Source organism: Leucobacter luti (assembly GCF_004217175.1).
GTDB lineage: Bacteria > Actinomycetota > Actinomycetes > Actinomycetales > Microbacteriaceae > Leucobacter > Leucobacter luti.
On the sequence record NZ_SHKI01000003.1, the window covers coordinates 466,954 to 523,088 of the forward strand.

Consider the following 56,135-nt stretch of genomic DNA (forward strand, 5'->3'; position numbering starts at 1 on the left):
CAGCGCCGTCCACGCGGAAGTCGCGGCCGTCGACCACGATGGTGGCGCCGTCGGCCTCCGCGATATCGACGTAGGAGGACACCTTTTCGCGGTGCGCGGCGGTGATGAGGGGGCCCATGTCTGGCTCGGGCGCGGCGGCACCGTTGCCGATCTTCAGCCGCGCGATGCGCTCCTGGATCTTCACGATCAGCTCGTCGGCCACGGGTTCGACCGCGAGCACCACGGAGATCGCCATGCAGCGCTCGCCCGCGGCGCCGTAGCCGGCGTTGATCGCCTGGTCCGCGACGAGATCGAGGTCCGCGTCCGGCAGCACGAGCATGTGGTTCTTCGCGCCGCCGAGCGCCTGCACGCGCTTGCCGTGCTTCGACGCGGTTTCGTAGATGTACTGCGCGATCGGGGTCGAGCCGACGAATGAGATCGACTGCACGACGGGGTCGGTGAGCAGCCCGTCAACGGCGAGCTTGTCACCGTTGAGCACGGTGAAGACACCGGCGGGGAGACCCGCCTCAGCCCACAGTTCGGCGAGCCAGAGCGCGGCGGACGGATCCTTCTCGCTGGGCTTGACGATGACCGCGTTGCCGGCCGCGATGGCGACGGGGAAGAACCACATCGGCACCATCGCGGGGAAGTTGAACGGGGAGATGATCCCGGCCACGCCGATCGGCTGCTTGATCGAGTAGACGTCGATCCCGGTCGAGGCGTTCTCCGAGAAGGCGCCCTTGATCAGGTGCGGGAACCCGGTCGCGAGCTCCACGACCTCCTGGCCGCGCAGGATCTCGCCCAGCGCGTCGGAGCGCACCTTGCCGTGCTCCGCGGTGATGATGTCGGCGAGTTCGCCCTTGCGCGCGTTCAGTAGCTCGCGGAACGCGAAGATGACCGTCTGGCGCTTCGCGATCGAGAACGCGCTCCAGATTTCGAAGCCGCGCTGGGCCGAGGCGATCGCCGCGGCGATCTCCTCCGCGTTCGCGAGCGCGACGTGCGCGCGCAGCTCGCCCGTCGCCGGGTTGTAGACGGGGGCCGTGCGGCCGCTGGTCGACTCGGTCCGTGCGCCGTTGATCCAGTGGGGGATGACGGGGAGAGTGTCAGTGCTCATGGGGTCCTCTTCGTGCGTGTCGGTGGGGCAGTGGGGCTTATGGGAGGTCGCGGTGCACGAGGCGCGCGGCCGTGTCGACGGCCGCCGCGACGTCGCCGTCGCTCGGGTAGAGCAGGGTGCGGCCCACCGTGAGGCCGCGCACTCCGGGCAGCGCGAGGGCGCGCTCCCACGCGGCGTACATGACGTCGGGGGCATCGCCGTTGTCGCCGCCGAGCAGCAGAGTCGGCATCGTGGTCGCTTCCATGACGCGTTCCATCTCTGGCACGACCGGCAGCTTCATCCACGTGTGCGCGCTCGAGTTGCCGAGCCCGGAGGCGATCGCGGTCGACAGGATCACCGCGTTCGCCGAGAGGTCATTGCTGACCTTGCCGCCCACGCGCGCGCTCATGAAGGGCTCGAGCATGATCGGGAGGCCTGCGGCGGCGGCCTGATCAACTGCGCGGGCGGTCGCCTCGAGCGTCGCCGCGGTGCCATCATCCTGAAGATCCACCCGGATCAGGGTCTTCGCGAAGTCGATGCCCTGCCGCACCATCGCCGGCACGTCGTACGCCGTGTAGCGATCGTCGAGCTCGAACGAGGCCCCGCGCAGTCCGCCGCGGTTCATCGATCCGACGATGATCTTGTCGTCGAGTAGGCCGAGCGCCGCGAGGTCGTCGATGATGTCCGGGGTGCCGAGCACGCCGTCGACGCCGGGCCGCGAGAGCGCGAGGGCCATGCGCTCGAGCAGGTCGTAGCGGTTCGCCATGGCCGTCGGGTTCTGCCCCACCGCGATCGCGCCGCGGGCCGGGTGGTCGGCGGCGACGATGAACAGCCGCCCGTCGCCCCGGATCACATCGCGGCGCCGGCGGTCGGCGAGCGCGCGCGACACCCCGGCCGGGTTGGTCGCGCGAAGCTCGCGCAGGCGATCGAAATCAAGTGTCATGTCAGGCTCCCTGAGCGAGGATGTCGTTGACCTCCGCCGCGTCCGGCATCGCCGTCGAGCACTCAAGGCGAGTGGCGACGATCGCTCCGGCGACGTTAGCGAAGCGGAAGATGTGTTCAAGATCCCAGCCCTCGAGCAGCCCGTGGCACAGTGCGCCGCCGAACGCGTCGCCCGAGCCGAGCCCGTTGACCACGTCGACGAAGTGAGGGGCGACCTCGACCCGCTCAGTGCGGGTCTTCGCGAGCACGCCCTTGGGGCCCTGCTTCACGACCGCAAGTTCCACACCGCGCTCAAGCAGCGCGTCGGCGGCCCGGTCCGGGTCGGTCTCGCCGACCGCGACCTCGCACTCCTCGCGGTTGCCAACGGCGACCGACACGTGGTCGAGCGCACGCCCCACCTCAGCGCTCGCCTCGGCCGGGTTCTCCCAGAACATGGGCCGATAGTCGAGGTCGAGGATCGTGTGCGTGCGGCGACCGCGCGCGGCGAGTGCGGCGTGGTGCGCGGCGCGGCTGGGCTCCTGACTGAACCCCGTGACCGTGAGCCACAGGATGCGCGCCGCGCTGATCGCCTCCGCGTCGAGGTCGCCCGCTGTGATCTCGAGATCCGGAGCCTTCGGCTCGCGGTAGAAGTAGAGCGGGAAATCGTCTGGCGGGAAGATCTCGCAGAACGTGAGGGGGGTTAGGTACTGCGGATCCACACGCACCTCGCGGGGGTCTACCCCCAGTCTGGCGAGCTCGGCAAGCAGGTAGCGCCCGAACGGGTCGTTGCCAACCCGCGAGATCAGTGCGCTCGCGCGGCCGTAGCGCGCCGCGGCGACCGCAACGTTTGCGGCGCTGCCGCCGAGGTACTTGCCAAAGCTGCTCACCTCTTCGAGCGTGACACCGCTCTGTAGCGGGTAGATGTCAACGCCGAGCCGCCCCATTACCAGTACGTCATCCGGACGCCGTGCCTCCGACATTCGATACCGCCTCTCCCGGTCAATAGCGACATCGAACGCGTCGCTGCATTTGTCCTAACAATAGCACGAATGAAGCGCGCCGCCAGGTCTGGGCACACCCGAGTAACATTGTCCGTACATAACGACATCGTGGTCGTCATTGTCACGTCAACCCGCGAGGAGAACCAATGAGCACCGACGCCGTCTGGCCCGACGAGGTCTTCGCCGATCTCGACCGCTCGGGCCCGGTGCCCCTGTACTTCCAGATCTCTACCCGCCTCGAACGCGCCATCCGCGAGGGCACCATTCCCGCGGGGGCCCGGCTCGAAAACGAGATCGCGATCGGCGAGCGCCTCTCGCTCTCCCGCCCAACGGTGCGCCGCGCCATCCAGGAGCTCGTCGACAAGGGGCTGCTCGTGCGTCGCCGCGGCATCGGCACCCAGGTGGTGCAGGCGCGGGTGAGTCGACCCGTCGAGCTCACGAGCCTGCACGAGGACCTCACGCGGGTGGGCCACACGCCCACCACCCGCGTGCTCTCGCTCGAGCGCATTCCCGCCGACGACGAGACCGCGCAGCTGCTGCGCGTCCCGCTCGGTGCCGAGATCACCAGGATCCGACGCCTGCGCGGCACGGACAGCACGCCGGTCGCGATCCTCGAAAATCTGTTGCCCCCGGAGTTCTCGGACATCACCGCAGAGGCGCTCACCGAGCACGGACTGTACGAGATCCTCCGCGCGCGCGGCATCACCATCAAGGTGGCAAACCAGACCATCGGCGCGCGGCGGGCGCAGGGCGACGAGCACGAGCTGCTCGACGTGCCGAAGGGCGGGCCGCTCCTCACCATGGACCGCGTGGCGTTCGACCAGGGCGGCCGGGTCGTCGAGGCCGGGCACCACTGTTACCGCCCGGACCTCTACTCGTTCGAGACGACGCTCGTCTCGCGGTAACCCGGTCGCGGGCGCGGGCTCGCTCGCGGCGCAGCTCACAGCGCGCTCGCCCGCACAGACAGCACCAGGCCCCGGTGGGGGTGGGGAGCACCCCACCCCCACCGGGGCCTGTCTCACGCGGCCTCAGCGCTCGCGCTCCCGCGGCGAGCTGAGGCCGGAACCGGAGCCTACTGACCCGAGCTCAACCACCGCCCCAGCGGCTTCCGTGCCACGATCAGCAGCGCGCCAAGCACGAGCCCGGTCGCGGATCCGCCGCAGCGGCAGCCGCCGACAGTGTCAGCCGCACCGGGTAGCCCGGGCTCCCGCCGCACCATCGGACACCACCGGCCCCGCACCCGCACGGGCAGCGAGCAGCCCGCGATACGCCGCCAGCAAGCTCTCCGCGGACGCACCCCAGCTCCTCCCGAGCGCGTGGGCCCTGGCCGCCCGCGACATCGCGGCCATGCGCTCCGGATCGTCGAGCAGCGCGGCGATCACCGCCGCCCACTCGCGCGGGTCGTCGCCGCGCACCAGCACACCCGTCTCGCCGTCACGCACCGCCTCGCGCAGGCCGCCGGCAGCGCGGGCAACCACCGGCACTCCGGAGGCCGCCGCCTCGAGCGCCACAAGCCCGAAGGTCTCGGTGTGCGACGGCACCACCATGAGCGTTGCGCGACGAATGCGCGCCGCGAGCTCAGGCCGCGGGAGCGCCCCCTCGAACGCGACAGAGCCGAGCAGCCCGAGCCGCGCCGCCTGCTCGTGCAGGCCGCGTGCGTAGTCGTCACCGTCGGGCGGCGGGGCCCCGACGATGCGCAGCGCCGGCCGCCGCGCCGCCGGGATCGCCGCGAGCGCGTCGAGCGCGAGATCGAAGCCCTTGAGCGGGTGGAGGCGCCCCACCGCGATCACCTCGGCCGCGCCGCCGCGCGCAAACCACTCGTCGCGCTCGGCGCACTCCCGCGTGTGGCACGGCCGGAACAGCTCGGTGTCCACCCCCAGCGGGACCACGCAGACTCGCTCAGGGGCGCCACCGAGATCCGCGACGATCGTGCCGCGCTCGGCCTCGCTCACCGCGATGAGCGCGTCGGCCTCGCGCGCGAGACGCCGCTCCCCTGCAAGGCGCCCGGGAGACTCCGGCCGTTCACCCGGCAACGCCGAGCCCTCGGGGACAGCGATCGAGTGAAAGCTCTGCACGAGCGGCGTGCCGGTCCGCCGCGCCACGGGCAGCGCGGCGATCCCGGAGAACCAGTGCTCAGCGTGGAGCACGTCGGCCGGCTCGCGCGCGAGCTCAGCCGCGAGCTGGGCGCCAAACTCAGCCATGACCGGCTCGTGCTCAGCCTTGGCCAGCAATCGCGCGGGGCCGGCGTCAATGTGCACGACCTCGAGGCCGGGGGTGAGCTCCACGCGCGCCGCCGCCGCCGGATCAGCGCGCCGCGTGAAGATCCTGATCGCGTGCCCGGCCCGAGCCAGCGCCTCGGCCTGGGCCAGCACGACGACGTTCATGCCGCCGGCGTCCTTGGTGCCCGGCACGTCGAGCGGGGAGGTGTGCAGCATAACGAAACCAACTCGCAGCCGCGACGGTCCCCCGGTGACACTCATTCGGCGAGCCTAGCCCGAACCGGGGCGCTGAGAAAAGCTCGGGCCACGGCCGAACGCGCGTTGACCCATACCCCTAGGGGGTATACACTGAGGGGCACCACAGTCACCCCACCCAGAGGAGCGCCATGAGCACCGCGTCCACCATCGCCGATTTCACCGTCACCGGAATGACCTGCGGCCACTGCGAACTGTCCGTGCGCGAGGAGGTCGAGGCCCTCCCCGGCGTCGCCAGCGTCGCGGTCAGCGCGCAGACCGGCAAGCTCAGCGTCGAGACCGATGGCACCGTCACCGACGCCGCCATTACCGCCGCGGTCACCGAGGCCGGCTACGCCGCAGCGCGCGCCTAGGGCGCCGGTGCCGCGGCCGCGTCAGTGCGGCCGCGGCGCCGCCACTCGCGGCCCCGGCGCGGCGTCGACCCCGCCGGCCGACTCTGAAAAGCCGTACAGCTCCTTGCTGATGCGCAGGTGAGACCACGAATCAACCGACGACACCTGCTCAATGCCGTGCAGCGCATCGAGCTTCGCGAGCAGCGCCGCGTGCGTGTCGGCGGAGACCGTGCCGATCAGGTCGTAGTTTCCCGTCGACACGGCGAGAAACTCCGGCTCGATCGCGCGAATCGGCGCGAGGGCGGCCTCGAGGTCGCCCCGCACCCGGATCCCGAGCCCGAGCGGCGGGGGCCCCTCCTGCTGATCCCGCACCGGCAGCCCCACGATCTTCACGGCGCGCATGTGGCGCAGGCGCTGCAGCCGGTTCCGCGCGCTCGCGGCCGACACCCCCGCCGCGACGCCGAGCTCGCGGAACGTGGCGCGCCCGTCCCGCTCAAGCGCGAGCAGCATGCGCCGATCCGCATCGTCGATGCGCAGCGGCGCACCCCCGACCTCCGGGAGCGGCGAGTCAATGTTGACCACGATGCGCTCGTAGCTGTTGCAATTGAGCTCGTTCACCCCGGGGATCGAGCGGATGCGGTTCAGCACCTCCTGATGCTGCGCGTCAGAGCCGACGCGCACCTCGGTATCGACGTCGTAGCTGCCCGCGATCGCCGAGACGAAACACGTCTCAGGGATCTCCGCCAGCTGCCGCAGAATCGGCCCGCTCGGCGCCGAGGTGGCGATGAGGATGTACGAGTACCGGGTGATCCCCATCAGGCCGGGGTGCACCGTGGCGGTGATGCGCATCCGATTCTGCGCGAGCGCTGCCGCGACGATCTCCGCCACCGTCTGTCGCGGCACGCCGAGCCGGCGGGCCACGTCGGTGTAACTCATGCGCCCGTCTTCGCGCAGCTCTCGCAGCACCCCCCGCTCGGTCTCTTCCGCAGTCTTCACGCCGCCTCCACCTCGATTATTCGCGTCACTCGCGCCAACAGATCAACAGATCAGTCCTGAGTTGACTGCGAATCTGTGTTGAATGTTCGCAGATTGCTTACACATTCACAAGATGGCCGCAGTGAGGCCGAGATTTTGACGCTCGCGGCGACGCGAGTGCGTACAGTATTCCCCGTCGGCACGTACGCCAAGAGCTCGATGAGGAGAACGCAGATGTCAACACAGGTGAGCAGCGATACTGACACCGCGACCTTCGCGGTCGAAGCGCACGGGATCAACCCGATCCCAGTGGCCGAGCGGTGGGCGCGTCCAAAGGACGTCTTCGGGCTGATTTTCGGGGGCGCGAACAGCATCTCCACCGCCGTGCTCGGCACCTTCGCCGTGGTGTTCGGCCTCACCTTCTGGGACGGCCTCCTCGCAATCGTGCTCGGCGTGCTCCTCGGGTCGCTGCTGCTCGTGCCGATGGTGTTCTTCGGCCCGCGCACCGGCACCAACAACGCCGTCTCATCGTCCGCGCACTTCGGCGCGCACGGCCGCCTGATCGGCTCACTCCTCGCGCTGCTCGGCGCGTTTACGTTCCTGGCGCTCGCGGTGTGGGCCTCGGGAGACGCGCTGCTCGCCTCGCTGGCGCGCATCTTCGGCTTCGAGGTGACGCCACTCGCCTCCGGCGCGGTCTATGTGCTCATGGCGGTGCTGCTCATCGTGATCTGCGTCTTCGGCTACAAACTGCTCGTCGTCCTCAACCGCTTCGTTCCGCCCGTGGTGGCGGCGCTGTTCATCGTCGGCATCGTGATCTACGCGAACCAGCCGAGCTTCGGCGAGGTGCTCGCCACGGACGTGGCCGACCGCTGGAGCGATCCGCTCTACATCGGCGGGTTCATCGGCGCGATGCTCATCGCGATGTCGTGCCCGATCTCGTACGGCCCGTTCCTCGGCGACTACTCGCGCTACGTTGCCGGCACCGTGAGCACGCGGCGTCTCGGACTCGCAGTGCTCCTCGCGCAGCTGGCCTGCCTCGGCGCGTTCGTGTTCGGCCACATCACCGCGAGCGTCATCGCCGTGGACAACCCCGCCATGATCATGAGCGGCGACTACGTGGGCGGCCTCGTGGGCAGCACCCCCGCGTGGTTCTTCATCCCGCTCGCGCTCATCAGCGTGGCCGGCGGCATCACCACGGGCACCAGCCTCCTCTACGGCACCGGACTCGACTTCTCAAGCATCGTTGTCGTGCTGAACCGCGTGGTCTCGACCGTGCTCATCGGCGCGGTCACCGTGGTGTTCGTGCTCGTGGGGAAGTTCGTGTTCGACATCGTGCAGAGCGTCACCGCGCTCTCGACGATCCTCGTCGTGTGCACGGTGCCGTGGATCGTAATCATGATGATCGGCTTCGTCACGCGCCGCGGCTGGTACGAGGTCGAATCGCTGCTCGTGTTCAGTCGCCGGCAGCGCGGCGGGAAGTACTGGTTCACGCACGGCTGGAACCTCAACGCCGTGATCGCCTGGGTGCTCGGCGCCGGGACCGCGCTGCTCTTCGTGAACCTGCCGGGCCAGTTCGTGGGGCCGCTCTCGGGCCTCGCCGGCGGTGTGGACATCAGCCTGCTCGTGGCGCTCGCACTTCCCGCGGCGGCCTACTGGCTCCTCCTCGCCCTCAACCCCGACCCGCGCTTCGTATTTGGCCCGGACGGCGCACGCGGGATCCCCGTGCGCACCGGGCGCACCGCAACCCCCATCACCGGCGGACGCCCCGCCACCGCACCCCGAGGAGCCTAACCACGTGAACGCACGAACCGCCACCGCCGCCGTCTACCGGGGCGCAGGCCCAGACGTCGAGATCACCGAGATCACCGTCGCCGCACCGCGGCGCGGCGAGGTACTGGTCGAGATCCGGGCCTCCGGCGTGTGCGGCTCAGACCGCCACGTGATCGACGGTGAGTGGCACGTCCCCTCCCCGACGGTCATGGGGCACGAGGGCGCCGGGATCATCGTGGAGCTGGGCGCGGACGTCACCGGCCTCGCGGTCGGCGACCACGTCTCTCTCGTGTGGAACCAGGCCTGCCAGCGCTGCGTCAATTGCCAGTCGGGAAAGCCGTGGGCGTGCACCGACCTGGTGTCGAACGACTGCGTGATGCCCGACGGCACCACGCGGCTTGCACGCGGCGAGGAGGCGGTGTACCCGTACCTCGCGGTCGGCTCCATGAGCGAGTACGCCGTGGTTCCGGCGAGCGCCGCGATCCGCATGCCGTCCGAGCTCCCCTTCGAGATCGCAGCGCTGATCAGCTGCTCCATCCACACCGGCCTGGGCGCGGTGCAGAACAACGCGCGCGTTTCGGCGGGCGAGTCCTCGGTGGTGGTGGGCTGCGGCGGGGTGGGGCTCTCGATCGTGATGGGGCTCCGGCTCGCCGGGGCGCACCCGATCATCGCGGTCGACCGCAACCCCGAAAAGCTCGCCCTCGCCCTCGAGGCCGGCGCGACGCACGCGCTCCTCGCCGACGAGCACACCGCAGCCCAGATCCAGGAGCTCACGGCGGGCGGAGCCGACGTCGCCTTCGAGGCGATCGGAAACCCGCGGACGATCCAGCAGCTTCCCGGGCACGTGCGGCTCGGTGGCCGGGCGGTGCTCGTGGGCATGCCGCCCGAGGACGCACCGATCCCGCTCGACGTCCTCGACCTCTGCTATCGCGGCATCACCGTGATCGCGTCGAACTACGGCGGCGGCGTGCCGGCCAGGGACTTCCCCCGGTACGCGGCGCTCTACCTCGACGGGCGGTTGCCGCTCGACGCCCTCGTCTCACACCGGATCTCGATTCACGACGTGAACGAGGCGTTCCGCGTGATGCGTTCCGGCGCGGACGCCCGCAGCGTCATCGTCTTCGAGGGCGCGAACCCCGCCACCGCGTAGCGCCCGGGCGCCGGCCCGCCCCAGCGCGGGTTGATAGGGTCGGCAGCATGAACAGCGAGGCGGATGGGGTGCGCGATCAGGCGTGCGATCCGGAGTTCAGCGCGGGTCACCCCACCCGTCCCGGCGCCGCGGCCGCCGGGACGGGGCACGGGCACGATCACGGGCTCCAGGGGGCGAGCACCGCGACCGGGAAGCACCGGAAGCGACTAATCATCGTGCTCTCGATCACGCTCACCGTGTTCGTGGTGCAGGTGATCGGCGCGCTGATCTCGAACTCCCTCGCGCTGCTCGCCGACGCGGGGCACATGCTCACCGACGCAACGGGGGTCGCGATCGCGCTGATCGCGAGCCTCATCGCGACGCTCCCCGCGACCTCGAAGCGCACGTTCGGCTACCTCCGTGTGGAGGTCCTCGCGGCGCTCGTCAACGGGATCGTGCTCGGAGTGATCGCGGTGGTCATCTTCATCCAGGCCATCGCGCGCTTCGGCAGCGAGGTCGAGATTCAGACCGGCCCCATGCTCGTCGCCGCGATCATCGGCGGCGTGGCAAACCTCGTCTCGCTGCTCATCCTGCAGTCGGGCCAGAAGGAGAGCCTCAACGTGCGCGGCGCGTACCTTGAGGTGCTCGGCGATCTCCTCGGCTCCGTCGCCGTGGTGGTCGCGGCGGTCATCATCATGCTCACCGACCTCACGATCGTCGATCAGCTCGCGTCGATCCTGATTGCGCTGCTCATTTTCCCGCGCGCGATCAGCCTGCTCCGCGAGGTCGTGGACGTGCTACTCGAGGCCTCCCCCAAGAACATCGACGTCGATGCCGCGCGCGACCACATGCTCGCGGTCCCCGGAGTTGCCGAGGTCCACGACGTGCACGCGTGGACGATCACGTCTGGGGTCCCGGCGTTCTCCGCCCACGTCACCGTCTCGGACACCGCCTGGGACGAGCGCGGCTACCACGCGGTGCTCGACGAGCTGCGTGCCTGCCTGCACGAGCACTTTGACACCGAGCACGTGACCCTGCAGCTCGAGCCCGTGTCGCACGGGGACGACGACGAGCAGCACCGCTAGCGCGGGCGGCCCCGGATCAGCCGGCCGCGCGGAGCGACGCGTTTCCGTGCGCGGTGGCATAGAGGTGCTCCGCGGCGCCCGCGGCATCGAGCCGTTCGCTCGCACTGAGCCGGACGCGCGCGCCCGAGGCCCCGTCCGCGGTCCCGGCAACCGTCCACAGGTCCACGCGATCGTTGCCGAAGCCTCGCAGCAGCTCCGGTGACAGCACGAAGGCGTAGCTGAGCGCCCCCGCGTCCGGGTCGTACCCGACCAGTCGGCCGGCGAGCGCGACCGTGCGGTCGCGGCGGCGGCACCCGAGGATCAGCCACACCCGCGGCGCACCGCTGGTCAGTCCGGCGGCGACGCGCCGGTTGAGGCCCCTCGCCGCCCGGCTTCCGCCGAACGCCCGCGCCACCCGGTCGAGGCGGCGCACCGCGCGCTGCCGGGCCGGGCCGGGGATTCCGCGCACGAGCCGCCCGCGAGCCACGCTCGGCACCGCGGCGAGCGTGAGCTCGGTCCCGCGCTCGGTGCCGCGCGCCTCGACGACGCGCGCCGCGTGCGCGCACTCCGGTTCGGCCGCGATGAGCGCCGTGAGCCCCACCACGTCTCCGGCTCGAATGAGCGCGAGCTTGCGCCGGTCCGTGGGGTGCGCGATCCGCGCGTCACCCGCGGGCGGGGCGAAGTCGCGCAGGAACTCGCGGTGCAGCGTGACCCACGTCTCCCGCGTCGGAAGCGACATGCGCCCCCACCGGTGCGGTGCGTAGAAGCGCAGGCCCTTCCGCTGGAAGAACTGCAGCACCAGGCGCTGCGCCGCCGTCGGATCCGGCGTGCCCTCGCTGAGAATCGCGGCGATCCGGCGGCACGAGGCAACGTAGTTGACCGGGTCGATCGCGCGCGACGAGATGTTCTGCCCGTCGTCTCGCAGCGCGATGAAGTAGAGCGGCCCTGCGCCGCACAGCAAAATCCGACTGGCGCGAGTGTACGCGCGCGCGACAAAGATCCCGTCTTCAAGCCGCACCCGCTCCTCGGGAAAGCGGAGCCCGGCGCGCTCGATCAGCGCCCGGCTGAACAGCTTCTGCGGCGAGAGCGTCTCCATGGCTCGCGCGATCGACATCTCCCCGGCCGGGTGCCGCCGGAAGAGCGACTGCACTCGCCGCCCGCCGGTTCCCTCGAGGCGCGGGATCACGATGTCGGCGGCGCGCGCCTCGGCCATCCGCACCATGTCGTGCAGCGCGTGTGGCGCCATTGTGTCGTCGGCGTCCATGAAGAACAGGTAGTCTCCCCGTGCGCGCTCGATCCCGCGGTTGCGCGGCGCGCCGGGCCACCCGCTGTTTGGCTGATGCACCACGACGAGGCGGTGATCCCGCTGCGCGAACCGGTCGAGCTCGGCCCCGGATCCGTCCGTCGAGCCGTCGTTGACCGCGACAACCTCAATCTCCGCGAGGTCTTGCGCGAGCACCGACCTCAGCGTGGCCGTGAGGTACGGCATCGCGTTGTACACAGGGATAATCACGCTGACGCGTGGCTCACGTACGTGGCTCATCGGGTCCTCCGCCCAGACGGGCGCGGAAGGAGGCTCCTCGTGCGCCCCCACTGAGGACACTACCGAAGCCGGGCTTGAGATTTGCTGGCCGCACGAGAAGCGCCCCGGCGCGGGCGCGTGAACGCTCGCGCCGGGGCGCTGTACCGCGGCCGCGGCTCAGTCGAGCAGCAGCGCCGGCTCCTCGAGCACCGAGGCGACGTCTGCCACAAACCGGGAGATCACGTCGCCGTCCACGATGCGGTGGTCGAACGAACCGCCCACCGTCGTCACCATGCGCGGGCGCACCTCACCGTTCACGACCCAGGGCTTCTCCCTGATCGTGCCCATGGCCATGATCGCGCACTCCCCCGGGTTCAGGATCGGAGTGCCGAAGTCCATGCCGAACACGCCGATGTTCGTGATCGTGATCGTGCCGTTTGCCATCTCCGCGGGCTGGGTGCGGCCGTCGCGCGCGGTGAACGTCAGCTGCTCGATCGCCTTTGCGAGGTCGAGCAGACTCAGCTCCTGCGCCTCCTTGATGTTCGGCACCACGAGGCCGCGCGGGGTGGCCGCCGCGATCCCGAGGTTCACGAAGTTGTGGCGGATGATCTCGGTCTCCGTGAAGGTCGAGTTCACCTCTGGGTTGCGGCGGATCGCCCACAGCATCGCCTTCGCGAAGATGAGGAGCGGGGATACCTTGACCCCGGCGAAGTCAGACGAGGTCTTGAGCCGCTTCACGAACTCCATCGTGCGGGTGGCGTCAACGTCTGTGAAGACGCTCACGTGCGGCGCCTCCGAGGAGCTCGCCACCATGGCCTTCGCGATCTGCTTGCGCATCCCCTTCAGCGGGATCCGCTCTTCGCGCTCGGCGGCGGGCTGCGGTGTCTCGCGGTTGCGGAACACGCGCGCCTGGCTCTCGTGGCGCTCCACATCAGCGCGCAGCACCTCCCCCGCGGGCCCCGTGCCCTCGACCTCGGACAGCGTGACGCCGAGGTCCTTCGCGAGCTTGCGGATCGGCGGTTTCGCGAGCACCGCTCCGGGCGCGGTTCCCGACGCGGCCACGGCCGGCCGCACCCCGTCGGTGCGCGGGAGCACCGGCTCCCCGCCTCGGCGGCGGCGCGACTTGGCTGCGCCCGTGGTGCCGTAGCCGACGAGCACCGCGCCGGCGGGCTCCTCGTGCTCGACGGTCGCCGCGGCGTCGGCCGCGACGTCTCGGACCTCGGCGGTGACGGCCGCGGGCGCGGCGGGCGCAGCCCCGGCATCCTGCCCGGCCCCGTCGGTCGCGACGCGCATGATCGGATCGCCGACGGGCACGGTCTGCCCCGGTTCGGCGAGCAGCTCGGTGACCGTGCCGACAAACGGGGAGGGCAGCTCGACCACCGACTTCGCGGTCTCGATCTCGCAGATCACCTGGTTTAGCGCGACCGCGTCGCCCGGCGCAACGTGCCACGCGACAATCTCAGCCTCGGTCAGCCCCTCGCCGACGTCCGGCAGTGGAAACGACATCTCACTCATAGCGGTTCCTCCGTCGGGTTAATACTGCAGTGTACGGTCGACCGCTTCAAGTACGCGGTCGGCGTCGGGCAGGTACAGCCCCTCAAGGTGGGCGGGCGGGAACGGCACGTCATAGCCGGAGACCCGCAGCACGGGCGCCTGCAGCGCCGTGAACGCGTGCTCGGTGACGGTGGCGGCGACCTCGCTTCCGAGACTCACCCCGCCCTGCGCCTCCTGCGCGACAACGAGGCGGCCCGTCTTGCGCACCGACGCGATCAGCGGCGCGTAGTCGATCGGCGACAGGCTGCGCAGGTCGACGACCTCGAGGCTCGTGCCCTCGGACTGCGCCACCTCGGCGGCCTGCAGCAGGGTCGTCACCATCGCCCCGTGACCCACCACGGTGCAGTCGGTGCCGGTGCGCGCAACTCGGGTCTGGTGCAGCCCGGCGACGGGGGCGGTTGGATCGACCTCCCCCTTCTGCCAGTACTTGGCCTTGGGCTCGAAGAACAGCACCGGGTCGGGCGACTGGATCGCCTGCTGGATCATCCAGTAAGCATCGTTCGGCGTCGACGGCGCGACGACCCGCAGGCCCGGGGTATGCGCGAAGTACGCCTCCGGGCTCTCCTGGTGGTGCTCCACCGCGCCGATGTGCCCGCCGTAGGGCACGCGGATCACCACGGGCATCGGTACGGCCCCGTCGTGGCGATTCGTGATCTTCGCCAGCTGAGTCACGATCTGGTTAAAGCCGGGGAAGATGAAGCCGTCGAACTGGATCTCGCACACGGGCCGGTAGCCGCGCATCGCGAGTCCGATCGCGCTGCCGATGATGCCGGCCTCGGCCAGTGGCGTGTCGAGTACGCGCGCGGATCCGAAGTCCGCCTGCAGCCTGTCAGTGACGCGGAAGACACCCCCGAGCGGGCCGATGTCTTCACCCATCAGGATCACCCGGTCGTCGGCCGCCATCGCCGCGCGCAGCCCCTCGTTGATGGCGCGGGCGATGGGCAGCGTGCCCGGCTCGCTCAGCGTGGTCACGGTGCCGCTCATGCGCCCGCCCCTTCCTGCGTCTGGAACGAGGCCTCATAGCGCGCGAGCCAGGCCCGCTGCTCCTCGATCCGCGGGTGTTCTTCTGAGTACACGTGCGCGAACATCGAATCGGCATCGGGCGGCGGCAGCTGGAGGATCGCGTCGCGCGCCACCTTGGCCTCCCGGTCGGCGGTCTCGCGCACCTCAGCGAAGAACTCGTCGCCAACGCCGAGGGACCGCAGGTGCGTCTCGAGACGCGCAACCGGGTCGCGCGCTTCCCAGTGCGCGAGCTCTTCCTCCTCGCGGTACCGCGTGGGGTCGTCGCTCGTGGTGTGCGCCCCAATCCGGTAGGTCAGCGCCTCGATGTAGCCGGGCCCGTGGCCGGTGCGCGCGAGCTTGAGCATGCGCCTGGCCACCGCGTACGCGGCGAGCGGGTCATTGCCGTCGATCTGCACGGCGCGGATGCCAAAGCCGATGGCGCGGCGGTACAGCGGGGTGCGTGACTGGCGCGCGACCGGCACCGAGATCGCCCAGCGGTTGTTCTGCACCACGAAGACCTCGGGGGTCTGGTAGCTCGCCGCGAAGATCATCGATTCGTTTGCGTCGCCCTGGCTGCTCGTCCCGTCGCCGTAGAACACGAGTGTCGCCTCGCCGGTCGCGGTGCCGGCCTCGCCGGCGTCGAGTGCCGGGTCCCCCGCCGCACGCTTCGCATCGAGCAGCTGGCCGAGCGCGTAGCCCGTCGCGTGCTGCGTCTGCGCGCCGAGCACGAGCGTGTAGAGGTGAAAGTTGCCGTGCGCTGGATCGGTCACGTCCCAGCCGCCGTGCGTGAGGCCGCGGAACTGCGCGGCAAGCTGCACGCGCGGCACCCCGCGGATGTGCGCGATCGTGTGCTCGCGGTACGCGGGGAAGATGTGGTCCTGCGGCTCGGCAGCCCGGCCGATCCCGGCCTGGCACCCCTCCTGCCCGATGCTCGGGACCCACAGCGCGAGCTGCCCCTGCCGCTGCAGGTGCGTGCACTCGACGTCGAACGCGCGAGTGGACACCATGTCGCGGTACCACTGCGAGAACTCGGCGACGCCCACGCCAGCGAGCTCGTCGGCGTACTCAGCGGCGGTCTCCGACGGGGCGTAGTTCCCGTCGGCGTCGAGGAAGCGGATCGGCTCCGGATCCTGCGTGTCAATGGTGAGTGCGGACTGCGTCACGCGGCTCCTCCCAGCTGCGCGAGAAATTCGCGCACGTGTTCGATGATCACGGCGAGGCTCTCGTCCTCGCCGACTGAGATGCGGACCCCCGCGCCCGCGAACGGACGCACGAGCGTGCCGGCCGCGGCGAACGACGCCCCGAGCGCGAGCGCATCGGGCACGCCGCCGCCTCCGGCCGCGGTCTCCGGGATCCAGACGAAGTTTCCCTGCGCGTCCGGCACGTCGAGGCCGAGCTCGCGCAGCCCCGCACCCAGACGGTCGCGGCGGTCGACGATCGCGGCCACGCGCTCCGCGTGCACGGCGCGGGCCTCCGGGGTGAGCGAGGCGCGCGCCGCGCTCTCGGCGATCCCGGTCACCGAGAGCGGGATCGCCACGCTCGCGGCGGCGCGGAAGATCGCCGGGTCCCCCACCCCGTAGCCGATGCGCAGGCCGGCGAGGCCGTAGGCCTTGGAGAACGTGCGGAGCACCACCAGGTTGGGGGAGCTGGCGAGGATGTCCTCACCGCGCACCGCCGCCGGGTCGGTGACGAATTCGCGGTACGCCTCGTCAAGCACCACCAGGGTGTCTGCGGGCACGCGGGCCAGGAAGCGCTCGACGTCGGCACGCGCGAGCGCCGGCCCCGTCGGGTTGTTCGGGGTGCACAGCAGGATCACGCGCGTGCGCTCGGTGATCGCCGCGGCCATCGCGTCGAGGTCGTGCTCGGCGGTCGCGGTGAGCGGCACGCCCACGGGCGTCGCACCCGAGGCGAGCCCGAGCGCGGGGTAGGCCTCAAAGCTCGGCCAGGCGTACAGGTACTCATCCCCCGGACCCGCGGCGGCGTGCACGAGCTGATAGAGGATCGCGACGGAGCCGGCTGCGAGGTGGACGTGGTCGGCGGCGACCCCGAACTCGGCGGCGATCTCCGCGCGCAGCTCGGGCATCGCCGCCGCGGCGTAGCGGTTCACGTCCCCGCGCGCGGCGATCGCCGCCGCGACGCCGGGGAGCGGGGCGAACGGATTCTCGTTGCTCGACAGCTTGAATCCGGGTTGCGTGGGCGTCGCCCCCTGCCGATAGGCGGGGACGGCGAGGACCTCGGGGCGGAACCGCACCGGCGGCGGGGCGTTATCGCTCATAGGCCCAAGTGTATCGAGGGGGTATCTCCGCAGCGGGATACGCCCGCGCGAATCTCTCCCGGACCGCCGAGGCGCTGCGCGCCACCGAGTCGGCCCCCGCGGGCCTGGGCGGCGAACCTCGTGGCCGCCGCGGCCGGAGCGAAAACATATTCGACTCGAGGGCTGGACGATTACAAAACACCAGATCCCAGGCGCACATGGCTTTCCACATGTGGATAACCCTGTGCATGAATCGAAGCTGTGTGCCGCACATTCTGCACAGGGCGTGGGAAAAAGTGTGGATAACTCGAAAACTTCTGCGAAATTACAACGGTGTAATTCAACAGGCAGCCGCGGCCCTGCCCACACTCGTGAAACGGGGACAGCCCCCGACAAGAACGTGTCCTTGTCGGGGGCTGTCTCCGGAGCTGGGCAGCGCCGTCCGCTAGCCCTGACGCGCCGCCGCTCGGCGGCGGGCCAGCAGGATCGCCGCACCCGCGACGAGCAGGCCGGCGCCGCCGAGCACGAACGGCAGCGCCGCGCCGCCGGTGCTCGCGAGCTCACCGCTCTTCGCGCCGCCGTGTGCAGCGGCGGTGCCGCCGCCGGTTCCTGCGTCGGTTGATCCGCCGTCGGTGGCTCCCCCGTCGGTGGCGCCGCCGTCGGTCGGTCCGCCGTCAGTGGCTCCCCCGTCAGTGGCGCCGCCGTCGGTCGCGCCGCCGTCAGTGGCTCCCCCGTCGGTCGCGCCACCGTCAGTCCCGCCATCCACCGCCGGCGTCACCGTGAGTGCCGCCGCGATTTCAGCGCCGTTCGGCAGGATCACCACGATCTGGTGCGCGCCGGCCGGGGTGTCAGACGGGATGGTTCCCGCGAACGCGAACGAGCCGTCCGCCTGCACGGTGGCCGCGCCGAGCGACACGGGGTCGGAGCGCAGTTCAACCGCCAGCTCGGAGCCCGGGGCGAACCCGGAACCGGAGAAGCTCAGCTCCGCGCCAGCGGCCACTGAGTCAAGCTCAAGGCGCAGCGCCGGCCCGGCGGGCACGGCGACGCCGGCCTCGGTGACGTACTTCGCACCCGTGGCGTACTTCGTCACCGTGAACTCGTCGTACAGATCGCCCACGGCCTTGTCGGTCGTAGCGCCCGCCGTCTTTTCTGCCAGATAGGAGCGGTACACCAGCTGATCGGAGCTCACGTCGATGACCTGGTAAGTCGTGACGCCCTCGCCGCGCAGCACCTGGGTCGCGCCGTTGTTCGTCCACACGTTGTTCCCCTCGGGCGCGAGGCTGTAGTGCTTGGCGCCCGAGTTCGACACCGCGTAGACGGGGCCGCTCGTGAGCCCCGGCACGTCGGTCGCAGTCGCGTTCACAAATCCGCGCGCGTACACGTGGTCGTGCCCCATGAGCACGAGGTCGATGTTGTGCTTTTCGAAGACGGGCACCCAGTGCTTGCGCAGCACGGGCTCATCGCGCCCCGACGACCCCGAGAACACGGGCTGGTGGAAGGTCACGACGTTCCACTTCGACGGGCTCTCCGCGAGGATGAAGTCGAGCCACGCCGCCTGGTACTGCGTCCAGAGCTCGGCGACCCGCTTCGACGGGCAGGTGTCGGCCGCGCAGGCTGGCAGGCCGCTCGGGGTGAGGAAGGTCGTGTCGCGCGTCGCGTTCAGGGTGATGAAGCGCACCCCCTGGTAGTCGGTGTAGTACACGGTCTCCGCCGCGAACTCGCTCCAGTGCGCGAAGTAGGCCGCAGCCTGCCGCGCCTCCTCCGTATCGCCCTGCGCGAGCTCGGCGAGCGCGCCGATCGTCTCGAGCTTCGGCTGGTTGCGCGGGTACTCGAAGTTCGCCTTCCACGCGGAGAGCAGCTTGTCCCCGGTGTACTCGTGGTTGCCGGGGGCCGCCATCACGTTCGTGGTGGCCGCCGAGTTCTTCATGCCCTTGAACCAGTTCAGCCACTGCGCCTCGTTGCTTGACGAATCGATCAGGTCGCCGGCGTGCACGGACCCGATGGAGTTCGTGGTGCGCGCCTCCGCCTGGCGCACGACCTCGGGCCACGTGCTGTCGAGCCCGATCTGCGCGTCGCCGTAGTAGACGAACTGGAAGTCGGTGGCCGCGGGGTCGGCGGTCGTGAACTCGATCCACTCGCTCCAGCTCCCCGGCAGCCCCACGCGGTAGCGGTAGTCGGTCCCGGGGGTGAGCCCCTCGACCGTCGCCGAGAAGTGCTGGTTCGGGTTGCCGTTCACCACGCCAGCGGCGTACGCGTCGACCGCTCGCGTCTCGCCGCCCGCGGCGAGACCGATCTCGACCTGGCCGAGGTTGTGCGTGGCGTCGCCAGCGAGCCAGGAGAACGACTGCGAGGTCTCGGGGGTCTCGGTCGGGGTGAGGATCACCCGGGTGGGCGGCGCCTCAACCACCTCACCCGGCTGGCCGGCCGCGGTGAGCGTGAGCGTCGACATATCGAAGTAGGCGTCCGAGGAGCTCGCGCGGTCCTGGTACAGGGCCACCGCGATCGTGTTCTCCCCGTCGCGCAGCAGTTCGCCGCTCGCCGAGAACGTGCTCGAGAGCGGGTCGCCGTTGCTGTTGCCCGCGTACTCGAGGTTGGTGGTCTCGGTGATCCGCTGGTCCTCGTAGCTGGCCACCTTGGTGCCGTTGACCCAGACCACGAGCGCGTCGTCGTAGATCACGGTGCTCGTGAGCGACGCGACCTGCTCGGCAACCCCGGCCTCGAGGTCGAAGCTGGTGCGGAAGAAGTAGGTGGGGATCGTGGGCGCCTTCGTCCCGTCGATGTAGTGCTCAAGCTTGGTGGCCGGCGTGTACGGGCCGACGGCGACGAGCGCGTTGTTCTTCACCCCAAAACCGCCGGGTGCGGTCTTCCAGCCCGAGTCGTCGTACTCGGGGGCGACCCAGGCGCGCACGTTCGCGTCGCCGCGGGCCGGATCGGTGTGGTCATCGAGGTACTGCCAGGACGTGCCGGTGCCGACGAGCGGCGCGGTGGGGACCTCGGGGGCGACCGCGGCTGCGGCGGTCGGGATCAGCAGGCTGCCACCGAGCAGCGCCGCGAGGGCGAGGGCGGTGCCGCCCCGTCTCGCGCGCGCAGCGGGGGTTGTCTGGGACATGACGTTCCTTCGTTTGAGTCAGGCACGGGCGCGGCCCCGCACGGTGCGCGCGGGGCCGCATCCACTCCATCAAGCCCGGGTAACCGCCCCGGGGCCCACACGCGGCCGCGCGGTGGCCGCGGGGTGACCGGGCGATGACGAACCGGGGCCGGCGTGAGCGCGGTGCCCCGGACCGGCCGGTGGCCGGGGACCGGCCTCACCCCAGCCGCGGGTGACAGAATGGCAGTATGCGATCCATCATTCGAGTACTCGTGAGCGCGTTCGCACTGTGGCTCACCACCCTCATCGTGGGCGGCAGCGGCGACCACGGGGTGTGGATCACCCCCATCGAGATGGACAATTACGGCCACCTGATCACGCTGCTGCTCGTGGCGCTGGTGTTCGGGCTCGTCAACGGCACGCTCGGCCGCGTGGTGCGGTTCGTGTCGATTCCGCTGTACATCATCACCTTCGGCCTGTTCGGGCTCATTGTGAACGGGATCATGATCGCGGTGGTCGCCTGGCTGAGCGGACTCGCGGGTTTCGGCCTCGAGGTCGAGAGCTTCTGGTGGGGGGTGCTGGCAGCCCTCGTGCTCTCAATCCTGTCCGGCATCATGAACAGCCTGCTCGGCACACGGAAGAAGCGCGGGCGCTAGCACCGCGCGGCGCAGGGTCATGCGCGTCCGAGAGGCCGCCGCCCGTGGGAGAATGAGTGCGGATCGCGCGCGCCCGCACGAGAGTGCCGGCGGCAGCGCCACGCCTCAGCCGCTCGCCCCGACACGCACGGAGACGCCATGACCCCCCTGCCCCCGCAGCCCATCAGCCCGCTCGATGGCCGCTACTTCGCCGCCGTCGCGCCGCTCGGCGACACCCTCTCCGAGGCCGGCCTCAATAAGGCGCGCGTGCACGTCGAGGTTGAGTGGCTCGCCTACCTCAGCGAGCACTCACTGCTCGGCGGTGCGCCGATTCCCGCGGAGCAGCTCGCATCGCTGCGCGCCTGGGCCGCCGATTTTGGGCAGGCCGAGATCGACGAGCTCGCGGAGACCGAGAAGACCACGCAGCACGACGTCAAGGCAGTCGAGTACCTCGTGCGCGCCCGGCTCGAGTCGCAGGGCCTCGGGCACCTCGCCGAGCTCACGCACGTGTGCTGCACCAGCGAGGACATCAACAACCTCTCGTACGCGCTCACGGTCAAGCAGGCGATCGCCGACGTGTGGCGCCCCCGCTTCGAGCGCGTCATCGCGGAGCTTGCACGGCAGGCCGAGGAGTACCGCGAGCTGCCGATGATGAGCCGCACGCACGGACAGCCGGCCACTCCGACGACGCTCGGCAAGGAGCTCGCGGTGTTCGTGTACCGCCTTGAGCGCCAGCTCAACCAGATCGACGAGAACGAATACCTTGGCAAGTTCTCGGGCGCGACCGGCACCTTTGCCGCGCACCTTGCTGCTGACCCAGACACCGACTGGGCGCAGGTGTCGCAGGAGTTCGTCGAGGGTCTCGGCCTCGACTGGAACCCCCTCACCACGCAGATCGAGTCGCACGACTGGCAGGCGGAACTCTACACCCGCATCGCCCACGCGAACCGGATCCTGCACAACCTTGCCACCGATATCTGGAGCTACATCTCCATCGGCTACTTCCGGCAGATCCCCGTCGCCGGGGCCACCGGGTCCTCGACGATGCCGCACAAGGTGAACCCCATCCGCTTCGAGAACGCCGAGGCGAATCTTGAGCTGTCGAACGCGATCCTCGACTCGCTCGCCGCGACCCTCGTCACGAGCCGCTGGCAGCGCGATCTCACCGATTCGTCGGCGCAGCGCAACATCGGTGTCGGCCTCGGCCACTCGGTGCTCGCGCTCGACAACATCCTGAAGGGCCTGGGCCAGATCGACGCGGCCCCCGAGGCGCTCGCGGCCGACCTCGACGCGAACTGGGAGGTGCTCGGCGAGGCGATCCAGACCGTGATCCGCGCCGAGGTGACCGCCGGTCGCTCAACCATTTCAGACCCGTACGCGGCGCTCAAGGAGCTCACCCGCGGCCGCCGCATCGGCCAGGCCGAGCTCAGCGAGTTCGTTTCGGGGCTCGAGATCGGTGACGCGGCAAAGCAGCGCCTCCTCGCGCTCACGCCGGCCACCTACATCGGCGACGCCACCCGCCTGCTCGACTACCTCACGCGGTAGCCAGACGCGCGCGCGGTGCCCGCTGGAGCGTGTTTCCCGTGGACACCGCGCGCCGGGCGGGCACGGCTCGCTACGATGTGACCATGTGTGCTGCGCCGAAGCCTCGCCCCCGCAAGGGTCGGCGCGTGCCGCTGTCTGCGGTGTTCGATCAGTTCTTCTTCATTTATGCGGCCCTGGCCGCCGGCTGGCTTGCCTGGCTGCTCCTCACGGAGACGTTCTCGATCGGCTGGTTCGGGATCTTGTTCTTCGTCGCGTTCTGGGTGCTCCTGGCGTACCTGCTGCTGCCCCGGCTACACCGCATCCTCACCACGATCTACGTCCCCGACTATTTCATCGGCCGCACCAGGACGAGCGACGGCTTGCTCGGCGACCCGATCAACATCGCGCTGCGCGGCGACGAGGCGGCGCTTCACGCGATCCTCACGGATGCCGGGTGGACGCGGGCCGACCCCGTCACGCTGCGCTCCTCCTGGGGCATCATCGTGTCCACGGTGACGCGGCGCAGCTACGATCGCGCCCCGGTCAGCCCGCTCTTCCTGTTCGGCCGCATGCAGGACTTCGCGTACCAGCAGGAGGTCGAGGGAAACCCGGCCAAGCGCCACCACGTGCGCTTCTGGCGCACTCCCGACGGCTGGCTGCTCCCCGGCGGCTCGCGCGTCGACTGGCTCGCGGCCGGCACCTTCGACCGCGCGGTTGGCTTCTCGCTCTTCACCCTCCAAATCACACACCGCATCGATGCCGACACCGACATCGAGCGCGATCACGTGGTCGCCTCCGTGCGGGCGGCGCACCCGGAGGTGGAGCTCATCACACTCCACGATTTCTCGACCGGCTATCACTCGCGCAACGGCGGGGGCGACAGCATTCGCACGGACGGCGATCTCCCCATCATCGTGCTCCCGAGAAACGAGGCACACGATGTCAGGTGAACCGCGCAAGCGCATTGCGATCGAGTCGGCGAGCGAACTCCTCGCCGAGGAGCCGGCGGCGCAGAGTGCCAAGCGGCCCGGAGCCCTCACCGGCGGTATTCTCCTCGTGCTGGCCCGGTCGCTCGGCGTGGTGATCTGGATTCTCGGGTTCCTCGTTGAGTGGCCCAAGCTGCGCGCGGAGTTCGATCTCGATCACGAGTCGTCGGTGTGGGTGCTCGGAATCGTGATCGGTGCCGTGGCGCTGTGGGCGCTCGTGCTCCTGCTGTTTGGCGTCGGTCTCTGGCGCGGCAGCAATACGGCCCGGATGCTCACCCAGTTCTGGGCTGCGCTGAGTATCACCGCTGCCGCGATCACCTACTTCTCCACGGGTGACACCATCGCGTTGCGAGCCACGCTGCTCACGCTGTCGCTCGACATCCTGATCCTGCTGGCACTGTCGAGTCGTGACGCGCGCGCTTGGACGCGCGGGAAGTCACGCCGCTGGATCGCGCATGATCGCGCGGCACAGGCGGATGCGGTCGGCTAGTGCCAGTTCGCGTCGCCATCGGGGCGATGCAGGTCCTTGCGGGCCACAAGATCCTCAGCGCTGGGCTTGCCGCCCAGGCCCACGAGCGCGACCATGACCGCGGACACGACGAAGCCCACGCCGAGGAAGATCACGCCGAGCAGCAGATCGCGCGTGGTGAGCAGCACCACGAGCCCGGCAAACACGCCGAGCACTGCCGCGAATCCGACGAGCTCCAGCGGTCGCAGGCGATCCCGGCGCGACGGAGTCACGGAATCGTGCGTGGCGGGCTCGGGGTTCTGAGTCATCGTCTGCTTTCGGGTCGAGCGAGTGTGTGAGTTACGGGGCGACCGGCGCGGCGTCCGCCGCGGCGGGCGCGCTGGAGCGCCGAGTATCGAACGCGGAGATGCCGAGGAAGACCCCAACGAGGAGCGCGTACGCACCGAAGAACCCGATGATGGCGACCTGGTCTTCGCGAACGAACAAGACAAGGAGCGCGAGCAGCACTCCCGTGCTGCCGAGCAGGGTGGCGTCCTGGCGCGTGCCGGGCCGCACCGCGGCGCCGATGAACTCAAGGAGGCCAGAGATCAGGGCCCACGCCGCGACCACCAGGGCGAAGCCGATCGGGGCGGTGGTGAACGGAAGCGCGAGTGCGGCGCCGAGCGCCACGACGCCGAGCAGCAGCGGTACCGGGGTGCGCGCGCCGCCGCGGAGTGAGAACCACTCGACGAGGTGCGCCACGCCAATGCCGCCGAGACCCGCGGCGACGAGGCCGAGGTTGAAGCTCAGCTGCTCGTGCATGGGTGCGGAAAAAGCGATGGCCATTCCGACGATGAGGAGCACCGCAACTCTGACGAGACGGACCGGACGCGTCACCCCCGACTCGGGAGCCGTCGAACGCGTTGATGCCTCTACCGCAGCGGACATGCCACCCCTTTCTGTGTTCTGCGACAGTCTACCTCGGCCCCCAGGGAGGTGCCTGCGGGGCACGGACGACCGCGGGCGGCGCTACAGGCCGCTCGGCATGTCCTGGAAGCGCGAGTAGTGCCCCTGGAATGCCACGGTGACGGTGCCCGTGGGGCCGTTACGCTGCTTCGCGAGGATGAAGTCTGCCTCGCCGGCGCGGGGGCTGTCGCGATCACCCACGGCTTCGCGGTGGAGCAGGATCACCATATCGGCGTCTTGCTCGAGCGAACCGGACTCACGGAGGTCGCTGATTGCCGGCATCTTGTCAGCGCGCTGCTCGGACGCTCGGTTGAGCTGTGACAGCGCGATCACCGGCACGTCGAGCTCCTTCGAGAGCAGCTTCAGCGCGCGCGAGAACTCCGAGACCTCTTGCTGGCGGCTCTCGGACTTCTTGCCGCTCGACAGCAGCTGCAGGTAGTCGATGACTACCATGCGGAGCCCGTGCTGCTGCTTCAGACGCCGGCACTTTGCGCGGATCTCGACGAGCGTGAGGTTGGGGCTGTCGTCAATAAACAGCGGGGCCTCGGCCACGCGGGCCTGCGTCGCGGCGAGCTTCTGGAAGTCGCGGTTGTCGAGGGCGCCCTTGCGGAGCGTCTGCATGGGAATGCTCGCCTCGGCTGCGAGCAGTCGCATCGCGATCTCCGCGCGCCCCATTTCGAGCGAGAAGAACACGGTGGGCGCGTTTGCGTGCACGGACGCGTTGCGGGCGACGTCCATCGCAAGCGTCGACTTACCCATTGCGGGTCGCGCGGCGATGATGATCATCTGGCCGCCCGCGAAGCCGTTGGTCATGGCGTCGAGCTCGCTGAAGCCGGTGGGCACTCCGAGCATGCCGCCATCTGAACTGTTCGCCTTGTTGATCTCTTCGAGTGCCGCGTCGACGGCGAGGTGCAGGGGGACGTAGTCTTCGCCCTGGCTCTCTCCAGTGACACCGTAGATCTCCGACTGCGCAACGTTGACGAGGTCGATTGCCTCACCCTCGCCCGCGTAGCCCATCTGCACGATGCGGGTTCCTGCCTCCACCAGGCGGCGCAGCAGCGCCTTCTCCGCGACGATCTCCGCGTAGAAGCTGGCGTTCGCGGCGGTCGGGACAATGCTAGTGACCGTGTGGAGGTACTCAGCCCCGCCGGCGCGCTGAAGCTCGCCCGTCTTGGTGAGCTCGTCGGTGACGGTGATCACGTCGGTGGGCTCGCCCCGCGAGTAGAGCGAGAGCACCGCTTCGTAGATCACCTCGTGCTTGGGCACGTAGAAGTCGACACCCTTGAGGAGGCCCGTCACATCGGCGACGGCGTCCTTCGAGAGCAGCATGCCGCCGAGCGCGCTCTGCTCGGCGAGCAGGTCGTACGGGGGCGTGCGTTCGTGCCCGCGGGGGGCCTGCTCCACGTACTCATCTGGAATACCCAGGTGTGCGATCGACACTCGATCACTCCTTTTCGATGCGGTGGGTCAGCGGCACTGATATCACACACCGAACCCCAGACATTCACGTTACGGGTACTCGAGGCCCGCCTCAAACACCGCCCGATCCAGCCTGTGGATAACTCGGTGCATAACTTGCCACTTTGAGCCACATGTTGTCCACAGGCTTGGGGACAAGCTGTGGAGGAAATCCGAACTGAAACCTAGAAAATGCATCTGACCAGGCATTTATAGTTTCAACAGGGAGAAAGTTATTCAAGCTTCAGGTACACCTTGAAGCCACTCGCGGCGTGCAGCATGTGGAGAACTACCCCGAGATTTCGGCGATGTCAACTCCGACACGGCACCAAATCGACGACACGCCGACACTGAGTGTTCACTCCGCCGAAAACGAAACGGCGGGGTGACGATTCGTGAGAATCATCACCCCGCCGTGCCGGGTGCGAGCGGCTAGCGCTGCGAGATGACCTGGAGGGTCACCGTTGCGTCGACACCCTCGTGGAGGTGCACAATCGCCTTGTACTCGCCGGTCGACTTGATGCTGGGCACCGTGATCTTCCGCTTGTCGATCTCGCCGAGACCCGCTGCCGAAACCGCCGCGGCAACCGCAGCCGGCTTCACTGAGCCGAAGAGGCGGCCGCCGGTGCCGGTCTTCGCCTGGAGGCGGATCTTGCCGTCCTGGAGCTTCGCCTTGAGCGCCTGAGCGTCCTCGGCCGAAGCGAGCGCACGCGCGTCGCGAGCGGCGCGGAGCTGTGCAACCTGAGCCTCGCCACCGCGAGTCCAGTGCACCCCGTAGCCCTGGGGCACGAGGTAGTTGCGTGCGTAGCCGGTCTTGACGTCAACAACGTCACCAGCGGAACCGAGGCCCTGGACCTCGTTCGTCAGAATTACCTTCGCCATGATTCTCGTTCTCCCTACCGGCCGGAACCGGCGTAGGGGAGGAGTGCCATCTCGCGGGCGTTCTTCACGGCCTTCGCGATCAAGCGCTGCTCCTGCACGGACACGCCGGTGATCCGACGGGCGCGGATCTTCCCGCGCTCGGAAATGAACTTGCGAAGCGTTGCGACGTCCTTGTAATCAATGACGCCGACGGTCTGCTTCTTGGCGGGTGCGACGACCTTTGCGTTCTTGCCGCGACCCGGCTTGCGGCCTGCGCCGCTGGACTTGCCTGCCATAGTTGGTCTCTTTTCGTGTGATGTCCCGATTTCGCGTGGGACAAAAGTTATTGCTCGCCGCCCAAAAGGACGGGGGACTCGCCGCGCTCAGCGGCAGAGGGCTGCCTAGAAAGGCTGCTCGTCGTCGAAACCGCCGCCGAAGTCACCGGCGCCTGCGGCGCCGCCCTGCTGCGGCTGGCCGCCCCAGGGAGTCTCCTGCTGCGGAGCTGCTGCGGGCTGACCCCAGCTGCTCTGCCCGGCGGGCTGACCGCTGCCGCCACCGAAGCCACCCACCTGCCCGCGGGACTGCCCGCGGGAGATCTGCGTGGTGGCGAACCGGAGCGACGGCCCAATCTCCTCGACCTCAAGGTCGAGTGAGGTGCGCTGCTGCCCCTGGTTGTCGGTGTAGCTGCGCTGCGTCAGACGGCCCTGCACGATAACGCGCGCGCCCTTCGTGAGCGATGCGGCGATGTTGTCGGCGTACTCACCGTACGCGCGACACCCGAGCCACAGCGGTTCGCCATCCGACCAGTCACCCGACTGACGGTCACGCACGCGCGGGGTCGAGGCGATACGGAACGTCACCCACGACTTACCGGCCTGGCTCACGCGAGGCTCGGGGTCGGCAACGAGGTTACCGACAACGGTGATCAGCGGCTCGCCGGCCATGAGCTACGCGCCCACCTTCGCGGCGCGAGCGGCCTTGGCCTGCTCGTGCTTTGCCTGCGCTGCGCGCTGAGCGATGAGCTCGTCGGAGCGGAGCACCTTGGTGCGGAGCACTGCTTCGGAGAGACCAAGCTGGCGATCGAGCTCTGCCGTGGCTTCGTGCGACGCGGTGAAGTTCACCACGACGTAGATGCCCTCGGACTGCTTGTTGATCTCGTAGGCGAGACGGCGCTTGCCCCAGATGTCGACGTTCTCGATCTCGCCGCCCGCAGTGCGGATGACGCCGAGGAACTTCTCCATGCTGGGAGCCACGGTGCGCTCGTCGATACCCGGATCGAGGATCACCATGAGTTCATACGGATGCATTACTGACCCACCTCCTTCGGACTTCACGGCCACAGGATTTCTGTGGCAGGAGGGTGTTATTGCATCGTGCCCGCAAGCGACGAAGATTACGCCGCGCACAGACAACCTCAACATCCTATCACTTCCGCCCCGCCACCGGGACTTGGGTGCGCAACCGTAGGCTTGCACCCATGCGAATCGCCCTCGTCTCCCTCCACACCTCGCCCGGAGCCGTTCCGGGAAGCGGCGACGCCGGGGGGATGAACGTGGTGGTCGCGGGCGCGGCACGCGCGCTCGCTCGCGCCGGCCACGAGGTCACCGTCTTCACCCGCGCGAGCTCGGACGCGCCGGCCGGAACCGTGTCGCTCGGGAACGGCGCGCTCCTCACCGCCCTGCGGGCCGGACCGGACCGCGTGCGTAAGGAGGAGCTTCCCGGGCTCGTCCCCGTGTTCTCCGCGGCGCTCGCGGCGCAGGGGGCGTTTGATGCCGTCCACGCCCACTACTGGCTCAGCGGTCTCGCCGCGCTCAAGCTCGCCGCGCACAGCGGGGTCCATCCGGCGATCACGCTGCACACGGTGGCCGCACAGAAGAACCTGCGGCTCGCCCCGGGGGACAGCCCGGAACCGCCGCTGCGCCTTGCGGGCGAGCGCGCGCTCGCGGGAACCGGGCAGGTCATCGCGTGCAGCGCGAGCGAGCTTCGCGCAATCACGGCCGGCTACGGCGCGCCCCGGCGTCCGGCACTGATTGTGCACCCCGGCGTCGACTCCGAGCTGTTCAGGCCCGCGAGTGTTTCCCGTGAAACGGACGCACCGCTGCGCATCACGGTGCTCGGCCGGGTCCAGCCCCTCAAGGGCCAGAAGCTCGCGCTGCGCGCCGCGGCAACGCTCGCCGCCCGCGATCCGGAGCTGTGGCGGCGGTGCGAGCTGGTCATTGCGGGGGAGCCCACCCCGGGTGCCGAGGGGTACGCGCGCGAACTCCGCGAGTTCGCCGCGCGCACGGGAATCGCCGACCGCGTGCGCTTCCTCCCCGCGCAGGATCGCGCCGCCGCCGCCGAACTGCTTGCCGCGAGCGACGTCGTGCTCGTGCCGTCGCACTCCGAATCGTTCGGCCTCGTCGCGCTCGAGGCCGCCGCCGCGGGCACGCCCGCGCTGGTGGCGGCGCACACCGGGCTCCTCGAGGCCGCGCAACCGGGCGCACCCGAGCTGCGCGTCTCGGGCCGCGATCCGGGCGCGTGGGCGCTGGCGCTCGCCACGCTCCTGCGCGACTCAGCGCTGCGTGCGCGCCTCGGCCGCGCGGCCCGCACGCACGCCGTTGGCAGGAACTGGGACGCGCACGCGGCGCAGCTGACTGCCGCGTACGCCGCGCTCGCGCGCCAGCCCGACTAGTCCGCTGGCCCCTCGAGGAATGCCTCAAGCTCGGCACGCGCCGCGTGGTCCGGCTTCTGCACGGGCGGCGACTTCATGAAGTAGGCAGATGCGGCCTCGACGGGCCCGGCGAGGCCGCGCTCGCGCGCCACATGCGCCACGCGGATCGCATCGATCATGGTGCCCGCCGAGTTGGGGGAGTCCCACACCTCGAGCTTGTACTCGATGCTCATCGGCACGTCGCCGAAGCCGCGGCCCTCGAGCCGCACGAACGCGAACTTGCGGTCTTCAAGCCACGGCACGTGGTCGCTCGGCCCGATGTGGACGTCGTCGGCGTCGAGATTCACGTCGAGATTCGACGTGACCGCCTGCGTCTTCGAGATCTTCTTCGACTTGAGGCGGCTCCGCTCCAGCATGTTCTTGAAGTCCATGTTGCCGCCAACGTTGAGCTGGTAGGTGTGGTCGAGCGCGACACCGCGGCTCTCCATCAGCCGCGCGAGCACGCGGTGCGTGATCGTGGCGCCCACCTGGCTCTTGATGTCGTCGCCGACAATCGGTACGCCCGCCGCGACAAACTTCGCGGCCCACTCCGGGTCGCTCGCAACGAACACCGGCACGGCGTTGACGAACGCGACGCCGGCGTCGAGGGCCGCCTGCGCGTAGAACTTCACCGCGTCGTCGCTGCCGACCGGCAGGTAGCAGGCGAGCACATCGGCGCCCGAGTCCCGCAGCGCCTGCACCACGTCCACCGGCGCAGCGGCCGATTCCTCCACCGCGTCGCGGTAGTACTCGCCAAGCCCGTCGTACGTGGGGCCGCGCTGCACGGTCACGCCGAGCTCCGGCACGTCGGAGAACTTGATCGTGTTGTTGTGCCCCGCCCAGATCGCGGCGCCCAGATCGAGGCCCACCTTCGCCGCGTCGACCTCGAACGCCGCGACGAACTCGAGGTCGGACACGTGGTGTCCGCCGAGCCTCACGTGCATGAGCCCGGGCACCTGCTCATCGTCCGCAGCGCCTCGGTAGTACTCAACTCCCTGAACGAGCGAGCTCACACAGTTGCCAACGCCCGCGAGGGCCACCTTCACACTCATTGCACCTCTGTTCTTCGGTTCGACGCGCGACGCGCCCGACGTATCACTCTACTCCGGCTGCTCCGCGGCGCCGGCCGAGGGGAGCGCCCCGGCCCGGTGCCGGAAGGTCTCCCACCGCTCGATCGGCTGGCGCTGCCCGCCCACGTGCACGATCTCCTCGCCGTCAACGGTGAGCTGCGTGGCGTGCGCGCGGAGCGCGGCAATCTTGCGGTCGAACCAGGGCGACACGTCGTGCCGCTCGGTCGCCGCGTCCGCCGCCCCGGGTGCGGCGTCGCCCTCGAGCTCGGGCTCGGCGACGATCTCCCAGAAGGGCAGTCCGAGCGCGTGGGCGACGGCGCGGGCCAGCCGGTGGGCGAAGACGTGATCCGGGTGGCCGTACCCGCCGCCATCGTCGTAGCTCACGATCGCCCCAGCTCCGGCGTCGTGGGCCGCGGCGAGCAGATCGTTGAGCGCCTCAACCGCCGGGGCGCGGGTCAGTGCGTCCCGGCTCGCGTCGGGCCCGGCCGTCGCCCGACCGTCCGGCCCCCAGACCATGCCGGAGTCCTCGTAGATCGTCGGGGTGAGTCCCTCCGCGCGGGCCGGCGGCACCCCGAGGAACGCGTGCCGCTCAAGGCCGAGCATGAACAGGGCGGCCGCGAGCTCGGCCTGCCGGTGCGGGGCGAGCCCATCGGTGCCCTGCAACTGGCTGAACGGACCGGCCACCACCTCGCCGCGCTCACCGCGGGTGAGGGTGACGAGCAGGGGCTCAAGCCCGGCCTGGGCCAGGCCGGCGAGCGTGCCGCCGGTCGAGATCGTCTCGTCGTCGGGGTGCGCGTGCACGAACATGACGCGCGGCGTTCCCGCAAACCAGCGCGTTGGATCCTGTGCTACGGCCTGCGCGTCGGTCTCACTCATACTCTCGAACCCCTCGTTCATCTCGCTCACGCTTCCGCCTGCTCCGCAAACCACTCCCGCAAGCGCAGCTCTGCCGCGGCCTCGCCAATCGGGCCCTCGTCAAGCCGCACGTCGAGCAGGTGCTTGTACGCGCGGCCCACGAGCGGCCCCGGCGGGATCCCCAGGATGGCCATGATCTGCGCGCCGTCGAGCTCGGGCCGCACCGCCGCGAGCTCCTCTGCCGCCGCGAGCTCCTCGATGCGCCGTTCGATGTCGTCGTAGGCGTGCTCCAGCCGCTCGGCCTTGCGGCGGTTGCGAGTCGTCACGTCCGCGCGGGTGAGAATGTGCAGCTGGGCGAGCTCGTCCCCCGCGTCGCGCACGTAGCGGCGCACGGCAGAATCGGTCCACGGCTGGTCGCTGTAGCCGAAGAACCGCAGGTGCAGCTCGATCAGGCGCGCCACGCGCTTCACGGTGTCGTTGTCAAAGCGCAGCTCCCGCAGTCGCTTCTTTGCGAGCTTCGCCCCGACCAGGTCGTGGTGGTGGAAGGTCACGCCGCCGCGCTCAAACCGGCGGGTCGCGGGCTTGCCGATGTCGTGCAGCAGCGCGGCAAGGCGGAGCACGAGATCGGGGGAGACGGTCTGCGGCGCGCGGCGCTCGAGTTCGAGGCTGATCGCCTGCTGCAGCACGGTGAGGCTGTGCTCGTAGACGTCCTTGTGTCGGCCGTGATCATCCTGGGTGGCGCGCAGCGCCGTGAGCTCGGGCAGGAACCGCTCCGCGAGGCCCGTGTCCACGAGCAGCCGGATCCCCGGCACCGGGTCACGCGTGCCGAGCAGCTTCACCAGTTCGTCGCGCACCCGCTCCGCCGAGATGATGTCGAGGCGCTCAGCGAACTGGGCCATCGCTTCCTGCGTGTCGGCCGAGACCTCGAAGCCGAGCTGCGCGGCGAAGCGCGCGGCGCGCAGCATCCGCAGCGGGTCGTCGGTAAATGACGCCGCCGGCGCGCCGGGCGTGTGAATGCGCCGCGCGACGAGGTCTTCGACCCCGCCGGAGACGTCAACAAGCCGCAGTTCGGGGAGCATGAGCGCGAGCGCGTTGATCGTGAAGTCGCGGCGGACGAGGTCGCCCTCGATCGTGTCACCGTAGCTCACCGTGGGCTTGCGCGAGTCGTCGCGATAGATCTCGGCGCGATACGTGGTGATCTCAACGACTTCCCCGTGTACCCGTGCCGCGATCGTCCCGAAATCCCGGCCGACATCCCACACGCTGGTGGTGAGCTCGTCGAGAATTGCCCGCGTTTCGTCGGGCCGCGCGGAGGTGGTGAAGTCAAGATCGGTGACCGCACGGCCGAGCAGTGCGTCTCGGACGGGGCCGCCCACGAGCGCGAATTCGTGTCCGCGCGCTGAGAACGCTTCGGCGAGCGTCGCGACGGGGGGTGTGGCGGCGAGGGCGCGCAGCGCGGCCATCGAGTCGACGAGGGAGTGCATCCAATAAGGGTACCTGGGCCACGATCCCAGAGCCGGTCCCTAAACTGGTGCGCATGGCTCTCGCTCCCCGTTCCCGCGGGCTTCTCGCGGCTCTGCTGGTGCTCGGCATGGCCGCTGGCGGACTCAGCGCCGCCGCCGCGCCGGCCACCGCGCTTCCGGCCGCCACCGCCGCGACCGCGCGGCCCGTTGCGACGCTCACCGTCGCGCCGCGGGATCCAGTGCTTCGCGCCGACACGGCGGAGGTCGAGGTTGACGTGGTCGTGAGCAACTCCGGCTCGTCAGAGCTGCCCGGCGGCACCCTCGAGCTGCGCTTTGGGACCGCGCCGGTGAGCGACGCCGAGGGGCTGCAGGGAGAGCTTGCGAGCGGCGACCCGATCGTCGCTGAATCGGCGATCGGCGCGATCCCCGCGGGAGACGAGCGCACAGTCACGCTCACGGTCGCCCGGTCCCAGATCCCGCTCGCTGACACCGCACTATTCGGCGTCCATCTGCTGCAGGCCGCACTGCAGCAAGACACCGGCGCTGACGGCGACGGCGACGCCGCGGACGCCGCGGCAACGCCCGACGGCGGTGCCGCCGGCGCGGGGAGCGCGCTGGAGCTCGACACCGCGCACTCGCTGACCGCGACGGTGCCCGTCGTGTGGCACAGCCCAGCCCCCGCATCCGCGGACCCCGTCGTGCCCGAGGGGACGACGCCCGAACCGACTCCCGCGGCCGATGGCACGCCGGATTCCGGGGCAGCGGTTCCCCCAGACAGCGAGAGCCCCAGCGCCGCGCCCGTGCCCACCGTTCAGCTCGGCGCGATCATCCCGCTGGTGCTCCCCACCGATATTCACACGCTCCCCACGAGGCGGGAGCTTGAGGATCTGACCCCCGGCTGGGATCGCCTCCTCACCGCGGCGCGCACCACCCAGGCCACGCTCGCAATCGATCCCCGCATTATCTCGGGGATCCGCGCCTACGGCTCCGCCGCGCCCGAGAACTCGCTCCGGCTGCTCGCGCGCATGGAGACGCTCGCGCTCCCCACGTTCCTCCTGCAGTTCGCTGATGCGGACCCCGCCGCCCAGGCCGCACTCGGATACACCAAGCTCCTCGCGCCCACCAGCTTCGACTTCGTCTCGCGCTTCGGTACGTTCCCGGCCGCCGCCGAGCCCGGTACGGACGGTGACTCACCCACCGCGGACGCCGTCGGGGCCGACGCGGACGCGGACGCGGCGACCACCGAGGCGCCCGCGGCACCCGACGCCGGCGCCGACTCCACCGGTGACAGTGCCGATGCTGGAGACAGTGCCGACACCGGGGACGGCCCTGCCGAGCCGGTGTCGCTCCCGACGCTGAGCGAGCTGCTCGCGTGGCCTGACGCACTGTCCGCGGCCTGGCCCGCAGAGGGCGCGGTCGATCAGGCGACGCTTGATCTGCTCGAGGCAAGCGGGATCACCACCGTGGTGCTCGATTCCGCGAACGTGGCCGACGCGACCGCCCCGCGGGCCGAGCTCGGGTCCGGCTCCGCCCTCATCACCGATTCGGCCCTGGGCGCGGCCGCCCGCGCGGCAATCGGGGGGACCCGGGATGCCGATCGGGCGGCTGGCCTCGCGCGCTTCGCCGCGCTCACCGCTCTCGCGGCGGAGGGCGGATCCGGCGGTCTTCTTCTCGGCCTCGATCGCGGCACGGTCGCGGACGCCGCCGAGCCCGATGCATTCATTGATCAGATCGCCGCGTTCGACTGGGTGACGGCGGCACCCGTCGCCGAGTTGCCCGCCGGCTCGGCAACCCTGCGCGCGGGGGACACCCTGGAGGACCGGCGCGAGTTGCTCCGCTCCGCCGCGAGCCGCGAGACCTCAGTGAACGAGCTCGGCGCGGTCCTGGTGCACCCCGAGTACCTGAGTGGCTACCAGCGCACCAGACTGCTCGAGCTGTTCGCCACCCGGTTCGCCGCTCCCGGGGTCGACTTCACGGAGGTCGCCGGCTCGTACCGCAAGCGCGACGCGGAGCTGCTCGAGGGGGTGCACGCGATCAGCACCGAGCACACCCAGCTCGTGGGGATCTCCACGCGCGTGCCCGTGCAGCTCCACAACTCGCTCCCGTTCGACGCGAACGTGCGGGTGCGAGTCGATCCCGCCTCCGCAGCGCTCGCCCTGACCGAGCGGGACTTCACGGAGATTGCTGTGCCCGCCGAAGCGAACCAGCGGATCCTCGTCCCGGTGCGCAGCCGCGTCTCGTCGGGCGAGTCCGGTCTTGTCGTGAGCGTTTCAGCCGATTCGGGGGAGCCGACGGTCTACACGGGCACACTGCCAATCACGATCCGAAGCTCCGTCGAGACGATCGGGCTGTGGACGCTCGGGGTGCTCGCCGCACTCCTGCTCGGGTTTGGAATCTGGCGCAGCGTGCGCCGGAAGCGCCGCGCCGCGGACACCGATACCGACGCGGACACCGACGCACAGACGGTACCCAGCGACGAGACGCCCTCTCAGGAATAGGCCACGCCTAGGATGGGTTGTACCCACTGAGCGGCCGCGAGGTCGCGCCACTTCAGCGATCCGCGCAAGGAGCCTCATGCAGCAGATTATTATTATCGGTTCCGGTCCCGCCGGTTTTACGGCGGCCATCTACGCAGCGCGCGCCGGCCTGAAACCGCTGCTCTTCGCAAGCGCCATCGGCATCGGCGGCGAACTGATGAACACCACCGAGGTCGAGAACTTCCCGGGCTTCCCCGAGGGAATCCAGGGGCCCGAGCTCATGCAGCGGATGCAGGAGCAGGCGGAGAAGTTTGGCACCGAGGTGGTCTACGACGACATCGTCGATCTCGACTTCTCGGGTGAGGTCAAGCGCGTCACCGCCGGAGACGGCACCGTGCACGAGGCGCTCTCCGTGATCTACGCGACCGGCTCTGCCTACCGCAAGATCGGCCTGGCCGACGAGGAGCGGCTGTCGGGCCACGGCGTCTCCTGGTGCGCCACCTGCGACGGGTTCTTCTTCCGCGACAAGACCATCGCCGTGGTCGGCGGCGGCGACTCCGCGATGGAGGAGGCGACGTTCCTCACCCGCTTCGCGAAGAAGGTGTACGTGATCCACCGCCGCGACGAGCTGAAGGCGTCGAAGATCATGCAGCAGCGCGCCTTCGACAACGAGAAGATCGAGTTCGTGTGGAACTCCGAGGTCACCGCAATTCACGGTGACGGCGAGGTCACCGGTGTCGCGCTCCGCAGCACCACCGACGGCTCCACGAGCGAACTGCCGCTCGAGGGACTCTTCATCGCGATCGGCAACGACCCGCGCACCCACCTCGTGCACGGCAAGCTCGATCTGACCTCCGAGGGCACGATCGCCCTCGAGGGTCGCAGCGCGCGCACCTCGGTTCCGGGCGTCTTTGCCGCGGGCGATGTCACCGACCCGCACTACCGCCAGGCAATCACGGCGGCGGGATCTGGCACGGTCGCTGCGCTCGACGCTGAAGACTACCTTGCCGCGCTCGAGCAGCAGCAGGCTGCCGCGCTCGTCACGGCCTAGCAGCACCACTTATTGAACGCGTGACCGAAGGAGAGACACCATGAGCGAAGCAATCATTGTCGATGAGAAGTCATTTGACGCGGCCGTACTCCAGAGCGACGTGCCGGTCCTGGTCGATTTCTGGGCAGCCTGGTGCGGCCCGTGCCGCGCTGTTGCACCGATCCTTGACCAGATCGCCGCAGAGCACGACGGCAAGATCATCATCGCGAAGCTGAACGTCGACGAGAACCCGAACCTCGCCGCGCAGTACCGCATCACCTCGATCCCCGCCATGAAGGTGTTCAAGGGTGGCGAAGAGGTGCGCGAGATCATCGGCGCAATGCCGAAGCCGATGATCGAGGAGCACCTCACCGGGATCATCTAACCCGCACGAGCAACTCGCACTGCGCACACGATGGCCGCGGATCCGCCTGGATCCGCGGCCATCGTGCGTTGCGGGGCAAGCGCCGTGTGCGCTGAGGATCCCGCTACGCGCGCTCCGCACCCTCCGCGAGCTCCGCGAGGCGGTCGACGGATGCGCGCAGCGCATCCGGGGTGAAACTGCGGGCCCGCTCGAATCGACGCTCGTCGGTGAGGCCGCTCCAGTCGTAGGTGTGGCGCACGAGCGTACCCTCGGCGGCGGGTTCGAGCTCCCAGCGCCAGAGATGACCGGGCGCCGGCTCGCCGACCGGCGCGGGATTCCAGGCGATGCGCCGCCCCTCCTCGAACTCGACCACGCGATTCTCGCGCACCCGATCACCCACGTTCGTCATCACAAACACGTCGCCCACCGCGGTGACCCGCTGCCCCGGGGCGGCCTCCGCGAGATTGTCGTTGCCGTCCCAGCGCGGCTGCTGCGCGGGGTCAGCGATCAGCTCAAAGATGGTTTCCGGTCGCGCGGCGACACGTCGCTCGGCGCTCACAATCCGTTCTGACTGGCTCATGCCCTCAGTCAATCACAGGAGCGCGAGGAGCGGGACGCTCAGTTGAAGCCGGGGTCTCCGAGCTCGGAGAGGATGCGCTTCAGGTCGGCGATTGTCGCGAAGTCGATCACGATCTGACCCTTCTTGGCACCGAGCTTCACGGCGACCCGGGTGTCAAATCGATCGCCGAGACGATCGGCGATTTCTCCGAGCTGCGCCTGCACGCCGCCGGCGCGGGGCTTCGGCGTCTTGCGCTGCGGCCCCTCCGCGGCGGCAGCCTCGGCAGCGCGCACCGACAGGCCCTCGTTGACGATCTTGTCGGCCAACCGCAACATCGACTCAGCATCGCCGTCGTTCGACAGGATCGCGCGCGCGTGGCCGGCGGTGAGCACCCCCGCGGCGACGCGGGCCTGCACCGGCTCGGGCAGGCGGAGCAGACGAATCGTGTTTGAGATCTGCGGCCGCGATCGCCCAATGCGCTCGGCGAGCTGTTCCTGCGTGATCCCAAAGTCGGCGAGCAGCTGCTGGTACGCGGACGCCTCTTCGAGCGGGTTGAGCTGAGCCCGGTGGAGGTTCTCAAGCAGCGCGTCGCGGAGCATGTGCTCGTCCGCGGTGCTGCGAATAATCGCGGGGATGCTGTCGAGGCCCGCGCGCGTGGAGGCCCGGAATCGGCGCTCGCCCATGATGATCTCGAAGCGGGGGCCGCGTGTTGGGGCCGGCTCGATCTCGCGCACCACGATCGGCTGGAACACGCCGAACTCGCGGACGCTGTGGGTGAGTTCTTCGAGTGCTTCCTCGTCGAACTCCGTGCGCGGCTGCACCCGGTTGGGGGTGATGTCGCTCAGCGCGAGCCGGGTGAGACGCGCGCCGGGCACCTCCTGCAGCTGGGCATCCGTGTCTGAGGCGACAGCGGTTGCGGCCTCGTCCGGTGTCTCGGCTGTCGCAGCCGCCGCGGCGCCCGACTCGGGCTCCTGCGGCAGGCTCGAGCCGTTCGCCGGGAAGAACACATCGACCGGCCGCTCGCCCGTCGACGGAGCCTGCGGGATCAGGGCCCCGATGCCGCGGCCCAGGCCGCCTCGCTTCTTGGTCGCCATCAGTTCTGCCTCTCCGTGGAAGAATCTACCTTCGCGCCGCGCTCGGCCATCTCTGCGGCCGCCTCAAGATAGGCGAGCGCGCCGATTGACGCGCCGTCGTAGGCGTGCACGGTCTGGCCGTAGCTCGGCGCCTCAGAGATCCGCACCGAGCGGGGGATCACGGCACCAAGCACCTGGTCGGGGAAGTGCGCGCGCACCTCGCTCGCGACCTCCTGCGCCAGGTTGGTCCGAGCGTCATACATCGTCAACAGAATCGTGGAGATACTCAGGTCCGGATTCAGGTGCTTCTGAATGAGCTGGATGTTGCCGAGGAGCTGGCTCAGCCCCTCGAGCGCGTAGTACTCGCACTGGATCGGAATCAGCACTTCGTCAGCTGCGACGAACGCGTTGACCGTGAGCAGCCCGAGCGAGGGTGGGCAGTCAATAAACACGTAGTGGTAGGTATCTTCGGACTCCGCAAGGAACGCCTGCAGCGCGGTGCGCAGCCGCTGCTCGCGGGCCACGAGCGACACGAGTTCGATCTCGGCCCCCGCGAGGTTGATCGTGGAGGGAACGCACCACAGATTCTCGTGATCCGTGGTTGGCTGCAGCGCATCGGCGAGGCCGCTGTCTCCGAGCAGCACGTCGTACACACTCGTGACCTCGGGCCGGTGCGGAACGCCGAGCGCCGTCGAGGCGTTGCCCTGGGGGTCGAGATCGATCACGAGGACGCGTGCACCGCGGCGAGCGAGCGCCGAAGCGAGGTTGACGGTGGTCGTGGTCTTTCCCACGCCACCCTTCTGGTTCGAGACGGTGAGGATCCGCGTGGCTTCGGGGAGCGGGGATACCGTCTCAGCGAGCTTTCGGCGTCGCCGGATCTTGTCGACGAGGTGATCGCCAACGAGTGACTTCTCGGATGCAGTCATGACTTTCCGAGTTTAGCCCGAAACACCCGCGTGGTCTCCTCCAGCTGCCCGATCCCAAGCTCCTCAACGCGAACGTCGGTCACTCGGTGCTTGCGGAGCACCTTCGCGGCGGCATCAATCTCCGTCTCGACGGACTGACCCTTCAGGAAGAGCATCTCGCCCCCGTCGCGCACGAGCGGAGCAGTAATGGGGATCAGCTTGCGCAGCGCCGTGACGGCGCGTGCGGTCACCTGGTCGACCTCAAATGCGTCGTGGAACTCCTCGGCCCGACCCCGGCGCACCTCTGCGTTGTCGAGTTCGAGCCGCTCGATCTGCTCCGTGAGCCAGGCGCAGCGGCGTTCCATCGGCTCGATCAGGATGAACCTGGCGTCGGGCCGCACGATGGCGAGCACCAGCCCGGGCATCCCACCGCCCGTGCCGATGTCCGCGACGCGGCCGCCGGTCTGGACCAGGGGAGCGAGGACCGCGCTGTTAAGCAGGTGCCGCGTCCAGAGGCGGGGGAGTTCGAGCGGACCGATGAGGCCCAGCTCCTCGCCGCGCTCGGCGAGATCGCTCGCGAAGGCGCGGAGAACGTCGATGCGATCACCGGCGATCTCTGCGGCCGCGACGGGCTCCGACTCAAGCTGCAGGTCGGTCGCGTCACTCACTCCGCGACCGCCACGAGTTTCACGTGAAACGATGCCACGGCGCGCTCAGGCCCGGCGAATGACGAGGCGGCGATCGCGGCCCTCGCCACGAGACTCAGAGAAGTGCCCGCGCTCAGCAACGTCATCGTGCACGAGCTTGCGCTCATAGGACGACATCGGCTCGAGCTCAACCTCGGCCCGGCCGGCAGCGATCTGCGCGACCGCGGCATCGACCATCCGCTTCAGCTCCACCGCGCGCGCATCGCGCGAGCCGCCCACGTCAATGATCAGTCGGGAGAACCGACCGGTCTTTGCCTGGACCGCGAGCCGGGTGAGGTCTTGCAGGGCCTGCACGGTGTCGGGCGCTGCCAGTCGGTCGAGTTCCGCGTCGCCGCCGGTCACCGACACGTAGGCGCGACCGTTCGCGACATCGATGTCGATATCGCCATCCAGATCCGCGATATCGAGCAGTCCCTCAACGTAGTCCGCGGCGAGATCGCCATCCGCCTCGAGGTCGGCAAGCGACAGGTCACCCGTGTCCTGGGTGGGGGTTTCGCTTTCGGTGGTCACGATCACTTCCCCTTCTTCTTCGAGCGCTTCTTGCTCATCGGCTGCGTGCGCTGTCCATCAACCTTCGTGGGGGACTGCGCATCGAGCGCGCGCACCTCGTCGTCGGTGAGCTTTCCCTTTGCCTTGAGGCGCGCCTGGCGTGCGCGCCAGGCCTCGCTGCCCGGCGTGGGCAGGTTGCGGATCACGATGAACTGCTGCGCCATGGTCCAGACGTTTGACGTGAACCAGTACACATTGAGCGCGAGCGGGAAGGTGACGCCCGAGAACAGGAACGCGAACGGGATGATGTAGAGCATGATCCGCTGCTGGCGGTACATGGGGGAGTTCTTCGTCTCGTCGGAGACGTTCTTCGACATGATCTGCAGCTGCGTGAAGAACTGCGAGGCGATCATGAGGATCACGATGACGCCGAGCAGCACCACGACGGTCCAGTTGCCGCTCTCCCAGCCCTGCGTGAAGTTCATCTTGAGCGGCGCCCCGAAGATGGAGGCCTGGTTGAAGCTGTTGGTGAGGCTCTCGTTCATGAAGCCGATGCCGGTCTTGTTCTCCGAGGCGTGCCGCAGCACGTAGAAGAGCGAGAAGAACACGGGCATCTGGATCAGGATCGGCAGGCACGAAGAGAACGGGTTGGTCCCGTGCTTCTTGTACAGCGCCATCGTCTCGCGGCTCATCGCCTCGCGCGAGAACTGATCCTTCTTGCCCTTGTACTTGTCCTGGACCTTCTTCATCTCGGGCGCCAGGTCCATCATGCGGCGCTGCGACTTGATCTGCCGCACCGTCACCGGGATGAGCGCGGAGCGCACCACGATCACGAGACCGATAATTGACAGCACCCAGGTGAGGCCGGACGCCGGCTCCATCCCGAGCCAGGTCAGTGCCTGATGCCAGACCGCCAGCACTAGCTCGACGAGCCAGCGCAGTGGCCAGAGTATGGTCTCGAAGAAATCCACCGCGTTAGGCCTTTCGCTCGATGGGGCGGACGAAGCCGCGCGAGTTAATCACAAAGTTCTGTTGCTTTCGGGCGGGGACGTCGTCGATCCCACCCGGGGTAAAAGGATTGCATCGGAGCAACCGCCATCCCGTGAGCGCTGTCCCAACCACGAATCCGCGCAGTTGGTACGCTTCCACAGCGTATCGGGAACAGGATGGATAATACCTGCAGACCTGCCCATACAGCGGGGAGATGAGCTTGCGGTACGTGTGCATGATCGCGATCGCCGCGTTGCGCGGGCCGAACCACAGTTCCTGGCCCACCCGCTTCACGACGCCACCTCGCTGGGCTGCAGTGTTCGCGTGACCCGGTCGAGCGCCCGATTGAGTTCAGCCTCAAGCTCCGCGAAGCTGACGTCTCGGATTGCCGGGAGCGCCCGAAACACCACGTCGATGCCGACACACCCATCGGCCAGCCGCCGCTCGGCGATGGTTTTGAGCCGCCGCCGGACCAGGTTTCGCACGACGGCGTTCCCCACCGCCTTCGAGACGATGAATCCGAACCTTGCGGGCTCCCCCGGAGCACGCAAAACCGCGTGGGTGATGCAGTGTGCACCACCCACGCGGTATCCGGATCTCACGACCCGACGGTAATCGTCCCCCCGGGTAACGCGGTGCCGCAGGGCAGGCATAGTGATCCCGGGACGGAGGTATTACGCGGTGAGCTTTGAGCGGCCCTTGCCGCGACGTGCGGCAACGATCGCGCGGCCCGCGCGGGTACGCATGCGGGCGCGGAAGCCGTGCACCTTGGCGCGGCGGCGGTTGTTGGGCTGGAAGGTACGCTTGCTCATAGAAGACTCCGTGACTTATGGAAGTGATCCCCGAGGCTCGCGGCCTTCGAGGAAGTCATATCTGGGCAGGGCGAAAATCCGCCCATACAAGGTGTTTACTCTACGCCTTATCGCGCGTCTCGTCAAAAGAGTGGTGAGTTCTCGTCGCTGTCGACAGTTCCTGCCGGCCAAACTTGGCCCGAGTATCCACGAGACTTGCCTGTGGACAAATCTGTGACTAACGTGGGCGCAGATGGACTCACGCCGCCGATAATCACCGGAATTCCCGGAATTTTTCGTTCACCATCTGTGGATAAGGCTGGGTATAACATAGGCCATCCACGACCACGACTGAGCTGGGTATTTGCGTGACTGAGGACGAAGTACAAGAGGTGTGGGACCGCGTCACACAGGCAGTGATGCAGGATCCCGCGGTTGGACCCGCGGTTGGCGCTCAGCTTGCCCTGGCGCTGCCCCGCGGAATCGCGGCGGGCACGCTGTACCTCGCGGTGCAGCTTGAGTTCACGCTCAAGCTCCTCGAGAGCCGTCTCCGGCCCGCGATCATGAACGCGATTGCGGCGATCCCCGAGGCGCAAGAAATTCAGAACTTCGTGGTGATCGTCGACGAAGACGCGCACCCGTCGCTGGATCCGGAGCCCACTCCCGAGGCTGCGCCGGCCCAGGGGCAGGGGCAGGCCCACACCGGCAACAGTTTCGACGACGGTCACTTCATCGCGCGCGCCGAACCCACCCGCCCGGTCGACGAGCCGCGGGCACGCCACGGCGGGGATGATCCGGGTGACAGCCGCCTGAACGAGAAGTACCGCTTCGACAGCTTCGTGATCGGGCAGTCGAACCGGTTCGCCCACGCAGCCGCGGTCGCGGTGGCGGAAGCGCCCGCACGGGCGTACAACCCCCTGTTCATCTATGGGGATTCGGGCCTCGGCAAGACCCACCTGCTGCACGCCATCGGGCACTACGCACGCGAGCTCTTCCCGGATGTTCGGGTGCGCTACGTCAGCTCCGAGGACTTCACGAACGACTTCATCAACTCGATCGCAAACAATCAGGGCGCCGGGTTTCACGCGCGGTACCGCAGTGTTGACATCCTCCTCGTTGACGACATTCAGTTCCTGGCTGACAAGGTCGAGACGCAGGAGGCGTTCTTCCACACATTCAACACTCTGCACGATCACAACAAGCAGGTGGTGATCACGAGCGATGTGCAACCGAAGCAGCTGCGCGGGTTCGAGGAGCGCATGCTCTCGCGCTTCGAGTGGGGATTGCTCACCGACATCCAGGCGCCAGACCTTGAGACGCGCATCGCGATCCTGCGCAAGAAGGCGCAGCGCGAGAATCTCGAGATCGACCACAACATCCTCGAGTTCATTGCGAGCAAGTTCTCGTCGAACATCCGCGAGCTTGAGGGGACGCTGATTCGTGTCACCGCGTATGCGAGCCTCAATCAGCAGCGCATCGACATGAACCTGGTCCACACGGTGCTCAAGGATCTCATTACCCTCGACGCGGACAACGAGGTGCAGCCCTCGGACATCATCAGCAAGACCGCGGAGTACTTCGACCTCTCAGTGGATGACCTGTACGGTCCGACACGCGCACAGCAGATCGCCACTGCCCGCCAGATCGCGATGTACCTGTGCCGCGAGCTCACCCCACTGTCGCTCCCCAAGATCGGGCAGCTCTTCGGCGGGCGTGACCACACCACGGTGATGTACGCGCACAAGAAGATCTCGCAGCTGATCGCGGAGCGCCGGTCGATCTACAACCAGGTCACCGAGCTCACCACGCGCATCAAACAGGGCTCGCGCTAACCATAGTTATCCACAGCCTTGAATGAAATTGTGGATATCTGGGGAGAACTCGGGCGTGTCTGTGGAGGAAATCGCGCCGCCTGTGAGTGGGATCTCGTCCGACAACTTTCCTGTCATTCCAACGGAGTCCGTCTATCCCAAGGCCACCAACAACTCACACCCCTGTAGTTCTCTACGAAACATTGAAGTCCACCGAGTTATCCACACTTTCCACAGCCGTTAACACTGTTAACAATTTCTCTCTTCTTTGACGGGAACTCGATCACGCGATCGAAATGTCCCAAATCCTCGGATCTCAGGATCCTCCGGATGCCACACCTCGCCGAGTGTGCAAAGATTGTGAAGCCAACGAATAGCCACGCTCGCGGGGCGGGAGGAGAAGCCACATGCGATTCACCGTCAACCGTGACGTATTCAGCGAGGCGGTATCGTTTGCGGTCAAACTACTTCCGCAGCGTCCCACGCAGCCGCTCTTGAGTGGAGCACTCATCGAGGCTGAGGGGGAGCACCTCACGGTCTCCTCATTCGACTACGAAGTGTCGGCACGCACGAGCGTGCTCGCCGAGGTGTCCGAGCCAGGGCGCGCACTCGTATCGGGGCGGTTGCTCAGCGAGATCGCGCAGCGGCTGCCGCACGCCGACGTTGAGGTCTCGCTGCTTGAGAGCCGGGTAGAGGTGCGCTGCGGTTCCGCATCGTTCAGCCTCCCCGCGATGCCGGTCGAGGAGTACCCGCAGGTGCCGCGCGTCGATGACGTGACCGGCGCCGTTCCCGCTGACGTGTTTGCAGACGCGATCGCTCAGGTCTCGCTCGCCGCTTCGAAGGACGACGTCACTCCGGTGATCACTGGCGTGCAGTTCGAAATCACCGACAACTCGCTGACGCTCACGGCGACCGATCGCTATCGCGTTGCCACCCGGGGAATTGACTGGGAGCACGAGGGAACACAGGGCGATCTCTCGGCCCTGGTACCGTCCAAGATCGTCACCGAGGTGGGCAAGACGTTCTCCGGCGACGGCCAGGTGAAGGTCGCCATCATCAAGGATGGCGAGCGCGAGCTCATCGCGTTCACCGGGGGATCGAAGACGGTCACTTCGCTGCTGATCAAGGGCAATTACCCGCCGGTGGGTCGTCTGTTCCCCGAGAGCGTCGACAACTACGCCGTGGTAAACACCGCCGAGCTGGTCGAGGCCGTGGGCCGAGTGGGCCTGGTGCTTGAGCGCGAGGCTGCCCTGCGGTTCTCGTTCGCCGAGGGCACCGTGACTCTCGAGGCCGCCGGAACCGAGTCCGCCCAGGCAGTCGAGACCGTTGATGCGCACCTCGTGGGTGATGAGATGGTCGTGTCCTTGAAGCCACAGTTCCTGCTCGACGGGCTGCGCTCCACCCACTCCGAGTTCGCTCGCATCGCGTTTACTCGCACCGACAATCCAGGCAAGCCGGGGCCGGTGCTCATCACCAGCCAGCGCAGCAAGGACGAGGTCGACGAGGAAAGCTTCAAGTACCTGCTGCAGCCAAACCTGCTGCTGCGCTAAGGGGGAGCGGTGCGGGTTGCGCATCTCTCGCTCGGCGACTATCGGAACTATCGCACCGCCGAGCTCGAGCTCCGGCCCGGACCGAATCTTCTTCTCGGCCGGAACGGGCAGGGAAAGACAAACCTTGTCGAGGCGATCGCGTACTTCTCGTCGCTCCGGTCCCACCGAGTGACCGGCGACGCGGCGCTGGTTCGCGCGGGCGCGGAGTCCGCGATCGCGCGCATGCGCGTGGTTGCTGAGGCCCGCGAGGTGCTGCTTGAGTTGCAGATCAACCGGGACCGAGCGAACCGCGCGCAGGTGAATCGCAACACCGTCCGGCCACGCGAGGTGACGCGCTGGTTTTCAGCGGTCGCGTTTGTGCCAGAAGACTTGAGTATCGTTCGTGGAGAGCCGTCCATTCGGCGCCGCTTCCTCGACGATGCCCTTGTGGCACGCCATCCCGTGGCTGCGGGGGCGCTCTCAGACTACGAGCGCGTGGTGCGCCAGCGTACCGCGCTCTTGAAATCCCAGCGCGGGCGCGGCGAAGCACTGGGCGCGACACTCGAAGTGTGGGACGATCAACTCGTGGAGTACGGTTCGCAGATCATGCTCGCCAGGCGCGAGCTCATTCGAGATCTCACGATTCCGCTCAAGCGCAGCTATCACGCGCTCGTCGAGCAGGATCACGGGCCGAGCCTGTCGCTCTCGGAATCAGTGGGGGAGGCGCTCCACGGGGTTTCACGTGAAACACACCCCGACGGTGAGCTGGCGGAGGTTTCACGTGAAACGCTTGCCGCCGAGATTCGCGCCGGGCTGGAGGTCGTTCGGGCCCGTGAAGTGGAGCGGGGCGTGACGCTCATCGGGCCGCATCGCGATGATCTCGTGCTCTCGCTGAATGATCTGCCAGTGAAGGGATACGCGAGTCACGGGGAGTCGTGGTCGTTCGCGCTCTCACTCAAACTTGCTCTCGCGTCGCTCCTCAGGGACGAATCACCCGCCGGCGACCCGGTGATTATCCTCGACGACGTCTTTGCCGAGCTGGATGCGCGTCGCAGAGGGCGCCTCATGGACGCGGTTCGCGATTTTGAACAGGTAATTGTCACCGCCGCCGTCGAGGGAGACGTTCCTGACGAACTATCCTGGCATCGCGTTCGCATCGAAGCGGGACAGATTCTCGAGGATCTGAGCTGATGGAGCCCGCCCGAGAGCTCGGTTTTGCCAGCGAATCGTACCTTCGTGCAAAGTCGGTCTGGCGCGGCCGGCCGGTGCGGCGACGCCGGCGCGTGGGGGATGACGGGCCCGGCGGCCAGGCGTTTGGCTCGGGGCGCGACCCGCGCGCGCTGGCCGACGTGATCGCCACGATGGCGGGGGAGATGGGCTGGAGCCTCGAACTGGAGCAAGCGCGAATCATCGAGGAGTGGCCTGAATTCGCGGGCGAGGCGACCGCTGATCACACCACCGTCATCGGCATTAGTCACGGTGTGCTTCAGGTGCAGTGCGATTCGACTACCTGGGCCACCGAGCTCCGACGGCTTCGTGCGGAGATGCTCACTCGGCTCCTCAGGGAGTACCCGGACTCCGAGATTCGCGATGTCCGGTTCCTCGCGCCGGGCGCGCCCAGCTGGCGACACGGGCCCCGCACCGTGCCCGGCCGCGGTCCCCGGGACACCTACGGTTAGGCCCCCGAGCGCCCGTAATGGTGAGGCTACCGCTCGGGTGGGGACGATCCCTCGTCTGAATGTGCCGCCAAACGCCCGTAATCCCTCGTCGCAGGCGACAAACTTGATAGACTGGTGTGCGGAAGTATCCGGGGTGAAAAAACGCTCTGAGACGCCCAGAAAAGGATCATTCAAGGCATGAGTTCAGAACAGGCCGCCTCAGCGGAAGAATACGGCGCCGGAGCAATTCAGGTGCTCGAGGGTCTCGAGGCGGTACGCAAACGTCCCGGCATGTACATCGGTTCGACGGGCCCGCGCGGTCTGCACCACCTGGTGTACGAGATCGTCGACAACTCGGTCGACGAGGCGCTCGCGGGGTACTGCGACACGATTGACATCACGATTCTCCCCGACGGCGGAGTCCGGGTGATCGACAACGGCCGCGGCATTCCCGTGGATATGCACCCCACGGAGGGTCGCTCCACCGTTGAGGTGGTACTGACCGTACTCCATGCGGGTGGCAAGTTTGGCGGTGGTGGCTACGCGGTGTCCGGTGGCCTCCACGGCGTGGGTTCGTCCGTGGTGAATGCACTCTCGTCACGGTTCGAGGTCGCCGTCAAGCGGCAGGGTTTCACGTGGAACATGTCCTTCACGGGAAGCGTGCCCGACGCCCCGCTGGCCCAGGGCGAGCCGAGCGACGAGACCGGCACGATCATTACGTTCTGGCCCAGCCCGGACATCTTTGAGACCGTCGAGTTCGACTATCAGACGCTGCGTACTCGGTTTCAGCAGATGGCCTTCCTCAATAAGGGGCTGCGCATCGCGCTCACCGACTTGCGCCCCCAGGAGGCCGTAGAGAACGCAGACGGCGAACTCGTCGTGCCCGCGCCCGCGCACGACGAGTTCTTGTACGAGCGCGGTATCGAAGACTACGTTGAGCACCTCAACGCGGCCAAGCGCGCCGACCTGGTCCACGAGGAGATCATTGGCTTCGAGGCCGAGGACACCGAGCGCAAGATCTCCGTTGAGGTTGCGATGCAGTGGACCACCTCCTACACGGAGAGCGTGCACACCTACGCAAACACGATCAACACCCACGAGGGTGGCACCCACGAAGAGGGCTTCCGCGCCGCGCTCACGACACTCGTGAACCGATACGCGCGCGAGAAGAACATTCTGCGCGAGAAGGACGAGAACCTCTCGGGCGACGATGTACGCGAGGGGCTCACGGCCGTCGTGTCGGTCAAGCTGGGGGAGCCCCAGTTCGAGGGCCAGACTAAGACGAAGCTCGGGAACACCGAGGCGAAGGCGTTTGTGCAGAAGGTGGTCGGCAATCAGCTCGGCGACTGGTTCGAGCGCAATCCCGGGCCGGCCAAGGACATTATCCGCAAGTCGATCCAGGCGGCCACCGCGCGTATGGCGGCACGAAAGGCGCGCGAGACGGCTCGCCGCAAGGGCCTGCTTGAGTCGGGCGGCATGCCGGGCAAGCTGTCCGACTGCACGAGCAAGGACCCCTCCGTCTCCGAGATCTTCATCGTGGAGGGCGACTCCGCAGGCGGCTCAGCGAAGACCGGACGTAATCCTCACACCCAGGCGATCCTGCCGCTGCGCGGCAAGATCCTTAACGTCGAGAAGGCGCGACTCGACCGCGCCCTCAACAACGCCGAGGTGCAGGCAATGATCACCGCCTTCGGCGCGGGGATTGGCGAAGATTTCGATCCCGAGAAGGTGCGCTACCACAAGATCGTGCTCATGGCCGACGCCGATGTCGACGGCCAGCACATCACCACGCTGCTGCTGACGCTGCTCTTCCGCTACATGCGTCCCCTGATCGACCTCGGCTACGTGTACCTTGCGCAGCCCCCGCTCTACCGCATCAAGTGGTCGAACGCGGATCACGAGTACGTGTACAGCGACGACGAGCGCGACGCGCAGCTCGCCGCGGGTGCCGCGAGCGGCCGCCGGCTCCTCAAGGAGAGCGGTGTGCAGCGCTACAAGGGTCTCGGCGAGATGAACCACGAGGAGCTGTGGGACACCACGATGAACCCGGAGAGCCGCACACTGTTGCAGGTCACCATGGAAGACGCGGCGATGGCCGATGAGACGTTCGCCACCCTGATGGGCGAAGACGTTGAGGCACGACGTAACTTTATTCAGCAGAACGCGAAGGATGTGCGCTTCCTTGACATCTGAAAACCAGACCCCAGAGACCGATCCGGAAACCGGGGCACCGATGTCTGCGGTGCACGGCAAGATCGACCAGGTCGATCTGCAGCTCGAGATGCAGCGGTCCTACCTCGACTACGCCATGAGCGTGATCGTGGGCCGTGCGCTCCCCGACGTGCGCGACGGCCTGAAGCCGGTGCACCGGCGCGTGATCTACACGATGTACGACGGGGGCTACCGCCCCGACAAGGCGTTCTCGAAGTGCACGCGTGTGATCGGCGACGTGATGGGCCAGTTCCACCCGCACGGTGACACCGCCGTGTACGACTCGCTGGTGCGCCTCGTGCAGCCGTGGTCGTTGCGGTACCCGCTGGCCCTCGGTCAGGGAAACTTCGGGTCTCCCGGCAACGACGGCGCCGCCGCGCACCGATACACCGAGACCAAGATGTCCCCGCTGGCCATGGAAATGGTGCGCGATATCGACGAGGACACCGTCGATTTCCAGGACAACTATGACGGCCGTACGCAGGAGCCCACCGTGCTCACGAGCCGGTTCCCAAACCTGCTCGTCAACGGCTCGGTCGGCATTGCCGTGGGCATGGCGACGAACATCCCGCCGCACAACCTCCGCGAGGTCTCAGAGGCCGCAATTTGGCATCTGGAGCACCCGGACGCGACCCGCGAAGACCTGCTTGAAGCTCTGATGGAGCGCGTGAAGGGGCCCGACTTCCCCACGGGCGCACAGATCCTCGGGACCAAGGGCATCCGCGACGCGTACCGAACCGGGCGCGGTTCCGTCACCATGCGCGCCGTGGTCAACATTGAAGAGATTCAGGGCCGCACCTGCCTGGTGGTCACGGAGCTGCCGTACCAGGTAAACCCCGACAATCTCGCGGTCAAGATCGCCGATCTCGTGAAAGACCAGAAGGTCCAGGGGATCGCCGACATCCGCGACGAGACGAGTGGCCGCACCGGTCAGCGTCTCGTGGTGGTGCTCAAGCGCGACGCGATCGCAAAGGTCGTGCTCAACAACCTGTACAAGCACACGCAGCTGCAGGAAAACTTTGGCGCGAACATGCTCGCGATCGTCGACGGCGTGCCGCGCACGCTGCCACTCGATGGGTTTATCACCGCGTGGGCAAAACACCAGATCGAAGTGATCGTGCGTCGCACGGAGTACCGCCTGCGCAAGGCCGAGGCCGAAGCACACATTCAGCGCGGCTACCTCAAGGCTCTCGACGCCCTCGACGAGGTGATTGCGCTGATCCGTCGCTCGCCGACGGTGGAGGAGGCCCGCGAGGGCCTGATGTCGCTGCTCGACGTGGACCAGATTCAGGCCGACGCGATCCTCGGTCTCCAGCTGCGCCGCCTCGCGGCGATGGAGCGCCAGAAGATCCTCGATCTCGCCGCGAAGCTGGAGCAGCAGATCGCCGAGTTCGAGGCGATCCTCGCGTCGCCGACGGAACAGCGGTCGATCGTGGTTTCCGAGCTCACCGAGCTGGTCGACAAGTACGGCGACGAGCGCCGCACCACGATCCTGCATGGCTACGACGGCGACATGTCGATGGAAGACCTCATCCCCGAAGAGGAGATGGTGGTCACCGTGACGCGCGGCGGGTACGTCAAGCGCACGCGCATTGACAATTACCGCTCGCAGCACCGCGGCGGGAAGGGCGTCAAGGGCGCCCAGCTGCGCGCAGACGACATCGTGGAGCACTTCTTTGTGACCACCACCCACCACTGGCTCTTGTTCTTCACGAACACTGGCCGGGTGTACCGGGCCAAGACCTACGAGATTCCCGAGGGTGGGCGCGACGCGAAGGGCCAGCACCTCGCGAACCTGCTGGCGCTCGCCCCCGACGAGTCGGTCACGCAGATTCTCGACATTCGCGACTTCGAGAGCGGCTACCTGCTGCTCGCCACCCGCGACGGTCTCGTCAAGAAGACGGCCCTGGGGGAGTACGACACGAATCGCACCGGCGGCATCATCGCGATCAAGCTGCGCGAGGGTGACGAACTGGTGTCCGCGTTGATCGCAGACTCCGACGACGATGTGCTGCTCGTTTCACGGCAGGGCATGTCGGTCCGGTTTACGGCGTCTGATCAGGCGCTTCGTCCCATGGGCCGCTCCACGAGCGGCGTCCGCGGCATGAACTTCCGCGAGGGCGACGCACTGCTCTCAGCCTCGCGCGTGAGCGACGAGGGCGGCTACGTGTTCGTGGTCACCGAGGGCGGCTACGCAAAGCGCACGGCGGCCCACGAGTACCGCGTGCAGCAGCGCGGTGGCTACGGCATCAAGGTGGCAAAGCTCGACGAAAACCGCGGGGATCTGGTGGGCGCGCTCATCGTCGACGAGGGCGACGAAGTGCTTGTTGTGCTCGCGAGCGGTAAGGTAGTCCGATCGAGTGTTGCGGAGGTGCCCGCCAAGGGGCGGAACACCATGGGGGTCGTCTTCGCACGATTCCCAGAGGCGGACCGTATTATTGGCATCGCGCGAAATTCGGAACGCGGGCTCGACGACGAAGAGTCCGAAGCACCGGGCGCCGAGAACGCGGAAAACGAGGAAGACCTGAATGAGTAATACTGTCGCCGACAAGCTGGCCAAGAAGACCCGCAAGAAAGCACCCGCAAAGCAGGTTCGCCTCAAGCTGGTGTACGTCGACTTCTGGTCCGCCGTGAAGTTCTCGTTCCTGGTGTCGATCTGCCTCGCGATCGTGAGCGTCGTCTCGACGATCCTCATTTACACGGTGCTGCTGCAGACCGGCGTCTTCGAGCAGGTCGACTCGCTCTTCATGGACATCGTCGGCGAAGAGAACAGCCTGATGAAGATCATCGGCTTCCCGCAGGTGCTCGGCCTCTCGGTCGTCGTGGGCATCCTGAACGTGATCGTGGGCACCGCCCTCGGTGCGATCGGCTCCCTCGTCTACAACCTGCTCGTGCGCGTGCTCGGCGGCTTCCAGCTCGGCTTCACGAGCAACTAGGGCCTCGGCTCCGGTTGCGGGACACCTCGCCCGCGACCGGAGCGGCTCCGCCTCGCCAGCATGACGCGCCCGAGCCGCGATTTCGATTTCGATTTTGCCGGGTGTTCAGGTAGAGTCATTTCTTGGTCAAGGGGCTATAGCTCAGGTGGTTAGAGCGCTTCACTGATAATGAAGAGGTCCCAGGTTCAAGTCCTGGTAGCCCCACCGACGAATACGCTAGTATGAGTCAGTCCGGGTCCTTAACTCAGTTGGTAGAGTGCCTGCTTTGCAAGCAGGATGTCGGGAGTTCGATTCTCCCAGGATCCACCCAAAGTGTCTTACGGGAACACGCGACATCGAAAGATGTGGTGTGTTCCCATTTCGCTTCCTTGCCTTCATCACCGCTGTTGTGTGCTTCGCGGAAGATCGTCGCGAACGGCTCCGCGAGCCGTGGCCGGAGTTGTTCGTCGTCTGTGATGTCGAGGCGCGTGTAGAACGCTTGATTCGCGAGCCGCCGGTCAGCATCACCTGAGTGCTGGTAGGCACGGTGCGCGTCGGTGAGCAGCCGCAGCGAATCGTGGAGGAACGCGCGCCCTCCGGTGTGATGCTCGCTGTGCTCGGCCAGGCGACGGTTCACGTCGGCGAGGCCGGTGCGGATGCGGTCTTGGTGCCGCTTCAACGTGTCAAGATCGATGGCGTCGGCGAAGTGCGCAGCGAGCAGCTTGTCGGATTCTGATTCCAGACGCGCCCGATTCGCGGTCAAATCCGCGGCCTCCTGATCCTGACCCGCGTTGCGCTTGTCGAACGCCGCATCCACGTCTGCGGCGAGCCGTTGATAGGTGGCGTCGCTGATCGTGATCGAGACGTAGGAGTCTGCGACGAGGCGTTCCGCGACCGCGACGGGCACGGCCCGTCTCGTGCAGTTCGTTTTCTTGGCGGCGCGGCCGGAGCAGACGAAGTAGGCGTAGGTGGTGCCGCGGGGGTTGGTGGCGAAGTCGAGCAGCATGCGGGAGCCGCAGCTGCCGCAGTGCAGGAGTCCTTTGAGGTGGTGGGCGTGCTGAACGTGCCGGGTCATCTTCGCCGTTCGCGCTTTCAGGAGTGATTGCACTTTGTCGAATAGTTCCGGTTCCACAATCGGGTCGTGCGCGCCGGGATGCAGGGCACCTTTGTAGCGGATCACGCCCGCGTAGTACGGGTTCGTCAGCAGCTTGTAGAGGGTGTTCTTTCCCAACGGTTTCGAGGGGCGCTTCGGCGTCGGCACTGTCAGCAACCCCCGCGCTGTTAGCTCGCGCAGGAGCCCGGTGACGGAGGTCTCGCCGGTCGCGTAGTGCTCGAATGCCCAGGTGATGAGTGGTGCGCGGTCGGCGTCAACCTCGACGGTGCGAATCTCGCGGCCGTTGTCGTCGGTGCGGCGCACGTTGAGGTAGCCGACGGGTGCGCGCATCGGTGTGCCGCCCTGCGCGACCTTCTGAGTCAACCCTTTCGTGACTTCGGTGGCGAGATTGCGGCTGTAGAACTCGGCAATGGAGGACATGATGCCGTGGACGAGCATCCCCGACGGCGTCTGATCAATCGACTCGGTCGCCGAGACCAGGGTGACCCCTGCGGTCAGGAGTGCTTGGTGGATGGCGACGTCGTCGGCACGGTTGCGGGCGAGGCGGTCGAGTTTGTGCACAATACAGAACTGCACCCGCGTGGCGGCTATGAATGCGAGCATGTCCTGTAGCCCGTCGCGGTCGGCTGAGCGTGCGGATTCTCCGGCGTCGATGAACTCGCGGACGATCCGTGCGCTGAGTTCGTCGGCCTTGCGATGGTTCGCCTCGCGTTGCGCGGGGATCGAGAAGCCTTCCTCGGTGCCGCCGCGTTCGGCTTGCTCGCGGGTGGAGACGCGGAGGTAGGAGACGGCCAGCAGCACCGGCACGTTCTCTGCGTGCCCGTCGGTCGACGTGAGGGTGGGAGCGGTGGTGCTCATGCGGTGCTCCTTCGTTGGCGCAGCAGTTCGGGTTCTTGTTCGTCTTCTACTCTGCCTCGCCGGTCTGACATCAGACTCAGGTTCTCCGGAGACGGGAGACCGTAGGGGTCGGGATCGCCTGCACGGTAGGCGTCGTAGCGGATTTGGGTGATGTTCAACACCCACTCCACGAGCTTCCTCACGTCCGGCTCCGTGCGGCGGATCGTCCGTAGCCGGAGGTACCCCGGATCGTTCCCTACCCTGAGCGCACCCCGGCCTTGCGCCGCTCGGTGGTGGCGCTTTCGGGGCGGGGCTGGAGTCAGAACACTCACCTCAATCTCATGCGATAGCAGATACGCCATATCAAGGTAACACACTCTTGGCGTAATGGCCATTGTTTGAGATGAATCAGAGGTTCCACTACCCTGGAGGCATGAGTCAAGACGTGGAGGACGTTCCGCTGCTGGCCCCCGAAGACCTGCCAGCGGGCTGGGTCATGCCCGATCCTCCCGTGATCAAGTCCTCTGCTGAATCGGTAGCGATCGATGCCGCGCTCAAGTACGACAAGCGGAGATACCCGATGCCGAGGCCGGATGGGGAACTGGCCGGGTACAACGACGGCCGCGATGGGCGGTGGTTCCTTATCGAGCACGTCCAGTCGCATACGCGCGTGCTGCTGCGGTTGCAGCGTCAGTACGTCATGCTCCAGGAGCCGATGGGTGAGGTGCGGATCACGGGGATCATCTACTTGCCCGAGCAGGCCGGTGACCCGGTGGCAAGCCCGATGCTCCGAAACCTTCCCACTTCGAGGATCGAGGCGGCGATCAATCGCCGCCAGTTCGCCGTCACCGGAGCCACCCGATTCGAGGGCGGCACTCTCACTATGCCCTCGGGTCGCATTCTCCACTTCTCCGAGGTCATGCAGCCGCTGGGGAACCCGAAGCGGATCGCGGACTTCTACGAGGTCGTCGCCCTCCAGCACACCCGCCTCGTGGACGACGGTGAACCGAACCCGACCGCGAAGATGGCCGAGATCAGCCGGGTGCCGCTCTCGACCGCGCAGGGCTGGGTCGCCCGCGCCCGCGCGAAAGGGCTATTGCCGCCCGGCAGGCGAGGGCGAGCGGGCTGAATGCGGATATGCATCGTGGACGCTGCGCTTCGCGATGACTTATCCGCTGCGAGAATCAGCGTTCTGGGTTCCGGCCTGTCTGATTTCTATACCTGGCCCCTCGGGGGATGTGCTCGGTGGGCCATAACGCCGGTAGCTGCTTGGGCTTGCGCCCATGTAGCGGCGGAAGGTTCTTGATGCTTGCCCGTCTTGGGGTGCCCAGCCGACGCGCGCGGAGATGGTGGCGATGGGTTCGTTCGTCTCGCGGATGAGGCGTGCCATCTCCTGCACGCGCAGGATCGCGAGATACGTCATCGGTGACACCCCGAAGGAGTCCTTGAACACTCGTCTGAGCTGGCTCGACGACAAGCAGGCATGCGCGGCAAGGTCTTTGATCCGCCAACGTTCCGCGAGGCTGTGGTGCAGGAGTTCCGCTACTCGCGCGGCCTCTTGA

At 68.0% G+C, this 56,135-nt stretch carries 54 protein-coding genes, 2 tRNA genes and 1 pseudogene (2 of these 57 only partly in view); 25 read left to right on the forward strand and 32 right to left on the reverse strand.

The window, feature by feature from the left end; genetic code table 11:
* The 3 genes in view from EV139_RS05265 to iolC are tightly spaced (at most 37 nt apart) and all read right to left on the reverse strand, a layout consistent with a single transcriptional unit that may run on beyond the window.
* A protein-coding gene (locus EV139_RS05265) for a CoA-acylating methylmalonate-semialdehyde dehydrogenase (protein WP_130453263.1) crosses the window boundary here: on the reverse strand, positions 1-1,093 show its 5' portion. The gene continues 422 nt to the left of window position 1, outside the view; the window shows 1,093 of its 1,515 coding nt (coding positions 1-1,093); its start codon is at positions 1,091-1,093; the stop codon falls past the left edge of the window.
* Positions 1,094-1,130: 37 nt separating this feature from the next.
* Positions 1,131-2,015, reverse strand: coding sequence for a class I fructose-bisphosphate aldolase (locus tag EV139_RS05270; RefSeq protein ID WP_198677460.1), 885 nt, complete (start codon positions 2,013-2,015; stop codon positions 1,131-1,133).
* A 1-nt stretch (position 2,016) separates the two neighbouring features.
* A complete protein-coding gene (gene iolC, locus EV139_RS05275) occupies positions 2,017-2,973 on the reverse strand; it encodes a 5-dehydro-2-deoxygluconokinase (protein ID WP_130453264.1) in 957 nt (318 codons plus the stop codon).
* Positions 2,974-3,140: 167 nt separating this feature from the next.
* Here iolC and EV139_RS05280 point away from each other — a divergent pair, with 167 nt between their 5' ends.
* On the forward strand, positions 3,141-3,899 hold the full coding sequence (locus EV139_RS05280) for a GntR family transcriptional regulator (protein WP_130453265.1): 759 nt from the start codon (positions 3,141-3,143) through the stop codon (positions 3,897-3,899).
* A 276-nt stretch (positions 3,900-4,175) separates the two neighbouring features.
* On the opposite strand, the gene EV139_RS05285 is transcribed toward EV139_RS05280, so the two are convergent.
* The gene (locus EV139_RS05285; protein WP_130453266.1) at positions 4,176-5,474 is read right to left on the reverse strand and encodes a glycosyltransferase; all 1,299 of its coding nucleotides are present in this window, start codon (positions 5,472-5,474) and stop codon (positions 4,176-4,178) included.
* A 125-nt stretch (positions 5,475-5,599) separates the two neighbouring features.
* Between EV139_RS05285 and EV139_RS05290 the strand changes: the two genes are divergently transcribed.
* A complete protein-coding gene (locus EV139_RS05290; protein WP_130453267.1) occupies positions 5,600-5,821 on the forward strand; it encodes a heavy-metal-associated domain-containing protein in 222 nt (73 codons plus the stop codon).
* 21 nt (positions 5,822-5,842) lie between these two features.
* Here EV139_RS05290 and EV139_RS05295 read toward each other — a convergent pair whose 3' ends face one another.
* Positions 5,843-6,796 (reverse strand): AsnC family transcriptional regulator, encoded by a 954-nt coding sequence (locus EV139_RS05295; RefSeq protein ID WP_130453268.1) that lies wholly within the window; start codon positions 6,794-6,796, stop codon positions 5,843-5,845.
* A 213-nt stretch (positions 6,797-7,009) separates the two neighbouring features.
* On the opposite strand from EV139_RS05295, the gene EV139_RS05300 reads away from it, so the two are divergent.
* From EV139_RS05300 to EV139_RS05310, 3 genes are read left to right on the forward strand one after another with little or no spacing between them, the layout of a single operon-like run.
* Positions 7,010-8,566 carry a purine-cytosine permease family protein gene (locus EV139_RS05300; RefSeq protein ID WP_130453269.1) on the forward strand — a complete coding sequence of 519 codons (1,557 nt, stop codon included), beginning with the start codon at positions 7,010-7,012 and terminating at the stop codon, positions 8,564-8,566.
* A gap of 4 nt (positions 8,567-8,570) precedes the next feature.
* Positions 8,571-9,695, forward strand: a complete 1,125-nt coding sequence (locus EV139_RS05305; RefSeq protein WP_130453270.1) for a zinc-binding dehydrogenase — start codon at positions 8,571-8,573, stop codon at positions 9,693-9,695.
* A 47-nt stretch (positions 9,696-9,742) separates the two neighbouring features.
* The gene (locus EV139_RS05310; RefSeq protein WP_130453271.1) at positions 9,743-10,759 is read left to right on the forward strand and encodes a cation diffusion facilitator family transporter; all 1,017 of its coding nucleotides are present in this window, start codon (positions 9,743-9,745) and stop codon (positions 10,757-10,759) included.
* A 16-nt stretch (positions 10,760-10,775) separates the two neighbouring features.
* On the opposite strand, the gene EV139_RS05315 is transcribed toward EV139_RS05310, so the two are convergent.
* From EV139_RS05315 to EV139_RS05340, 6 genes are all read right to left on the reverse strand, one after another.
* Positions 10,776-12,281 carry a glycosyltransferase family 2 protein gene (locus EV139_RS05315; protein ID WP_130453272.1) on the reverse strand — a complete coding sequence of 502 codons (1,506 nt, stop codon included), beginning with the start codon at positions 12,279-12,281 and terminating at the stop codon, positions 10,776-10,778.
* A gap of 156 nt (positions 12,282-12,437) precedes the next feature.
* Positions 12,438-13,775, reverse strand: a complete 1,338-nt coding sequence (locus tag EV139_RS05320) for a dihydrolipoamide acetyltransferase family protein (protein WP_130453273.1) — start codon at positions 13,773-13,775, stop codon at positions 12,438-12,440.
* Positions 13,776-13,793: 18 nt separating this feature from the next.
* The gene (locus tag EV139_RS05325; protein WP_130453274.1) at positions 13,794-14,798 is read right to left on the reverse strand and encodes an alpha-ketoacid dehydrogenase subunit beta; all 1,005 of its coding nucleotides are present in this window, start codon (positions 14,796-14,798) and stop codon (positions 13,794-13,796) included.
* A complete protein-coding gene (locus EV139_RS05330; protein WP_241988971.1) occupies positions 14,795-15,979 on the reverse strand; it encodes a thiamine pyrophosphate-dependent enzyme in 1,185 nt (394 codons plus the stop codon). The genes EV139_RS05325 and EV139_RS05330 overlap by 4 nt, the downstream gene beginning before the upstream one ends.
* Positions 15,976-17,091, reverse strand: coding sequence for a histidinol-phosphate transaminase (locus EV139_RS05335; RefSeq protein WP_130453275.1), 1,116 nt, complete (start codon positions 17,089-17,091; stop codon positions 15,976-15,978). The genes EV139_RS05330 and EV139_RS05335 overlap by 4 nt, the downstream gene beginning before the upstream one ends.
* Before the next feature lie 424 nt (positions 17,092-17,515).
* Positions 17,516-20,179: a purple acid phosphatase family protein gene (locus EV139_RS05340; RefSeq protein ID WP_130453276.1), complete on the reverse strand. Its 2,664-nt coding sequence runs from the start codon at positions 20,177-20,179 to the stop codon at positions 17,516-17,518.
* A 227-nt stretch (positions 20,180-20,406) separates the two neighbouring features.
* Between EV139_RS05340 and EV139_RS05345 the strand changes: the two genes are divergently transcribed.
* The 4 genes from EV139_RS05345 (at position 20,407) to EV139_RS05360 (ending at position 23,793) form a co-directional block, all read left to right on the forward strand.
* Entirely contained in the window at positions 20,407-20,814 is a 408-nt protein-coding gene (locus tag EV139_RS05345; RefSeq protein ID WP_130453277.1) for a phage holin family protein, read from the forward strand.
* A gap of 138 nt (positions 20,815-20,952) precedes the next feature.
* Entirely contained in the window at positions 20,953-22,338 is a 1,386-nt protein-coding gene (gene purB / locus EV139_RS05350; RefSeq protein ID WP_130453278.1) for an adenylosuccinate lyase, read from the forward strand.
* Positions 22,339-22,463: 125 nt separating this feature from the next.
* On the forward strand, positions 22,464-23,267 hold the full coding sequence (locus EV139_RS05355) for an LssY C-terminal domain-containing protein (protein WP_241988972.1): 804 nt from the start codon (positions 22,464-22,466) through the stop codon (positions 23,265-23,267).
* Positions 23,257-23,793: a hypothetical protein gene (locus EV139_RS05360; RefSeq protein WP_130453280.1), complete on the forward strand. Its 537-nt coding sequence runs from the start codon at positions 23,257-23,259 to the stop codon at positions 23,791-23,793. Before EV139_RS05355 ends, EV139_RS05360 begins: the two co-directional genes overlap by 11 nt.
* Here the strand turns inward: EV139_RS05360 and EV139_RS05365 are convergent.
* The 7 genes from EV139_RS05365 to rpsF all read right to left on the reverse strand — a co-directional run bounded on the left by EV139_RS05365 (position 23,790) and on the right by rpsF (position 28,343).
* Positions 23,790-24,080, reverse strand: a complete 291-nt coding sequence (locus EV139_RS05365) for an ABC transporter ATP-binding protein (RefSeq protein WP_130453281.1) — start codon at positions 24,078-24,080, stop codon at positions 23,790-23,792. The two genes, EV139_RS05360 and EV139_RS05365, sit on opposite strands and share 4 nt — an antisense overlap.
* A 31-nt stretch (positions 24,081-24,111) precedes the next feature.
* Complete coding sequence (locus EV139_RS05370) at positions 24,112-24,699, reverse strand: hypothetical protein (RefSeq protein WP_130453282.1); 588 nt, start codon at positions 24,697-24,699, stop codon at positions 24,112-24,114.
* An 81-nt stretch (positions 24,700-24,780) separates the two neighbouring features.
* Entirely contained in the window at positions 24,781-26,157 is a 1,377-nt protein-coding gene (gene dnaB, locus EV139_RS05375) for a replicative DNA helicase (RefSeq protein WP_130453283.1), read from the reverse strand.
* Between the two features lie 450 nt (positions 26,158-26,607).
* The gene (gene rplI, locus EV139_RS05380; RefSeq protein WP_130453284.1) at positions 26,608-27,057 is read right to left on the reverse strand and encodes a 50S ribosomal protein L9; all 450 of its coding nucleotides are present in this window, start codon (positions 27,055-27,057) and stop codon (positions 26,608-26,610) included.
* 14 nt (positions 27,058-27,071) lie between these two features.
* A complete protein-coding gene (rpsR, locus tag EV139_RS05385; RefSeq protein WP_025133395.1) occupies positions 27,072-27,332 on the reverse strand; it encodes a 30S ribosomal protein S18 in 261 nt (86 codons plus the stop codon).
* A 105-nt stretch (positions 27,333-27,437) separates the two neighbouring features.
* A complete protein-coding gene (gene ssb / locus EV139_RS05390) occupies positions 27,438-27,980 on the reverse strand; it encodes a single-stranded DNA-binding protein (RefSeq protein ID WP_130453285.1) in 543 nt (180 codons plus the stop codon).
* Positions 27,981-27,983: 3 nt separating this feature from the next.
* Positions 27,984-28,343: a 30S ribosomal protein S6 gene (rpsF, locus tag EV139_RS05395; protein ID WP_130453286.1), complete on the reverse strand. Its 360-nt coding sequence runs from the start codon at positions 28,341-28,343 to the stop codon at positions 27,984-27,986.
* Positions 28,344-28,513: 170 nt separating this feature from the next.
* On the opposite strand from rpsF, the gene EV139_RS05400 reads away from it, so the two are divergent.
* Entirely contained in the window at positions 28,514-29,707 is a 1,194-nt protein-coding gene (locus EV139_RS05400) for a glycosyltransferase (protein WP_130453287.1), read from the forward strand.
* Here EV139_RS05400 and EV139_RS05405 read toward each other — a convergent pair.
* Genes EV139_RS05405 through EV139_RS05415 form a run of 3 tightly spaced genes read right to left on the reverse strand, consistent with a single transcriptional unit; the run spans position 29,704 to position 33,134 of the window.
* The gene (locus EV139_RS05405) at positions 29,704-30,777 is read right to left on the reverse strand and encodes an inositol-3-phosphate synthase (RefSeq protein ID WP_130453288.1); all 1,074 of its coding nucleotides are present in this window, start codon (positions 30,775-30,777) and stop codon (positions 29,704-29,706) included. The two genes, EV139_RS05400 and EV139_RS05405, sit on opposite strands and share 4 nt — an antisense overlap.
* Positions 30,778-30,825: 48 nt before the next feature.
* The gene (locus EV139_RS05410; protein ID WP_130453289.1) at positions 30,826-31,671 is read right to left on the reverse strand and encodes a PIG-L family deacetylase; all 846 of its coding nucleotides are present in this window, start codon (positions 31,669-31,671) and stop codon (positions 30,826-30,828) included.
* Between the two features lie 26 nt (positions 31,672-31,697).
* Positions 31,698-33,134 carry a CCA tRNA nucleotidyltransferase gene (locus EV139_RS05415; protein WP_130453290.1) on the reverse strand — a complete coding sequence of 479 codons (1,437 nt, stop codon included), beginning with the start codon at positions 33,132-33,134 and terminating at the stop codon, positions 31,698-31,700.
* A gap of 53 nt (positions 33,135-33,187) precedes the next feature.
* Between EV139_RS05415 and EV139_RS05420 the strand changes: the two genes are divergently transcribed.
* From EV139_RS05420 to trxA, 3 genes are all read left to right on the forward strand, one after another.
* On the forward strand, positions 33,188-35,611 hold the full coding sequence (locus EV139_RS05420; protein WP_130453291.1) for a DUF6049 family protein: 2,424 nt from the start codon (positions 33,188-33,190) through the stop codon (positions 35,609-35,611).
* Between the two features lie 76 nt (positions 35,612-35,687).
* Positions 35,688-36,641: a thioredoxin-disulfide reductase gene (gene trxB / locus EV139_RS05425; protein ID WP_130453292.1), complete on the forward strand. Its 954-nt coding sequence runs from the start codon at positions 35,688-35,690 to the stop codon at positions 36,639-36,641.
* 40 nt (positions 36,642-36,681) lie between these two features.
* Complete coding sequence (gene trxA / locus EV139_RS05430) at positions 36,682-37,005, forward strand: thioredoxin (protein WP_130453293.1); 324 nt, start codon at positions 36,682-36,684, stop codon at positions 37,003-37,005.
* A gap of 103 nt (positions 37,006-37,108) precedes the next feature.
* On the opposite strand, the gene EV139_RS05435 is transcribed toward trxA, so the two are convergent.
* The 9 genes from EV139_RS05435 to rpmH are packed head-to-tail and all read right to left on the reverse strand — an operon-like array spanning position 37,109 to position 42,519.
* Positions 37,109-37,564: an SRPBCC family protein gene (locus EV139_RS05435; RefSeq protein ID WP_130453294.1), complete on the reverse strand. Its 456-nt coding sequence runs from the start codon at positions 37,562-37,564 to the stop codon at positions 37,109-37,111.
* A gap of 38 nt (positions 37,565-37,602) precedes the next feature.
* Positions 37,603-38,637 (reverse strand): ParB/RepB/Spo0J family partition protein, encoded by a 1,035-nt coding sequence (locus tag EV139_RS05440; protein ID WP_130453295.1) that lies wholly within the window; start codon positions 38,635-38,637, stop codon positions 37,603-37,605.
* Positions 38,637-39,542 carry a ParA family protein gene (locus EV139_RS05445; RefSeq protein WP_130453296.1) on the reverse strand — a complete coding sequence of 302 codons (906 nt, stop codon included), beginning with the start codon at positions 39,540-39,542 and terminating at the stop codon, positions 38,637-38,639. Before EV139_RS05445 ends, EV139_RS05440 begins: the two co-directional genes overlap by 1 nt.
* Positions 39,539-40,189 carry a 16S rRNA (guanine(527)-N(7))-methyltransferase RsmG gene (gene rsmG / locus EV139_RS05450; protein ID WP_130453297.1) on the reverse strand — a complete coding sequence of 217 codons (651 nt, stop codon included), beginning with the start codon at positions 40,187-40,189 and terminating at the stop codon, positions 39,539-39,541. The genes EV139_RS05445 and rsmG overlap by 4 nt, the downstream gene beginning before the upstream one ends.
* A 45-nt stretch (positions 40,190-40,234) precedes the next feature.
* The gene (locus tag EV139_RS05455; protein WP_130453298.1) at positions 40,235-40,738 is read right to left on the reverse strand and encodes a Jag family protein; all 504 of its coding nucleotides are present in this window, start codon (positions 40,736-40,738) and stop codon (positions 40,235-40,237) included.
* A 2-nt stretch (positions 40,739-40,740) separates the two neighbouring features.
* Positions 40,741-41,688, reverse strand: a complete 948-nt coding sequence (yidC, locus tag EV139_RS05460) for a membrane protein insertase YidC (RefSeq protein WP_130453299.1) — start codon at positions 41,686-41,688, stop codon at positions 40,741-40,743.
* 4 nt (positions 41,689-41,692) lie between these two features.
* The gene (gene yidD, locus EV139_RS05465; protein ID WP_130453300.1) at positions 41,693-42,001 is read right to left on the reverse strand and encodes a membrane protein insertion efficiency factor YidD; all 309 of its coding nucleotides are present in this window, start codon (positions 41,999-42,001) and stop codon (positions 41,693-41,695) included.
* Positions 41,998-42,360 (reverse strand): ribonuclease P protein component, encoded by a 363-nt coding sequence (gene rnpA, locus EV139_RS05470; protein ID WP_130453301.1) that lies wholly within the window; start codon positions 42,358-42,360, stop codon positions 41,998-42,000. Before rnpA ends, yidD begins: the two co-directional genes overlap by 4 nt.
* 21 nt (positions 42,361-42,381) lie before the next feature.
* Complete coding sequence (gene rpmH / locus EV139_RS05475) at positions 42,382-42,519, reverse strand: 50S ribosomal protein L34 (RefSeq protein ID WP_010155609.1); 138 nt, start codon at positions 42,517-42,519, stop codon at positions 42,382-42,384.
* Between the two features lie 341 nt (positions 42,520-42,860).
* On the opposite strand from rpmH, the gene dnaA reads away from it, so the two are divergent.
* The 11 genes from dnaA to EV139_RS16110 all read left to right on the forward strand — a co-directional run bounded on the left by dnaA (position 42,861) and on the right by EV139_RS16110 (position 53,358).
* Entirely contained in the window at positions 42,861-44,330 is a 1,470-nt protein-coding gene (gene dnaA / locus EV139_RS05480) for a chromosomal replication initiator protein DnaA (protein WP_420029118.1), read from the forward strand.
* A 386-nt stretch (positions 44,331-44,716) separates the two neighbouring features.
* Positions 44,717-45,859 carry a DNA polymerase III subunit beta gene (dnaN, locus tag EV139_RS05485; protein ID WP_130453303.1) on the forward strand — a complete coding sequence of 381 codons (1,143 nt, stop codon included), beginning with the start codon at positions 44,717-44,719 and terminating at the stop codon, positions 45,857-45,859.
* Between the two features lie 9 nt (positions 45,860-45,868).
* Positions 45,869-47,029, forward strand: coding sequence for a DNA replication/repair protein RecF (gene recF / locus EV139_RS05490; protein ID WP_130453304.1), 1,161 nt, complete (start codon positions 45,869-45,871; stop codon positions 47,027-47,029).
* The gene (locus tag EV139_RS05495) at positions 47,029-47,517 is read left to right on the forward strand and encodes a DciA family protein (protein WP_130453305.1); all 489 of its coding nucleotides are present in this window, start codon (positions 47,029-47,031) and stop codon (positions 47,515-47,517) included. Before recF ends, EV139_RS05495 begins: the two co-directional genes overlap by 1 nt.
* Before the next feature lie 177 nt (positions 47,518-47,694).
* Positions 47,695-49,689, forward strand: a complete 1,995-nt coding sequence (gene gyrB, locus EV139_RS05500; protein WP_130453306.1) for a DNA topoisomerase (ATP-hydrolyzing) subunit B — start codon at positions 47,695-47,697, stop codon at positions 49,687-49,689.
* A gap of 40 nt (positions 49,690-49,729) precedes the next feature.
* Entirely contained in the window at positions 49,730-52,243 is a 2,514-nt protein-coding gene (gyrA, locus tag EV139_RS05505; protein ID WP_130453510.1) for a DNA gyrase subunit A, read from the forward strand.
* Entirely contained in the window at positions 52,236-52,643 is a 408-nt protein-coding gene (locus EV139_RS05510; RefSeq protein ID WP_130453307.1) for a DUF3566 domain-containing protein, read from the forward strand. The genes gyrA and EV139_RS05510 overlap by 8 nt, the downstream gene beginning before the upstream one ends.
* Positions 52,644-52,773: 130 nt before the next feature.
* A tRNA-Ile gene (locus EV139_RS05515) sits at positions 52,774-52,847 on the forward strand.
* 29 nt (positions 52,848-52,876) lie between these two features.
* Positions 52,877-52,949: transfer RNA gene (locus tag EV139_RS05520), tRNA-Ala, on the forward strand.
* A 43-nt stretch (positions 52,950-52,992) separates the two neighbouring features.
* The gene (locus EV139_RS16105; RefSeq protein ID WP_237464566.1) at positions 52,993-53,154 is read left to right on the forward strand and encodes a hypothetical protein; all 162 of its coding nucleotides are present in this window, start codon (positions 52,993-52,995) and stop codon (positions 53,152-53,154) included.
* Positions 53,155-53,358 (forward strand): hypothetical protein, encoded by a 204-nt coding sequence (locus tag EV139_RS16110; RefSeq protein WP_237464568.1) that lies wholly within the window; start codon positions 53,155-53,157, stop codon positions 53,356-53,358.
* Between the two features lie 147 nt (positions 53,359-53,505).
* Here EV139_RS16110 and EV139_RS16115 read toward each other — a convergent pair.
* Positions 53,506-54,594 (reverse strand): annotated as a pseudogene (locus EV139_RS16115) (recombinase family protein); the annotation flags it as partial.
* A 412-nt stretch (positions 54,595-55,006) separates the two neighbouring features.
* Between EV139_RS16115 and EV139_RS05530 the strand changes: the two are divergent.
* The gene (locus EV139_RS05530; protein WP_130453308.1) at positions 55,007-55,702 is read left to right on the forward strand and encodes a hypothetical protein; all 696 of its coding nucleotides are present in this window, start codon (positions 55,007-55,009) and stop codon (positions 55,700-55,702) included.
* A gap of 39 nt (positions 55,703-55,741) precedes the next feature.
* Here the strand turns inward: EV139_RS05530 and EV139_RS05535 are convergent, their stop codons facing one another.
* Positions 55,742-56,135, reverse strand: the 3' portion of a protein-coding gene (locus tag EV139_RS05535; RefSeq protein WP_157993000.1) for a helix-turn-helix transcriptional regulator. Its footprint extends 497 nt past the window's final position; 394 of the gene's 891 nt are visible here — the last part of the coding sequence; its start codon lies beyond the right edge, outside the window; it ends in the stop codon at positions 55,742-55,744.

Excerpts from the sequence above, each read along its gene's own strand:
- EV139_RS05340 (WP_130453276.1), bottom strand. The coding sequence starts at position 20,179 with ATGTCCCAGACAACCCCCGCTGCGCGCGCGAGACGGGGCGGCACCGCC.
- trxA (WP_130453293.1), top strand. The coding sequence starts at position 36,682 with ATGAGCGAAGCAATCATTGTCGATGAGAAGTCATTTGACGCGGCCGTA.
- EV139_RS05440 (WP_130453295.1), bottom strand. The coding sequence starts at position 38,637 with ATGGCGACCAAGAAGCGAGGCGGCCTGGGCCGCGGCATCGGGGCCCTG.
- rpsF (WP_130453286.1), bottom strand. The coding sequence starts at position 28,343 with ATGCATCCGTATGAACTCATGGTGATCCTCGATCCGGGTATCGACGAG.
- EV139_RS05360 (WP_130453280.1), top strand. The coding sequence starts at position 23,257 with ATGTCAGGTGAACCGCGCAAGCGCATTGCGATCGAGTCGGCGAGCGAA.
- purB (WP_130453278.1), top strand. The coding sequence starts at position 20,953 with ATGACCCCCCTGCCCCCGCAGCCCATCAGCCCGCTCGATGGCCGCTAC.
- EV139_RS05290 (WP_130453267.1), top strand. The coding sequence starts at position 5,600 with ATGAGCACCGCGTCCACCATCGCCGATTTCACCGTCACCGGAATGACC.
- EV139_RS05335 (WP_130453275.1), bottom strand. The coding sequence starts at position 17,091 with ATGAGCGATAACGCCCCGCCGCCGGTGCGGTTCCGCCCCGAGGTCCTC.
- EV139_RS05320 (WP_130453273.1), bottom strand. The coding sequence starts at position 13,775 with ATGAGTGAGATGTCGTTTCCACTGCCGGACGTCGGCGAGGGGCTGACC.
- rnpA (WP_130453301.1), bottom strand. The coding sequence starts at position 42,360 with ATGCCTGCCCTGCGGCACCGCGTTACCCGGGGGGACGATTACCGTCGG.
- EV139_RS05410 (WP_130453289.1), bottom strand. The coding sequence starts at position 31,671 with ATGAGTGAGACCGACGCGCAGGCCGTAGCACAGGATCCAACGCGCTGG.
- dnaN (WP_130453303.1), top strand. The coding sequence starts at position 44,717 with ATGCGATTCACCGTCAACCGTGACGTATTCAGCGAGGCGGTATCGTTT.
- EV139_RS05400 (WP_130453287.1), top strand. The coding sequence starts at position 28,514 with ATGCGAATCGCCCTCGTCTCCCTCCACACCTCGCCCGGAGCCGTTCCG.
- EV139_RS05445 (WP_130453296.1), bottom strand. The coding sequence starts at position 39,542 with ATGACTGCATCCGAGAAGTCACTCGTTGGCGATCACCTCGTCGACAAG.
- EV139_RS05285 (WP_130453266.1), bottom strand. The coding sequence starts at position 5,474 with ATGAGTGTCACCGGGGGACCGTCGCGGCTGCGAGTTGGTTTCGTTATG.
- EV139_RS05325 (WP_130453274.1), bottom strand. The coding sequence starts at position 14,798 with ATGAGCGGCACCGTGACCACGCTGAGCGAGCCGGGCACGCTGCCCATC.
- EV139_RS05405 (WP_130453288.1), bottom strand. The coding sequence starts at position 30,777 with ATGAGTGTGAAGGTGGCCCTCGCGGGCGTTGGCAACTGTGTGAGCTCG.
- ssb (WP_130453285.1), bottom strand. The coding sequence starts at position 27,980 with ATGGCCGGCGAGCCGCTGATCACCGTTGTCGGTAACCTCGTTGCCGAC.
- EV139_RS05300 (WP_130453269.1), top strand. The coding sequence starts at position 7,010 with ATGTCAACACAGGTGAGCAGCGATACTGACACCGCGACCTTCGCGGTC.
- EV139_RS05495 (WP_130453305.1), top strand. The coding sequence starts at position 47,029 with ATGGAGCCCGCCCGAGAGCTCGGTTTTGCCAGCGAATCGTACCTTCGT.
- EV139_RS05345 (WP_130453277.1), top strand. The coding sequence starts at position 20,407 with ATGCGATCCATCATTCGAGTACTCGTGAGCGCGTTCGCACTGTGGCTC.
- EV139_RS05315 (WP_130453272.1), bottom strand. The coding sequence starts at position 12,281 with ATGAGCCACGTACGTGAGCCACGCGTCAGCGTGATTATCCCTGTGTAC.
- EV139_RS05280 (WP_130453265.1), top strand. The coding sequence starts at position 3,141 with ATGAGCACCGACGCCGTCTGGCCCGACGAGGTCTTCGCCGATCTCGAC.
- EV139_RS05415 (WP_130453290.1), bottom strand. The coding sequence starts at position 33,134 with ATGCACTCCCTCGTCGACTCGATGGCCGCGCTGCGCGCCCTCGCCGCC.
- gyrA (WP_130453510.1), top strand. The coding sequence starts at position 49,730 with ATGTCTGCGGTGCACGGCAAGATCGACCAGGTCGATCTGCAGCTCGAG.
- EV139_RS05510 (WP_130453307.1), top strand. The coding sequence starts at position 52,236 with ATGAGTAATACTGTCGCCGACAAGCTGGCCAAGAAGACCCGCAAGAAA.
- EV139_RS05310 (WP_130453271.1), top strand. The coding sequence starts at position 9,743 with ATGAACAGCGAGGCGGATGGGGTGCGCGATCAGGCGTGCGATCCGGAG.
- EV139_RS05365 (WP_130453281.1), bottom strand. The coding sequence starts at position 24,080 with ATGACTCAGAACCCCGAGCCCGCCACGCACGATTCCGTGACTCCGTCG.
- gyrB (WP_130453306.1), top strand. The coding sequence starts at position 47,695 with ATGAGTTCAGAACAGGCCGCCTCAGCGGAAGAATACGGCGCCGGAGCA.
- EV139_RS05370 (WP_130453282.1), bottom strand. The coding sequence starts at position 24,699 with ATGTCCGCTGCGGTAGAGGCATCAACGCGTTCGACGGCTCCCGAGTCG.
- trxB (WP_130453292.1), top strand. The coding sequence starts at position 35,688 with ATGCAGCAGATTATTATTATCGGTTCCGGTCCCGCCGGTTTTACGGCG.
- EV139_RS05420 (WP_130453291.1), top strand. The coding sequence starts at position 33,188 with ATGGCTCTCGCTCCCCGTTCCCGCGGGCTTCTCGCGGCTCTGCTGGTG.
- EV139_RS05270 (WP_198677460.1), bottom strand. The coding sequence starts at position 2,015 with ATGACACTTGATTTCGATCGCCTGCGCGAGCTTCGCGCGACCAACCCG.
- rplI (WP_130453284.1), bottom strand. The coding sequence starts at position 27,057 with ATGGCGAAGGTAATTCTGACGAACGAGGTCCAGGGCCTCGGTTCCGCT.
- rpsR (WP_025133395.1), bottom strand. The coding sequence starts at position 27,332 with ATGGCAGGCAAGTCCAGCGGCGCAGGCCGCAAGCCGGGTCGCGGCAAG.
- EV139_RS05530 (WP_130453308.1), top strand. The coding sequence starts at position 55,007 with ATGAGTCAAGACGTGGAGGACGTTCCGCTGCTGGCCCCCGAAGACCTG.
- rpmH (WP_010155609.1), bottom strand. The coding sequence starts at position 42,519 with ATGAGCAAGCGTACCTTCCAGCCCAACAACCGCCGCCGCGCCAAGGTG.
- iolC (WP_130453264.1), bottom strand. The coding sequence starts at position 2,973 with ATGTCGGAGGCACGGCGTCCGGATGACGTACTGGTAATGGGGCGGCTC.
- EV139_RS05435 (WP_130453294.1), bottom strand. The coding sequence starts at position 37,564 with ATGAGCCAGTCAGAACGGATTGTGAGCGCCGAGCGACGTGTCGCCGCG.